Annotated in this window: 42 protein-coding genes and 1 pseudogene (1 of these 43 only partly in view); 25 read left to right on the top strand and 18 right to left on the bottom strand. The window is 42.6% G+C overall.

The window, feature by feature from the left end:
• Positions 1-114 precede the first annotated feature (114 nt).
• A complete protein-coding gene (locus B6K83_RS12860) occupies positions 115-729 on the bottom strand; it encodes a peptidylprolyl isomerase (protein WP_233143992.1) in 615 nt (204 codons plus the stop codon).
• 429 nt (positions 730-1,158) lie between these two features.
• Positions 1,159-1,617: an Lrp/AsnC family transcriptional regulator gene (locus B6K83_RS12855; protein ID WP_085285329.1), complete on the bottom strand. Its 459-nt coding sequence runs from the start codon at positions 1,615-1,617 to the stop codon at positions 1,159-1,161.
• Between the two features lie 220 nt (positions 1,618-1,837).
• Here B6K83_RS12855 and B6K83_RS12850 point away from each other — a divergent pair, with 220 nt between their 5' ends.
• Complete coding sequence (locus tag B6K83_RS12850; protein WP_085285328.1) at positions 1,838-5,797, top strand: S8 family serine peptidase; 3,960 nt, start codon at positions 1,838-1,840, stop codon at positions 5,795-5,797.
• A gap of 82 nt (positions 5,798-5,879) precedes the next feature.
• Positions 5,880-6,290: a hypothetical protein gene (locus B6K83_RS12845; RefSeq protein ID WP_085285327.1), complete on the top strand. Its 411-nt coding sequence runs from the start codon at positions 5,880-5,882 to the stop codon at positions 6,288-6,290.
• Between the two features lie 79 nt (positions 6,291-6,369).
• Here the strand turns inward: B6K83_RS12845 and B6K83_RS12840 are convergent, their stop codons facing one another.
• On the bottom strand, positions 6,370-7,197 hold the full coding sequence (locus B6K83_RS12840) for an amidohydrolase (protein ID WP_085285326.1): 828 nt from the start codon (positions 7,195-7,197) through the stop codon (positions 6,370-6,372).
• Positions 7,185-8,315, bottom strand: coding sequence for a methionine aminotransferase (locus tag B6K83_RS12835; protein ID WP_233143994.1), 1,131 nt, complete (start codon positions 8,313-8,315; stop codon positions 7,185-7,187). Before B6K83_RS12835 ends, B6K83_RS12840 begins: the two co-directional genes overlap by 13 nt.
• Before the next feature lie 400 nt (positions 8,316-8,715).
• Between B6K83_RS12835 and B6K83_RS12830 the strand changes: the two genes are divergently transcribed.
• Positions 8,716-9,444, top strand: a complete 729-nt coding sequence (locus B6K83_RS12830; protein WP_158088355.1) for a substrate-binding periplasmic protein — start codon at positions 8,716-8,718, stop codon at positions 9,442-9,444.
• A gap of 210 nt (positions 9,445-9,654) precedes the next feature.
• Positions 9,655-12,408, top strand: coding sequence for an aconitate hydratase AcnA (acnA, locus tag B6K83_RS12825; RefSeq protein ID WP_085285323.1), 2,754 nt, complete (start codon positions 9,655-9,657; stop codon positions 12,406-12,408).
• Between the two features lie 8 nt (positions 12,409-12,416).
• On the opposite strand, the gene B6K83_RS12820 is transcribed toward acnA, so the two are convergent.
• The 4 genes from B6K83_RS12820 to B6K83_RS12805 form a co-directional block, all read right to left on the bottom strand.
• Complete coding sequence (locus tag B6K83_RS12820) at positions 12,417-13,181, bottom strand: sulfite exporter TauE/SafE family protein (RefSeq protein WP_085285322.1); 765 nt, start codon at positions 13,179-13,181, stop codon at positions 12,417-12,419.
• Positions 13,182-13,190: 9 nt separating this feature from the next.
• A complete protein-coding gene (locus tag B6K83_RS12815) occupies positions 13,191-14,477 on the bottom strand; it encodes a lytic murein transglycosylase (protein WP_085285321.1) in 1,287 nt (428 codons plus the stop codon).
• 257 nt (positions 14,478-14,734) lie between these two features.
• A complete protein-coding gene (locus B6K83_RS12810) occupies positions 14,735-15,808 on the bottom strand; it encodes an endonuclease/exonuclease/phosphatase family protein (protein ID WP_085285320.1) in 1,074 nt (357 codons plus the stop codon).
• Positions 15,809-15,986: 178 nt separating this feature from the next.
• Positions 15,987-16,334, bottom strand: coding sequence for a zinc ribbon domain-containing protein YjdM (locus tag B6K83_RS12805; RefSeq protein WP_085285319.1), 348 nt, complete (start codon positions 16,332-16,334; stop codon positions 15,987-15,989).
• Between the two features lie 218 nt (positions 16,335-16,552).
• On the opposite strand from B6K83_RS12805, the gene B6K83_RS12800 reads away from it, so the two are divergent.
• Positions 16,553-17,422: an MYG1 family protein gene (locus B6K83_RS12800; RefSeq protein WP_085285318.1), complete on the top strand. Its 870-nt coding sequence runs from the start codon at positions 16,553-16,555 to the stop codon at positions 17,420-17,422.
• 629 nt (positions 17,423-18,051) lie between these two features.
• Here B6K83_RS12800 and B6K83_RS12790 read toward each other — a convergent pair.
• Positions 18,052-18,951, bottom strand: a pseudogene (locus B6K83_RS12790) (integrase core domain-containing protein).
• Positions 18,952-19,358: 407 nt separating this feature from the next.
• Between B6K83_RS12790 and B6K83_RS12785 the strand changes: the two are divergent.
• Positions 19,359-19,631, top strand: coding sequence for a GNAT family N-acetyltransferase (locus B6K83_RS12785; RefSeq protein ID WP_085285316.1), 273 nt, complete (start codon positions 19,359-19,361; stop codon positions 19,629-19,631).
• 69 nt (positions 19,632-19,700) lie between these two features.
• Here the strand turns inward: B6K83_RS12785 and B6K83_RS12780 are convergent, their stop codons facing one another.
• Together B6K83_RS12780 and B6K83_RS12775 are read right to left on the bottom strand one after the other, a co-directional pair.
• Positions 19,701-20,468: a DUF3307 domain-containing protein gene (locus B6K83_RS12780; RefSeq protein WP_085285315.1), complete on the bottom strand. Its 768-nt coding sequence runs from the start codon at positions 20,466-20,468 to the stop codon at positions 19,701-19,703.
• Between the two features lie 2 nt (positions 20,469-20,470).
• Positions 20,471-21,109 (bottom strand): hypothetical protein, encoded by a 639-nt coding sequence (locus B6K83_RS12775; protein ID WP_139175580.1) that lies wholly within the window; start codon positions 21,107-21,109, stop codon positions 20,471-20,473.
• Positions 21,110-21,298: 189 nt separating this feature from the next.
• On the opposite strand from B6K83_RS12775, the gene B6K83_RS12770 reads away from it, so the two are divergent.
• From B6K83_RS12770 to B6K83_RS12740, 7 genes are all read left to right on the top strand, one after another.
• Complete coding sequence (locus B6K83_RS12770) at positions 21,299-22,405, top strand: sensor histidine kinase (RefSeq protein WP_085285313.1); 1,107 nt, start codon at positions 21,299-21,301, stop codon at positions 22,403-22,405.
• A 9-nt stretch (positions 22,406-22,414) separates the two neighbouring features.
• Entirely contained in the window at positions 22,415-23,245 is an 831-nt protein-coding gene (locus B6K83_RS12765) for a LytR/AlgR family response regulator transcription factor (RefSeq protein WP_085285312.1), read from the top strand.
• A gap of 317 nt (positions 23,246-23,562) precedes the next feature.
• Positions 23,563-26,733 (top strand): glycoside hydrolase family 16 protein, encoded by a 3,171-nt coding sequence (locus tag B6K83_RS12760; RefSeq protein WP_085285311.1) that lies wholly within the window; start codon positions 23,563-23,565, stop codon positions 26,731-26,733.
• Between the two features lie 78 nt (positions 26,734-26,811).
• A complete protein-coding gene (locus B6K83_RS12755; protein WP_085285310.1) occupies positions 26,812-29,811 on the top strand; it encodes a TonB-dependent receptor in 3,000 nt (999 codons plus the stop codon).
• Between the two features lie 171 nt (positions 29,812-29,982).
• Positions 29,983-31,239: a sugar MFS transporter gene (locus B6K83_RS12750; RefSeq protein ID WP_092251388.1), complete on the top strand. Its 1,257-nt coding sequence runs from the start codon at positions 29,983-29,985 to the stop codon at positions 31,237-31,239.
• Entirely contained in the window at positions 31,239-33,836 is a 2,598-nt protein-coding gene (locus B6K83_RS12745; RefSeq protein WP_085285308.1) for a glycoside hydrolase family 3 protein, read from the top strand. Before B6K83_RS12750 ends, B6K83_RS12745 begins: the two co-directional genes overlap by 1 nt.
• 215 nt (positions 33,837-34,051) lie before the next feature.
• The gene (locus B6K83_RS12740) at positions 34,052-36,253 is read left to right on the top strand and encodes an OsmC domain/YcaO domain-containing protein (RefSeq protein WP_085285307.1); all 2,202 of its coding nucleotides are present in this window, start codon (positions 34,052-34,054) and stop codon (positions 36,251-36,253) included.
• Between the two features lie 465 nt (positions 36,254-36,718).
• Here the strand turns inward: B6K83_RS12740 and B6K83_RS12735 are convergent, their stop codons facing one another.
• On the bottom strand, positions 36,719-37,054 hold the full coding sequence (locus tag B6K83_RS12735; protein WP_085285306.1) for a GIY-YIG nuclease family protein: 336 nt from the start codon (positions 37,052-37,054) through the stop codon (positions 36,719-36,721).
• 281 nt (positions 37,055-37,335) lie between these two features.
• Between B6K83_RS12735 and B6K83_RS12725 the strand changes: the two genes are divergently transcribed.
• From B6K83_RS12725 to B6K83_RS12705, 5 genes are all read left to right on the top strand, one after another.
• Positions 37,336-38,148: a tetratricopeptide repeat protein gene (locus B6K83_RS12725; protein WP_085285304.1), complete on the top strand. Its 813-nt coding sequence runs from the start codon at positions 37,336-37,338 to the stop codon at positions 38,146-38,148.
• A 340-nt stretch (positions 38,149-38,488) separates the two neighbouring features.
• Entirely contained in the window at positions 38,489-39,688 is a 1,200-nt protein-coding gene (locus B6K83_RS12720) for a DEAD/DEAH box helicase (RefSeq protein ID WP_085285303.1), read from the top strand.
• A 142-nt stretch (positions 39,689-39,830) separates the two neighbouring features.
• A complete protein-coding gene (locus B6K83_RS12715; RefSeq protein WP_085285302.1) occupies positions 39,831-40,082 on the top strand; it encodes a DUF2999 family protein in 252 nt (83 codons plus the stop codon).
• A gap of 261 nt (positions 40,083-40,343) precedes the next feature.
• The gene (locus tag B6K83_RS12710; RefSeq protein WP_085285301.1) at positions 40,344-41,171 is read left to right on the top strand and encodes an SDR family oxidoreductase; all 828 of its coding nucleotides are present in this window, start codon (positions 40,344-40,346) and stop codon (positions 41,169-41,171) included.
• 350 nt (positions 41,172-41,521) lie between these two features.
• Positions 41,522-43,552: a methyl-accepting chemotaxis protein gene (locus B6K83_RS12705; protein WP_085285300.1), complete on the top strand. Its 2,031-nt coding sequence runs from the start codon at positions 41,522-41,524 to the stop codon at positions 43,550-43,552.
• 41 nt (positions 43,553-43,593) lie between these two features.
• Here B6K83_RS12705 and B6K83_RS12700 read toward each other — a convergent pair whose 3' ends face one another.
• The 3 genes from B6K83_RS12700 to B6K83_RS12690 form a co-directional block, all read right to left on the bottom strand.
• Complete coding sequence (locus B6K83_RS12700) at positions 43,594-44,100, bottom strand: VF530 family protein (RefSeq protein ID WP_085285299.1); 507 nt, start codon at positions 44,098-44,100, stop codon at positions 43,594-43,596.
• Between the two features lie 219 nt (positions 44,101-44,319).
• Positions 44,320-45,603 carry an NAD(P)/FAD-dependent oxidoreductase gene (locus B6K83_RS12695; protein ID WP_085285298.1) on the bottom strand — a complete coding sequence of 428 codons (1,284 nt, stop codon included), beginning with the start codon at positions 45,601-45,603 and terminating at the stop codon, positions 44,320-44,322.
• Positions 45,604-45,630: 27 nt separating this feature from the next.
• Positions 45,631-47,001 (bottom strand): glutamine synthetase family protein, encoded by a 1,371-nt coding sequence (locus B6K83_RS12690; protein WP_085285297.1) that lies wholly within the window; start codon positions 46,999-47,001, stop codon positions 45,631-45,633.
• 263 nt (positions 47,002-47,264) lie between these two features.
• Here B6K83_RS12690 and B6K83_RS12685 point away from each other — a divergent pair, with 263 nt between their 5' ends.
• The 4 genes from B6K83_RS12685 to B6K83_RS12670 all read left to right on the top strand — a co-directional run bounded on the left by B6K83_RS12685 (position 47,265) and on the right by B6K83_RS12670 (position 49,462).
• The gene (locus tag B6K83_RS12685) at positions 47,265-48,026 is read left to right on the top strand and encodes a gamma-glutamyl-gamma-aminobutyrate hydrolase family protein (protein ID WP_085285296.1); all 762 of its coding nucleotides are present in this window, start codon (positions 47,265-47,267) and stop codon (positions 48,024-48,026) included.
• A gap of 93 nt (positions 48,027-48,119) precedes the next feature.
• Positions 48,120-48,662 carry an HTH-type transcriptional regulator PuuR gene (puuR, locus tag B6K83_RS12680; RefSeq protein WP_085285295.1) on the top strand — a complete coding sequence of 181 codons (543 nt, stop codon included), beginning with the start codon at positions 48,120-48,122 and terminating at the stop codon, positions 48,660-48,662.
• Positions 48,663-48,795: 133 nt separating this feature from the next.
• Entirely contained in the window at positions 48,796-49,005 is a 210-nt protein-coding gene (locus tag B6K83_RS12675) for a TorF family putative porin (protein ID WP_085285294.1), read from the top strand.
• Positions 48,962-49,462, top strand: a complete 501-nt coding sequence (locus tag B6K83_RS12670) for a TorF family putative porin (RefSeq protein ID WP_158088354.1) — start codon at positions 48,962-48,964, stop codon at positions 49,460-49,462. The genes B6K83_RS12675 and B6K83_RS12670 overlap by 44 nt, the downstream gene beginning before the upstream one ends.
• 126 nt (positions 49,463-49,588) lie before the next feature.
• Here the strand turns inward: B6K83_RS12670 and B6K83_RS12665 are convergent, their stop codons facing one another.
• On the bottom strand, positions 49,589-50,386 hold the full coding sequence (locus tag B6K83_RS12665; protein ID WP_085285292.1) for an ion transporter: 798 nt from the start codon (positions 50,384-50,386) through the stop codon (positions 49,589-49,591).
• 309 nt (positions 50,387-50,695) lie between these two features.
• Here B6K83_RS12665 and B6K83_RS12660 point away from each other — a divergent pair, with 309 nt between their 5' ends.
• Both B6K83_RS12660 and B6K83_RS12655 read left to right on the top strand, forming a co-directional pair.
• A complete protein-coding gene (locus tag B6K83_RS12660) occupies positions 50,696-53,542 on the top strand; it encodes a response regulator (protein WP_085285291.1) in 2,847 nt (948 codons plus the stop codon).
• Between the two features lie 185 nt (positions 53,543-53,727).
• A complete protein-coding gene (locus B6K83_RS12655) occupies positions 53,728-54,285 on the top strand; it encodes a DUF2780 domain-containing protein (RefSeq protein WP_085285290.1) in 558 nt (185 codons plus the stop codon).
• A 137-nt stretch (positions 54,286-54,422) separates the two neighbouring features.
• Here B6K83_RS12655 and B6K83_RS12650 read toward each other — a convergent pair whose 3' ends face one another.
• Positions 54,423-55,214 carry a substrate-binding periplasmic protein gene (locus B6K83_RS12650; protein ID WP_085285289.1) on the bottom strand — a complete coding sequence of 264 codons (792 nt, stop codon included), beginning with the start codon at positions 55,212-55,214 and terminating at the stop codon, positions 54,423-54,425.
• A gap of 378 nt (positions 55,215-55,592) precedes the next feature.
• Here B6K83_RS12650 and B6K83_RS12645 point away from each other — a divergent pair, with 378 nt between their 5' ends.
• On the top strand, positions 55,593-57,209 hold the full coding sequence (locus tag B6K83_RS12645) for an FGGY-family carbohydrate kinase (RefSeq protein WP_085285288.1): 1,617 nt from the start codon (positions 55,593-55,595) through the stop codon (positions 57,207-57,209).
• 41 nt (positions 57,210-57,250) lie between these two features.
• Here the strand turns inward: B6K83_RS12645 and B6K83_RS12640 are convergent, their stop codons facing one another.
• Positions 57,251-57,671, bottom strand: partial view of a di-heme oxidoredictase family protein gene (locus B6K83_RS12640; RefSeq protein ID WP_085285287.1) — the final stretch only. The gene runs 1,217 nt beyond the window's last position; only the last 421 of its 1,638 coding nucleotides appear in the window; its start codon lies off the right edge, out of view; it ends in the stop codon at positions 57,251-57,253.

The raw sequence follows: 57,671 nt of genomic DNA, 5'->3' as shown, positions 1-57,671 counted from the left end.
AATCATTAATGCTTAACGCAAACTGGTTTTTATGAGTAGCGGCTGGCAGCTGATGCGCGGCAGCACGCTTTCACATTAGGCGGTTAGTGCGTTGTCATCACACATGGCGCTAGCTTAGTACTCGCTGTCGGGCTCTTCATCAAGGATCACTACGCGAATAATAGTGATCATTTTTTTCGGTACTGTGCTGTAACCTAGCTGCTCACTATAACCTACTTCTACTTGCGCGATAGCTTCAAGCACATCGTAGCCTTCAATAACTTCACCAAACACCGCATAGCCCCACGAGCTACCCGGGTTTAAATTGCTATTGTCATTTAAATTAATAAAAAATTGGCTGGTGGCCGAGTGGGCTTCGGTTAATTGTTTTGCCATGGCAATAGTGCCTTCGCGGTTTTTTAGACCATTGCCAGACTCATTAAAAATAGGCAGATCAGGCTCAATTTCCGTGTAGTTATCCATAAAGCCGCCCGCTTGAATTAAATAACCTTCTTCAACACGGTGGACTAAGGTTTTATCGTATTGACCGCGGGTAACATAGCCGAGAAAGTTATCAACGGTAATTTTTGCGCGGTAGCGGTCAAGCTCGATAATAAAGTTGCCCATGGTGGTTTCTACGCGCACTTTGGGGGACATGTTATTTGGCTGAATATATTGGCCTTTGGTGTTGCTAGCAAGTAGTTGCCATGACATTAATAGGCCAAGCAAAAGTATTGAAATTCTGAGCACTTTAGATCCTTTTTATACACTTAAAAAAAATATATTTGATATTAACGCTATGGGCCGTTTAGCACCTGTGGTGTTGCTAAGCAGTTTACAATGCGTGCTGCTCCTTTGGTAGCTTTAGCAAAAAATTATTGGCATATAAAAACGCCGGAAAGTGCTCTTTAAACTGTTTTAACGGGCTAAAATCAAGCCCTGCACGAATGATTTGTTGTTGGTTGTCTTTGGCTGTGATCAGGTTTTCACCACAAAAATCGATAATAAATCAATGGGTCAGAGTAATTGATACCTAAATCATTAACTCTGACCCCGATGATATATACCGCGTAACCACCTGTTCGTTTAGCTAGCTACATGTCACCTGCTCTGTCTTGCCTAAAGAGCAAACAAGTCGCTGTAAAAGTAATCTCGAAAGCGCAGACTCTAATAAATAACTCACTCTATGGGGATTTCAGTTGTATTTTTAATGTGCGAAAGCGCCATCGTACTTTTCACTTCTGCCACACCTGGTATTTTGGACAATTTATCGAAAAATAGGCGTTCATAATCATATACATCTTTAACTAAGACTTTAGCGTAAAAGTCTTGCTCGCCCATGAGGCAGTAACATTCAACTACACGATTAATATTTTGAATTTCTTTGCTAAAGAGATCTAAATTTGCTCGACCATGAGCGTTCAGCTTTATGTGAGCGAATACGATTGTCCCTAAGCCTAGTTTTTCTGGAGCAAGCAAAGCGACACGTTTCTTAATATAGCCATCACTTTCCAATTTTTGCATGCGTCGCCAACACACGGTTTGCGATGATCCAATCTTAGCCGCGAGCTCGGCAGAGCTTTGACTAGCGTCTTGTTGTAACTCATTCAATATCAATCTATCAATCTTGCTCAGCATAAATTACTCGTTAATTTTAAATTAATTGCATAAATTATTCTTATTTTCGCACATATCATTACAAATCGGAAAGATAATCACCTTGTATGTTGCAATAATATTTCATCGCTATTTAGGTGGGGGTGTTGCAAGCCTTAGTCGGCAATAGCGCTAATACATAATCACTTCAATACCAGCAGCTTGATTATAAATAATAAAATAAAAGAGGTTTTTTAACATTATGCAATCTACATTCAAAGCATGGCCAACACTTACTGCGTTAGCGGCTTTTGTTACGTCAACGTGCTCTTATGGCGCTGTCGCCAACGAGTTAACCGCTGTGCCATTTAAAGTGGGCCCAAGCCTAATGACGCACTATTCAGGCGTCGATAAATCAGCGCCTTCAGTGACAAAGCAATTTCCAACTTATTATATTATTCAGTTAGAAGATGCCTCGCTAGCAACATATAGCGGTGGGGTGCGAGGCTTAGCACCAACCATTAAATCAGCAAGCAATAAAGAGAAATTAGATACCCAGTCGGTTGCGGCGGTTGCCTATCGCCAATATTTGCAAGCACGTCAAAATGAAATGGCGGCAACGCTACAATCGAAGTTTCCCTCATTACAAGTACAGCGCAATTTAAGCGTTACGCTCAATGGCTTAATTGTCAGTGTGCCGGGTAAAGTGGATCTAAAAGCGAAATTACAGAACATTCCCGGTGTAAAAAAAGTATTTGAACATGAAATGTATAAAGCGCACCTTGATGCCTCGCTTGATTTAATTAATGCTCCTGCCGTTTGGCAAGCGCTTGGTCAACGTGATCGTGCTGGCGAAGGTATTAAAATTGCTGTTATCGATAGTGGTATCCGTGCAGAGCACCCGATGTTTGCCAGCAATGAACACCAACGTCCAGCGGGCTTACCAACCGATGATTACTGTACAACAATCGACCCAACGTTTTGTAATGATAAACTCGTGTTAGCACGCTATTACACACCAACATTCCCCACCCACGAGGATGAAAGTATCAGCCCTCTTGATGTGCTAGGTCATGGTACACATGTAGCGGGTACAGCGGCGGGTAATGCGGTAAGCACAAGGTTTGCCGGCGTTGATGTCAATTTTTCTGGCGTTGCACCCGGGGCATCCATTATGGCGTATAAAGCCTTATTTTTAGATCCATTTGGTGGCGGCGGTGGCTCTAACGTTATGTTAGTGTCAGCATTAGAAGATGCGGTTGCCGATGGTGCTGACGTGATCAATAACTCTTGGGGCGGCGGCGCAGGTGGACATCCAAACGACAGCGTTTATCAGCCAATATTTACCGCGGCTGAAGCGGCCGGCGTGGTGATGGTAACTGCAGCAGGCAACGATGGCCCTAGCGCTGAAACGGTTGGTTGCCCAGCGTGTATTGAAGCCGGTATTACAGTAGCGAGTACCCAAACTGGTCGTAGCTTTGCGCATTTAGTGAATGCTGCCGGTGTTGAAGATATTAATGCCACGCCAGGGGATGGTGATTTTGAAATCACTAGCGATATTAGCGCGTTATTAACGCCTGCGATAAATGTAGATCCCGCTAATGCGCTTGGTTGTGAAGCTTTCCCAGTTGATTCGTTAAAAAATAATATTGTGTTAATCTCGCGTGGCATTTGTGGTTTTACTGACAAAGCAACCAATGCACAAGCCGCTGGAGCGGTTGGCATGATTGTTTATAATAATGCCCCTGGTGTGATTCGTATGTCGATGGAGGGTATTAGGTTACCGAGTGTTTCCATCTCACAAGAAAGCGGTGAAGCGATTTTAGCCGCATGGCAAGAAGGCAGTGGAGCCACCATCACGAAAAGCCAAATGTTAAATGACGCTGCCGCCGTTGATGCGATGTCTGACTTTAGCTCACGCGGTCCAAACGGTGATAGCAGTTTCTTAAAACCCGATCTTGCTGCGCCTGGCTCAGATATTTTATCGGCGTTTGCCCCAGGGGATGATGAAACGCAATATGATGTCAGCTCAGGTACCTCAATGGCAAGCCCACATGTGGCCGGTGCTGCGGCGTTATTGCGTCAATTACGTCCAGAATTAAATGCTTTTCAAATTAAATCTATTTTAATGACCTCAAGCAATCCAGCGGTAAAAATGCAAGATTTAACCACAGCGGCGACGCCTTTTGACCGTGGTGCCGGTCGTCTTGATGTTGCAGCGGCAAGCAAAACGGCGTTAAGCTTTGATAAGGCGTCATTTGTTGCTACCGGTTGTGTTGCTACCTGTAGCTTTGAACGTACCGTGACGAACTTAATGCCCACGGCAGGTGATTGGCAAGCACATGTTGAGTTTGTTAACGACCAAATCACAGGCAGTCTGTCAACGACTGAGCTGAGCATTGCTGAAGCAGGAACGGCAACCTTTACCTTAACGGTTAATAGCGCATTTGCTGATAACAGCTGGCAGTTTGGGCAAGTGGTATGGACAGACGCATCAGGACAATACCCCGCAGCACACTTGCCGATTGCGGTGCATCCACAACTCTCTGACGATAGCAGCTTAGTGTCTACTATGTTGGTCGCTGGAGAAGTAACTGCCGGTGAAAAAGTTAGTATGAGCGCACGCGCGGGCTATAGCGGCAATGACGATTTTTCTACTTTATCGGTGAAAATACCTGAAGGCACAGAGTTAGATGTCGACTCAATTGCTATTGAAATGTCGCCTGTTGGTCTTGTTGCCCAAAATGGTTTTAGTGTCTCGCCTAATAAGCGTGTTATGACCTGGACAGGGCCATTGACTAATGAGCCAGATGTTAAATCTATCGAGCCAGCGACAAGTTTCCTATACCCAGGCTTTCAACTTTCTGACTTAGGTATGGACAGTTTCCAAATACCTTGTGAGGCCGGTTGTGATGAAGTGTCAGTTGACTTCCCTATTGGTGAAATGGGCGGCTTTATTTGGAATGGCAAGCAGGTAGATGTCATTACTATTTCACCCAATGGCTTTATTACCGCGGGACAACAATTCGTCTTAGGTGGCTGGCAAACACAAAACTTACCTTCTGTTGATACACCTAATGCAGTGATAGCGCCGTTATGGTCTGACTTTGTTGTTGGTGGCGCTGCCGGTGGTCAAATGAATTACAATGTTGTTAATGACTTTTTCAATGATTGGTTTGTTATCGAATGGCAGGATATTGCTGAGTACCAAACGTCGACGGGTGATCGCTTTACCTTTGCTATTTGGATTAAATTAGGCACAGATGAAGTGTACTTTAACTATATTGATGTCCCTGAATTACCAAGCAATGCTGCTGTGGGTATCGAAGACCCGACCGGTACGATTGGCGCGTCTCGCTACTTCAGCGGCACAGGTACCGCACCTGTAGCGGGCGAGGCGTTACGAGCGCGTTTATCAGTAGGTGAAAAAGGCGCGGTGGTGATTAATTACAAGCTAGCCGCGGCGTTTGGTGTTGCTAATGATGTGGTTGCTGCAACGGTAGAGCAAACCCCTGTTGTTATTGATTTATCAAACAAATTTAACACTGGCGCAGAAAATTTATTATCGAGCGTGAGTTTAAGCTCGGGCGATAAAACCTATAATGCGATTCAGCCATTTGATATCAAGCCAAATGAAAATGTTGCCATCACGGTCGTTACTGCGCCAGAGCATGGGGTATTAACACCGGCAATGACCACAGCAAGTGATGAAACAGATGCTGAAGCGATTCCGTTTAGCTATGTTTATACCGCAGATGAAGGCTATGTCGGTGCTGATAGCTTTACTTATCATATTGGCGATGCCGACGGTAATAAAACCAACACAGCGACAGTAACCCTTAATGTTGCACGTGATAATACCGCGCCTGTTGCCCAAGCTGCTGCTACGCCAACAGCGGCGAAAGCCGGCACTAAAGTGACGCTAAGTGCTGCCGGCAGTTCTGATGTCGATGGTGATAGTTTAACCTATAGCTGGAGCCAAACGGCAGGACCAAGTGTCGCATTAACAGGGGCTACATCTGCCTCAGCTAGCTTTGTTGCGCCCAAGTTAGGTGATGATACCCGTTTAACCTTTAGTGTCAGCGTATCTGATGGTTACGAAACGAGTACCGCAAACACAACTGTGACGGTGAGCAAAAAATCATCTAGCGGTAGCTTTGGTGGTTTACTGATATTGCTGGCATTACCACTGGCATTTCGTCGTCGTAGCGCAGTTAAATAAGCGAAGTTAGCGTTATTGACAGTAAATTAATCAAGGGGCTTGCTAGCCCCTTTATTTTCAAGTAACGAAAGAGGAAAACTCGATGACAACAATGCGTGCACAGGTAATGGCGGTGATCAGTGTTGCCGCGCTGTTGTGCTTAATTGCTTGTGAACCGACAACAGAAGTCAGTGAACAGCACCAAACATCGGCTCAGCAATTAGCGGAAATTGAGCGCGGCATTCAAGACTTAATTGGTAGCCCCATTGCTCAACATGTTTCAAGCTGTAAAATTATCACCTTAAACGCTGCGAATTGTCAGCCGCCTAAGTATTTACTGTATTCAAACGAGCAGAGTAATGAACCGGTGCTACTAACCTTAGTTGCAAAATATAATCAAATAGTTTCAGCACAAGAAGGCAAAAATGCCGCTAGTTGTTCAGTGGTCGCTGCAAAACCGGCAGTTATTTTGGCAAAAGACTTATGTTTACCGGTTGAGCTTGTCACACAATAAGCTCAACTGGTTGTAAATTACCCAGTTAGCCCAGACTAGGCGAACATAGTGAGCAGATGTAATTGCTCTGCGTAAATAGTTAAGTGTGATGGCTAACTTGCTCGCAGTGGGCAAGCGAAAAATCATCGGCATCTAAAAACGCCGGAAATTTCTCTTTAAACTGTTTTAACTTGCTAAAATCAAGCTCTGCACGAATGATTTGTTGTTGGTTGTCTTGGGCGGTGATCAGGTTTTCACCACAAAAATCGATAATACTGGTGCCGCCTGAGTGGGCGATATTGAGGCCATCTGTACCAACGCGATTTACGCCAACCACATAACTTTGATTCTCCATTGCCCGTGCTTTTAATAAGGTATCCCAAATATGGCGGCGCGCTGCCGGCCAATTCGCGACATTAACCATCAGATCATAATCTTGTCGGTTTCTCGACCAAACCGGAAAACGTAAGTCATAACACACCAAAGGTAATATTTTTATACCGTTAATGGTGAATATTTTTCGTGCTGTGCCAGCCTCTACATGGTCTTGCTCATTACCTAAACGAAACAAGTGACGTTTATCGTAATAGTCAACTTGACCATTCGCATGTGCCCAATAAAAGCGGTTTACTTTTTTATGGTTGTGGCTAACCAGCACGCTGCCAGCAACAACGCAGTTATATTGCTTGGCAATATTTTTTAGCCAAGCTAAGGCTTGACCGCCGTTGGCTGGGGCTTGTACGTCGTCACGATTAATACAAAAACCCGTGGTAAAGGTTTCTGGCAAGAGTAATAAGTCAACAGCGCTATGGTTAGCAAAATGCTCAGAAATTAGTTGTGTTAATTGCTCAAAATTGGCTTGGGGGTCTAGCCAACGAATATCATATTGTATTGCGGCGACAGTTAAGGTTGAGTTTATAGTTTGCATAATATTTCTGCGGCTTTTAGTAATGTGTCATTATTTTTGGCAAAACACAGTCGGATAACTTTATTGTTTTTATGGTAACTGGCTCTGTCTGCTATGGGATAAAAAGGACTTAGTGGGATCGCGGCAACACCATGGTGTTGGCACAACCAATGACAAAACTCGATATCATCTAATGTTGATAGCTGGCTATAGTCGAGCAATAAAAAGTAAGTCCCCTTAGATGGTAAAAGTTTAAAGCGTGATTTTTGCAAGGCCTCGACTAACACATCTCGCTTTTCTTGATAGAAACTTGCTAAGGCCGTGATATGCGCCGGTTGCTGTTTTAGCATGGCTGCTATGGCAATTTGCGCTGGGGTAAAAGAGCTAAAGGTGACATATTGATGAATTTTTCGAAATTCCGCCATCAAGGTCGTTGGTGCCACGCAATAGCCTATTTTCCAACCTGTACAGTGAAAGGTTTTACCGAAGCTAGCAACCACAAAAGAGCGTTTAAACAACTCAGGGTAGCGTAAAACGCTTTCATGACGTGAGCCATCAAAGGTCATGTGCTCATAAACCTCGTCGCTGATCACATAGAGTTGATGCTTGTTAACCAAAGCCTGCAGAGTATTAAGATCGGCAGCGCTTAATATTGACCCTGTTGGGTTATGCGGGCTGTTGATAATAATGGCGCGGGTGTTGGCGTTGATGTTTTGCTCAACCGTTGCCCAGTTGATGGTATATTCTGGCGCTGCTAGTGTGATGTGGCGACAGCTACCGCCGGCCAGTTCAATCGCAGGCTGATAAGCATCGTACGCGGGATCAAAAATAATGACTTCATCATTGGGTCGCACTAAGCTTTGTATTGCCACCCACAACGCCTCTGTTGCGCCTGAGGTAATAGTGACATTGCTGTGGGCTGTTATTTTATCAGTATCAGAAAAAGACAGTTGATATTGTTTATGCACCATATTGGCAATTTCTGTTAACAATTCAGGTAAACCGTTTGCGGGTGCGTACTGGTTTTTACCTTGGTTTATGGCTTGATTAATTTGCGCTTTTAAAAATTCTGGGGTATCAAATTCTGGAAAGCCTTGTGACAAATTAATGGCCTGATACTGTGCTGCTAAGCCTGACATTTCAGTGAAAATACTGGTTTCTACCTTAGGTAGCTTGCTGGTAAAAGACGGTGACAAAAATGGCTCCTGCGTATGCTATGTTGTTATTAATTATGTAGTTATTAATAATGGCGCATGAAATAGTAATTAGCTGCGCAAGCTAATGGTAAGGCTAACGCTAGGGGAGTTCAATTGTTATTGCTAGTTACTTGCTCAGCTTAACTCGGCGGGCAAGCGAAAGTGGCGCGAGCAGCAGGCATAAATGACGCGCTTTATGCTAGGTTAAAGAAAAATAGCGTGTGTTTTTATCGCCTAATGCTACTATCGCTTTTACTTTGCGCTTTAATCTATACTTTCATTTATGTCAAAACTTGCGATTGCCTGCTTATTTTGTGTTGTTTATGTTTTTAGTAAAGTCAGCATGGCAGAAACCATAACTTTAGTGGCCGATCCATGGTGCCCATACAATTGCGCTAAGCAGAGCCAATACCAAGGCTATTTACTCGAAATAGCGGAGCAAGCGTTCGCTAAACATAATATCAAGCTTGACTATGTTGTTTTGCCGTGGTCAAGGGCGATCAATGACGTGCTATTGGGGAAAAAGACCGGCTTACTTGGGGTAACAAAAAACGAAGTACCTGAGCTTATTTTTCCAAACCAAGCGCTAGGGGTTGCAACGCATGTTTTTATCACTCTAAAAGAAGCCACATGGCAATATACAGGGCTTAAATCTTTGGCTGAGATCAGTTTTGGCGTGATTAAAGGTTACTCGTACGGTGATTTAGCTCAGCGTTACATCACTAAGGCTAACATTGCCAACGGTAAAGTGCAGCCGGTTAGCAGCATTAATGGATTAAAGCAGAATATTGAAAAGCTATCGAGAGGACGAATTCAAGCATTAATTGCCGATCGTAATGTTTTCGATTTTTTTCTACTGGAAAATAACATCGCCAATAACTTTCGCATTGCCGGTATATTGACAAAAGAAGAAATATATATCGCTTTTTCACCGCAACTCGCTAATGCCAAACGTTATGCAAAGCTATTAAGCCAAGAACTTGACAACATGAGAGCCAACGGTCAGCTGCAGCGCATTTTGCAAAAATATAACCTACAAGATTGGCATAAATTCGACGCACCAACGCCATAAGCCTGCTTTATTTAAAAACCATAGTATTTAAAACCGCAGTCTCAGCTTATATTCATCCACCAGAAAATATACACGGGCAAAGCCCAATTATGTGCATCTGCACAAGTTTGTTTTAATTTCCAGTAAGTATTCAGCTTAATTGCGTAAAAACTTTAAATCTAGCCATTATTGACTACAGTAAAATGATAACGGTAATTAAAAGGTAAACAAATGATTCCCATAAATAAAGCGGCTTGGTGTGAGCGTTATCTCGCTAATTTTGTTGATAATAGTCTCCTTAAATCTGATAGCCCAGTGCGTTACTGGTCTTTAGCCCGTTTAGCAGAAGACTTTAAGTTTAACTTAGCAGAGCAACCTTTTATTATTAAACTGTTTTTAGAAAACGTGATGCGTCATTACGCCAGTATTGATGATTTAGCGCATGAGACGGTTGTTAACACCATTAAGCAGCTTATTGCAAATAACGCCAGTGCAAATTTTGAGTTCTCCTATTTGCCGTCGCGTGTACTGATGCAAGACTATACCGGTGTTCCGGCGATTGTAGATCTGGCCGCAATGCGTGACGCGGTTGCCGCACAAGGTGGCGACGCTAAAAGCATAAATCCGCTTTGCCCAGTTGACTTGGTGATTGATCACTCAGTGATTGTCGATCAAGCAGGTAGCCCAGCAGCACTGGCGTATAATAGCCAACGCGAAATGGAAAGAAACCAAGAGCGGTATCAGTTTTTAAAATGGGCACAGCATTCTTTTGACAACTTACAAGTAGTTCCGCCAGGCCGGGGCATTTGTCATCAAGTAAACCTAGAGTATTTAGCTCAAGTGGTGCGTGATGAAGATGGCGTATTGTCACCAGATACTTTAATAGGTACCGACAGCCACACCACAATGATCAATGGCTTAGGCGTGCTTGGTTGGGGCGTTGGCGGCATTGAAGCCGAGGCCGTAATGTTAGGGCAGCCGCTCAGTATCGGCGCGCCGCAAGTGGTGGGGGTTAACTTACAAGGCAAGCTGCCGGTGGGTATTACCGCCACTGACTTAGTGCTTACGGTGACTGAAACGTTGAGAAAACACGGCGTGGTAGGCAAATACGTCGAATTTTATGGCGCGGGCATGTTGTCACTGAGTATTGCCGACCGGGCGACGGTAGCAAATATGTCACCTGAATATGGCGCAACCTGTGGCGTCTTCCCAATAGACAGCAAAGTTACTGATTACCTGAAGTTAACCAATCGTTCGCCAGCGCTAATCGCGCGTGTTGAAGCGTATGCCAAAGCGCAACAGTTGTGGTATGACAACCCGAACAACAATGCCAATTATAGTGACAATATATACATAGATTTAAGTGCAATAACGCCCAGCGTTGCAGGGCCAAAGCGACCACAAGATCGCATTGCGTTAAATGAAATCAAACAAGCAACACAAGCTGCTATGGCACTTAGTGGTCAAGCTGAAGATAACCAAGCAAAGGCAGACTCAGCCGATACCTTAGCCTCAGGTGATATTGTTTTAGCGGCTATTACCTCGTGTACCAATACCTCAAACCCGCATGTTATGTTGCAAGCTGGCTTATTAGCAAAAGCGGCAGTTGAGCGGGGTTTAAGTGTTCCTGCTCATGTTAAAGCTTCGCTAGCGCCGGGCTCGCAAGTGGTTGCGCGCTACCTAGATAGCACAGAATTACAACCCTATTTAGATAAGTTAGGCTTTAACCGTATTGGTTTTGGCTGTACCACTTGTATTGGTAATTCAGGACCGCTAAATGGCGATTACGAGCAACAAGTGCAAGACCATAATTTAAGTGTTTGCTCGGTTTTATCCGGCAACCGTAATTTTGAAGGGCGAATTCACCCTTCGGTTAGATTGAACTGGCTAACCTCGCCGCCGCTGGTGGTGGCTTTTGCTTTAGTGGGGCATACCCGCATTAATTTTGATGAAGAGCCCATTGGCACCGACAACCAAGGTCAGGCGGTTTATCTAGCGGATATTTGGCCCAGTGAGGACATGGTTAACCGTGCCTTGTCAGCAATTACCCAAGAAAGCTACGCACAGTCGTATCAAGACATGCTTGTGGGTGATGATGCGTGGGAGCGCTTACCAACTAGTAACAGTATTTGTTACGACTGGGATAGCGACTCCACTTATATTGTTAGGCCACCATTTTTAGATGCTTTAGCTGAAAATACCGCAACAGCAGCAGGGCAAGCAAATGCGAAAGAACAGGGCGAAAGCTTAATCGAGTCAGCGCGTATTCTAGCGCTATTAGGCGACTCGATCACCACAGATCATATTTCACCTGCCGGACAAATTAATGCGAAAACACCAGCTGGGCAATACTTGATCAAACGGGGCGTTGAGCCCAAGCATTTTAATAGTTACGGCACGCGGCGCGGCCACCATGAGGTTATGGTGCGCGGTACCTTTGCCAACAATCGTTTGCAAAATCAAATAGTCACGCCAAGTGAAGGCGGGCTTACCCGTATTTTTGATAGTGCCGAGTTCGACACGAGCACCGAAGTTTCAATATTTGAAGCCAGTCAATATTATCAACAAAATCATATTCCTTTGGTGATTTTTGCCGGTAAAGAATATGGTACGGGCTCAAGCCGAGATTGGGCCGCTAAAGGTTGTCAATTGTTAGGGGTGAAGGCGGTTATTGCCCAGTCGTTTGAGCGTATTCATCGCAGCAACTTAGTGGGCATGGGGATAATGCCGTTACTATTGCCAAGCACTATGTCGGTGGCTGATTTAAAGCTAACAGGCCAAGAAAAAATTACTTTAGCCTTTGCAAATGAGGAACATAGCCAATTGGCACCCGGCCAGCCGCTACGCTTATTGATAACTAATAGGGCAAACGATCACCAAGCGACAGCAGAAATTGTTGTTACCTTAAATATTATTAATGATTTAGAGCTTAAATATTTTCATGCTGGTGGTGTACTACCTTATGTGGCGCGTGAATTTATTTAGCTTTTACGCTAACGGCGTATAAAAAAATATAGTGTGGTGGCGATACTTACCACAATGACAAAAGCTCTGATATATTGCTGGGGTAATTTGCGCGACCAATGTGCGGCCAAATAGCCACCCACTAAGCTACCAAGTAGTACTATGCCACCTTGATACCAAGCAATCAGTTGGTGATAGATAAACACAGCAATGGCTACTAATGAAACTGTGGTTGAGATCAGTAGCTTTAAGCCATTCATGGCATTGATATTTTTATGACCCGCCAAGGCTAAATAACTTAGTGCAATAATACCTAAGCCGGCATTAAAAAAACCGCCATAGCCGGCAACGGCGAAAAGTATCAACAGTAAAAGTAATTTACCTATGCTGGATGCGTGTTGGTGACGCTTACTTATGGCTTTTAGGGTGGTATTTATTGGCTCGCCAAAAATAAATAAGCTTGTGGCTAAGAGCAATAACCAAGGGATAGCTGCTTGAAATACTTGCTCAGGGGTTTGTAGTAATAACCAAGCGCCAAGTATTGCGCCTAAGGTACTGATAACAATAATGGGTAACAGCTGGTGTTGATGCTTTGCCAATTCTACTCGCAAGGCATAGCTACCACTGATATAGCCTGCGCAGGAGGCAAAGGTATTGGTGGCATTGGCCATGATCGGGGGAATGCCAACAAAAATTAGCGCCGGAAAAGTAATAAAGCTGCCGCCGCCAGCAATAGCGTTAAGCACCCCAGCTAACAAGCCGGCAAAAAGCAGCAACAGCAAATCAAACCACATTGTCAGTACTCATTCACTGGAAGTAACCGTTTGCTGTGCCTTGTTGCTAATGGCGGAGCTTACCGCGGTAAATACCGTGCGATTGGGGTAACCATCGGCAATCAATTGATGCTGTAGCTGAAAGGCGCGTATTGCATGGCGACTTTTTGGCCCCCAAATGCCGTCTGCATTACCGGCATTAAACCCTAAGCTATTTAGCTGCTGTTGTAGCGTTTTCATCTCTGCCACACTATAAGGTGACTGTGTTTTAGCGCTTGGTTTAACAGTTAGTCCTGGAGCACCAACTAACTTGTCGGCTAATAAGCCAACAGAAAGCGCGTAACTTTTTGATAAGTTCCAAGTCATGATGACATTGAAATTTGGGTAGAGTAAAAACGCTGGGCCACGGTGACCTGCAGGTAAGTACAGCTCAGCTTGAATATCATAACTCGGTAACGGCTGTTGGTTATTTTGCCGCACGCCTAATTGTCGAAAATAGTCGAGTGGGTAGTATTGATCAAATGCCACCTTGTCATAGGCAAAGTCAGCAGGGAGCTTCACTTCTCTGCCCCAACGCTCATGGGATTGCCAGCCAATTTGCTGCAAGTAATGGGCTGCTGTGGTTAAGGCGTCTCGCTCACTTTGCCATACATCGACTTTACCGTCGTGATCGGCGTCAATTGCATATTTTAATAACGCGGTGGGCATAAACTGCATATGACCCATAGCACCCGCCCAAGAGCCTTGTAGTTGCTCAACACTGACTTGCTCGGTGTCAATTAAGGTAAATAAATTAAGTAACTCTAAAGTAAAAAACTCGCTGCGACGCTGATCACAAGCCAGTGTCGCTAAGGCGTTCAGTACCGACATTTTGCCTTTATGCTTGCCATAAACGGTTTCTAAGCCCCAAAACGCCACCAAATATTGTCGAGGAATACCATATGTTTGCTCTAGTTGAGTAAATAGCGCTTGATGTTGTTGTAACTTTTGCTGCCCAACGCGCACATGATAATCAGTCACTCTGGTTTTAATGTATTGTGCAAAGCTTTGGCTAAACTCAGGTTGCTTTTTATCTAAGGCAATCACGCGTTTAATAGGGGTGATACCAGCAATGACTGTATTGGTAATGTAATGAGAAAAACCCGCATTTTCAGCTCGCTCTGCTAACTTAGCTTTACATTGCAAAAAGTTATCATCTGCAATACTGGCCTGAGAAAGCAAAGGTAAAAAAGCACAAATTGTGATACAAGCCATGAGAGGTTGCCGAAACAGGCGAAATAGTGGCTTTGAGCTAAATGCAATAGATGAGCTGTGCATGCTTTAAAAAACTCCTTAGCAAAAATGCGAATTACTCAAAATATAGGTATAACTGAACTATGTTATAACGACGCTACCCAGCGTATGGCTATGCATAGGCGCGGTTAGTTTGCTTACTGGGCAGCGCGATTATTACCTCACTACCATTACATATAATACTGACATAGGCTAATACTTTGCTCCATGAATTGCACCATGAACTTTTTTGTAAGTTTGCTGAAATAGCGATAGATAACCGTCATTAGGGCGGTGCAGCATTACGCTCTCAATGTTAGCGTCACCATGACAATCGCGTGATCTGTGCTTTCGCCATCGCGTGCAAAAATTGGGTTAATTAAATGGCGATCATAAGTATGGTAGTTACTGACTTGGTATAAACTGGCTTGATTGCTGGCATCAAACTCAGATGACAATAAAATGTAGTCAAGTACTGCGCTGGTTGCGCCATAATAGTGACTTGGACTGCGACCGTTTATTTTTTCTTGGCTAATTTCATTTTCGTCATTGCTGTTATTCGTTTCATTGCTGAGTATGGCTTGAAATAAATCCCAGGCATCATTGAGACAATATTTTTCCAGGTAAGTGTCACGATCAATGCTGGAGACAAAAGGCAAAGCGTTGGTCAGCAGGTGATTGAGTACGCCATCGGCTAAGTTATTGTTAAAATCTCCCAAAAGGATCATGGGATTATTGCTCGTTTCCCGCCGAGTTATCATTTCTACCATCAACAACGCGGCTTCACTGCCACGTTGTATGCTGGCGCCCCAACCACCCGCTACTTGTGCTTTTAGGCTTTCGATGATGTTTTTCTCAGGGGAGTGATTGCGATTTTCATCATGCTCGAGTATTGAACGCTTAGATTTAAAATGCACCACATAACAATCGCAGTTGCCAAGGTGTGGCACATCAATTGTGGCCCTTAATACTTTGCGACTAAACGAGAAAGTGCTACTTAAACCTATGGCTTGAGCCAATGCAAGATCTGGCTTAACCGCGACCACTTCAACAATGGGCAAGCGTGAGGCAATGGCAACCACAGGGCTGCGATAAATAAATTCCTCAATAACTTCCGCCTCGTCAACCACAGCAAAATAGCGGTAGCCTTGACTTGCCACTAAGTTTTTTAAAGACTCGACACTAAACACTTCTTGAAAACCAATAATGTCAGGCTGGTAGGCTTGTAAATAGTCAATAAGCCAGTTTTGTTTTTTCTGCCATTGCTCGGCGCTATAAATGCGCTGAAACTCGTAATAGGCATTTGGTGGCTCAAGGTAATTAAATAAATTGAAGGTCGCGACTGTGAATTGGTTATCAGTTACTAAGTCAGGCAAGGCAGCAGCAGGGCGCGGCGGTTCATTGGTATTTTTCGGCTTGATGATATGACCTCTTTTAACCTAGTTAACGCGATTATAGCCTAATCGCTTGCTAAATTAACAACTAATCCTAAGGCCATGAAAGCCATAAACCTATCGTGAATTATGCTTTTCTTAGCCACTTGATGTTGGCGATTTAAGTTAAGCGCGCACTTTTGACAAACTTTGCGGTGATCATCATCTCGCCTACACCTGCTACTTTACAGTCAAGTTGGTGATCTTTTCCGGTACTGATGCGCTTTATAATAGCTTTAGTGCCCACCTTGATGACTTGTGAGCTGGCTTTAATTTTTAGGTCTTTAATCATAGTTACCTTATCACCAACATTCAGTATTGTACCGTTCGCATCTTTTACTTGAGTTTCTGCCACTTCATCTTGTGCATTAGATGGCTGCCACTCATGTGCACATTCAGGGCAGATCAGTAAATTAAGATCTTGGTAAATATAATTGCTATGACATTTCGGGCATGGTGGCAAAGGCATGTGTCGCTACTTTATTTAATCTAGGGCGCGTTATTGTAATGGCAATGGTACAAATATTCGAGCTAATGAGCAGTAAAAATTATTAGCTAATATAACTAATATTAAAGCCAACCCAAAGATAACCGCCATATTTGCCTAACTTGACTGTTGTTGCTGATGTGTTTCAGCTAGAATTTAGCGCAGAATATTACCTAGTTAAATTAACCCAAAGAAGATAAATGACTGAAATCACCATAGTAACCCATAACGGCAGTTTTCATGCAGACGATGTTTTTAGTGTTGCGGCCCTGAAAACCATTTTTCCACGCATTAACCTGATCCGCAGTCGCGATGCTGATGTTATTGCTCAGGCTGATATTGTCATTGATGTTGGCGGGGAATATGACGCACAGGCGGGCCGGTTTGATCATCATCAACGGGGCGGCGCGGGCGCACGCGATAATGGTGTGCCATTTTCATCTTTTGGTTTGCTTTGGCAAAAATATGGCGTGGCCATTTGTCAAGGTAAGCAAGCGGTTGCTGATGCAGTAGACCGAGAGTTAGTTTCAGCTATAGATGCCATAGATTGTGGCTATGTTGAAGGTGTGCCGCAAGGCATCAGTTTGAGTCAAACCATTGCAATGTTTAACCCAACGTGGCAAGAAGCTGGCGATTTTGATCGCAGCTTTGATGAAGCCGTTGCATTTGCTGGCCGTATTTTAGCGCGTTTTATTGCCGCGGCTGACGGCGCAATTAGCGCCAAAGATAAAGTGGCAAGTGCGATTGCCAATGCCCAAGACTCGCGTGTGATCGTATTAGAAAAATATATCCCGTGGAAAAAAACCGTACACGCATTATCAACGCAAGCATTATATATGATTTACCCTTCACCGACTGGGCAGTGGCGCATACAAGCCGTACCTATTGCCCCTGGCTCCTTTGAAGATAAAAAACCGCTACCCAAAGCGTGGGCGGGCTTATCGGGCAATGAGCTTAAAGCTGTCACTGGCATTGATGATGCTATGTTCTGCCATAATGGTTTATTTATTGCCGGTGCAGAGTCATTTGATAGCACCATGAAAATGGCTGAAATTGCACTGCAAGCTTAATAAGTCGCCTTATTAGCAATGATAGCAACCATAAAAAAACGCCCTTAAATAGGAGTTTAAGGGCGTTTTTATTCGTCTTTAGCTAATGAGTATTGAACATGCAATAGCCGCTAGTTGCTGTTATAAACCAAAGGTGCGAGAGACAGAGAACACTATACGTGCATCAGGGGTATCAAAATTCATACTGGTGTCTTGAATTGCGAGGTTAAAATCAAGGCCTTGATAATGGGTGATATATTAAACACGAATATAGTTGTAGGCATCATTGTCATGCCATGCCCACTTATTTTCATCGCGCGAGCTTGAACGATCAACGCTGGCTTTAAGTAATGACCGAGGGTAAGCTCAATAGTATGAGCAAGCATAGCAATATAGTGTTCAACATTTAAACCGAAAAAGTCCCAGCGATACCAAAAGTATAGTTCTGTACCTCCCACCGATGAATGGTAAGCAAAATTCGCGTAAGCCTCTGGGTAATTGTAGCTAGATGATACCGAGTCACCATGATAGCTTTAGTAGGCTATGCCGGTATCTAGGCCGATGTTGTCATTGATTTGAAAATACTTACCTAGGTAAGCATCCCACTCTAAATTTGAGTCTTTTCTACGACTTTCGTTGACATTCATAAACTAGTTTAGCATCTTTAACTTTTCATAGGGTGTTTTTCCAGCATGAGCGGCGTGAGGTCGTAAGAAGTTATAGTCGCCCTCCCATTGAGCTAATTTAAGTCTTAAATCTACATCATCTTTATAATCTAGTAGCTGATAAAGTTCGCGTTTATCTGTTAAGTGAGAACGTCCTATTTTACCATTTAAATTTGGACTAGCTGGCTTAATATAAACATGTATTAAGCCTAACTCTGATGTGTGCCAATGAAACATCGTTTGAAATTCATGGCCATTATCGGTCCTGATCATTTTTATTCTGAAAGGAAACTTTTTAACAACGTAGTTCAAGAAATTGATCGAGCTTTTATGGGTATGCTTATCGTATATTTTTAATGCCCTTACACGAGTGCAGTCATCTATAGCTGTATATTGAAGTTTCTTAATAATTCTTCCATCATCAGCTTTAAACCTCAGAAACTTAACATCAATTTGAACATGATGACCAGGCACTTTCTTTTCATAACGCTTGAATTTAGAACGAGAGCGCTTAGGGATATTATCAGGTAAACGGTTAAGCCTATTTCGCACTAAAACGTTATAACAGCCATTTCTAGAAACTTTAATATCATGGTATCGCTGTAGATGCCAAGTAATCATATCAGGCCCAAAATGGTAGGTCTGGCGAAGGTAAATTATTTTTTCTTCAATAGGCTTGGATATTCATAATTTATGATTTTCTGGACAAGGCTTGCTATTAATAAGCCCTTGTTCACCATATCTATCATAAACTCTTTTCCATTTGTAAAAGGTTTCTCTGCAAATACCAAAGTAACGATATGTCTTGGCAATGTTTTTAATTTTCTGTGCGTGATTAAGGACTTTGAATTTACGTGTAATCTCTTGTTGATGCTTACTATTCATAAGTTTGGCTCCAGATCTTTGTATAACAGTATGAACTGTCAATCGAAGTAGAGATTTTTATAGGTTAGCGTAAAGTAGGGAGTTTTTTTGTCATGACCAAGTGCTAAGTGCTTTGCACGTATGGAATGGAGTTTGACCATCGAGCGGTAAAGTGCAGAGTTATTTTCTAAGATTTAAAGATTTTTAAAGGGGAATTGCAGCTTTATGGACAAGTAAAACCAAGAAAAATGTAAAGTTAATCATTGTCTAGATGCAGAGCACGCTATGGTTTTATTAGCCAGTTTAATTACCTGCCTTTCTACTCGCGCAAAGTTGTCTTGTAAAGTTTGTGAATATGACACGGTGCATAAAATATGGGATAGTGATATTTTTATTGCTTAATTGTTGGATAAATGATGTAGCATACCTTGTTTCATAATGCCCAAGCATGCCAATATGAGTACCATATTGATGGTCATATTGCCTATATACGTTATCAAGAAGTTAATGGTCATTTACACCTTACTCACACTTTAGTGCCAGAGCAACTTGCCGGGCAAGGTATTGCAAAAGCACTATTAGAGGCGGTGCTTGCACAGCTTGCAAAGGAGCATAAAAAAGCGGTCGCCAAATGCTCGTACATTGCTCATTATCAAGCAAAAAACCCGGCAAAGCAGGCGCTATTTGCTAAGCCTGAATAACCCTTGTGCTATGGTGCGTTTAGCCACAGGTTAAAGGCGCTAATAATGGACATACTCGCTACTAATGACTTACAAGGCAAAGTACAGTTGCTTGGCATTCCAACCGATAAATATGGCTATGGCGTAGCTTAATAAGGTGCCTAACATCATATACTCGGTTAGCTTCATGTCTTTTTGCTGAGTCAGATCGCCAAACCTAAAAATAGTTTTTGTTGCTACCAAAAAGCCAATACCGGCAAACTGACCCATAAAAATAAAAGAAATAGCTAAGCAGCGCTCGATATAGCCTATCCAAGCACCAGCAGATAACAAACCAATCGCTTTGTCATTCTGGTTGTGCTGGCATTGCTTGTCTGTTGGTTTCGTTAATTTATCGGTGTGCTTTTTTAGCGCTAAAGAAATCACAATCGATGCCGGCTGACACGCCAACAGGTACGCTAATACTATGATAATGTTTTTAGTGTTAAAAATGTGCTGAATAAATAACAGGGCCTGGGAAAGTGAGATATTTGATAACTGCGCCCAAACTAAGCTAATAACCACAAGTTGCAATACTTGTGTCAGAAGAAAGTTGCGTAAGGTTTTACGACGCTTATAGCGCCAGAATAGATTTAAGGCATGTGAGCTCATGATAATCGCGAGGGCGGTCAGGGCGGTTAGCAATGACAACTCTGCCGCAAAGAGCACCAAAAACAGCAACAGGCTATACACAAAAAAGTGTAACCAAAGCTGATAACGTTTAAGCGCATGATTATCACGCTCAGTTACGCTGCTAATGGGTTGTAGATAAAAGTCACTAATAAAGTGCGTCGTTAGCATTAGTAGCAATAGTATCATGTCTATGTCTCCGTAAGCTGCAACACTTTTTGATTAATAAACTTCATATAATCTCTGACTAAAAACGCACCAATATTGGCCAGTCGATTACTGATATTTTGTCGCGTAGTGGCGGTGATTTGTGCAAGTTTTTTATGCTCGGCAAAGTCGCTGGCGATATATTGATATAAGAGTTGGGCTTGGCTTTTGGTTAATCGATTGAGTAAATGGTTTAAAAACTGACTCAACAGTCGTGTTTGTTGCTCGGCTATTGTTGTTGGAAAATGTACGGCAAGCTCGCCACGTTGCGCACTTGTTAACCCTCGACCAGAGCGAATAAAAACCGGCCCTGATGAGGTGTTTGGTTTTTCATCTAAATGGTTGTAGTCGCCATAAGCTAATGACAGTGTGCACTGTATTGGCTTGCTTGAATTGCTTGATAAATGCAAAGCAAGTTTGATCAGTAAGGTGCTTTTTAAGGCAAAAATTGGCTCAGGGTATTGAATTTGAAATTCATCGCCTCGATACACGGCGCCACTGGCGCGGTATGCTTGTGCTGCCTCGGCAAGTAAGTCTTGTAATGCCTTGATAGTGCTAGCATAAGTTTGTTTGCTCATCTTGGTTGAGTTAACCAGATCGCCCGTTAATACCGCAATCATCATTATTCCTTCACTTGCCTTGGTTGAGCAATTGTATTTAATTGCCTTGCTGTATGCAACTATATTTGGTTGCTTGCGGTATTGCGCATTTATCGCAGCTTTGTCTCGTTTTGTCGCATTTGTTGCTAGCGGTTATAAATTTGTTATATCGTTAGTATTTGCGATTTTATCGTTGGCGTAGATAGAGAATTTATGGCAGTTAAACCTTATGAAAGTACGCTCGAGATAGAGCCACAAGCATTTTCAAAGCAAAGCCACCAATTTTGGACGCTACAAATTACCGGCTGGTTAGGCTACGCAGTGGTGGTTTTTCTTGCCATTATTCGCCCGCAAATTGGCCAAACTGGCTTTAACCTCTCGGGCCAGTTACTTAACCTGATTCTTGAAACCTTTAGTGGCTTTGTTTTGTCGTACTTGCAGTGGCAATTGATCCGAAAAATTGTTCATTTGCCACTGAAAAAAACCTTACTATTAAGCTTTCTGTCAGCGGCAAGTTTAGGCTTAGTTTTTAATGTTATTAAACTAAGCACCTATAAAATGGTGGTGTATCAGCAGCAATGGAACGAAGCATGGGATATGTTGGAATTTGGTGGTTGGTTACTCTTCTCCTTGTCGACCATGTTTGTCTGGACTTCTATCTACTTTATTATGCTTTATAACACTAAATTACAAGGTGAGCATGAAATGTTACTGCGCGCGCAAACGGCAGCAAAAGATGCGCAGCTACAAATGTTACGTTATCAATTAAATCCGCATTTTATGTTTAATACCATGAATGCCATTTCCACCTTGATCTATAAAAATGACAACGACACCGCCAATGAAATGCTCGATAAACTGTGCGAGTTTTTCCGCTATTCATTAGATAAAAATGATAAAAGTAAAACCACCTTGCAAAAAGAATTAGAATTAATTGAGCTCTATTTATCCATTGAAAAGGTTAGGTTTGGTGAGCGGTTAAAGGTAGAAATTGCGGTAAATAGTGAGGTATTGGCATGTCAGGTGCCGTCAATGTTATTACAACCTTTGGTGGAAAACGCCATTAAACATGCGATAGAGTTGCGAAAATCTGGTGGTGAAATTCGTATCAGCGCTCAGCAAGTAGCAGAGCGCTTACTGATCGAAGTTGCTGATAATGGTCAACAACAGTCCGCCCCAGCTAGCGATGGCTTCGGGATTGGCTTGACTAATACCAAAGCCAGGTTAAGTGCGATGTTTGCGGGCAATTATCATGTCAATATTGCCAATGCTGAGCAAGGTGGTACTGTGGTTTCAATATCAATCCCATTTGAGCAATAAGTCGATAATATGAAGAATAAAGTACTAACGGCATTAATTGTTGATGATGAACCTTTAGCATTAGAGGGGCTAAAGCTTAGACTGGAAAAAATTCCTGAAATTAACGTTATTGGGGAGGCTTGCGATGGCGATCAAGCGATCCATTTATGTCAAACCTTATCGCCTGATGTGATGTTTTTAGATTTACGCTTGCCCGGGCTTAATGGCATTGAAGTGGTGCAAGCCTTACAGGCCGATGTCTTGCCTATGGTGGTGTTTGTTAGCGCCTATGGCGAATATGCGTTAGATGCCTTTGAGCTTAACGCCATAGATTATGTGTTAAAACCAGCCAATTTAGGGCGTTTGCAAAAAACCGTTCAGCGCATTTTACAACGGATTCAGCCGCTTGATTCCAGTAAAGAAAAATTTAAACTGCTGCAGGCACTCGGTGAAACCTCAGGTGTTGCCATTAGCGAGCTTGAAAACTGGTTAGCGTCAGACTTACCCCTGCCAACGGCATTTGAGCAAGAGTTAGTGATTAAAAACAGCGACCATGAGAAAGTGTTTGTGGCCATCAAAGATATTCGCTGGATTGACGCGGCCGGTGATTACATGTGCGTACACACCAAAAATGAAACCCATATTGTCCGTATCACCATGAAGAAACTAGCCAGTCAATTGGATCCGAAAATTTTTGCGCGCATTCATAAGTCAACCTTGGTTAATGTTAATTGCATTAAAAGTATTAAGTCACTGCGTAATAGTGAAAGCCTGCTGGAATTAGGCGATGAAGTGCAGCTAAAAGTAAGTCGCAATTACAGCTCTGCTATTCAAGACTTGCTTGAGGCAAAACAGATTTAGCACCTTGCTGAGCTTAGTTACTCACAGGTAACAGTGGCAGGTTAACAATTAACCGTTTTATCCGATATATGTATCGTTTTATCCGCACATTTAGCATAAAACTTTGCATACCGCATGCTATAACCACCATAGCGCATTTCGTTTGTAACTATTTGTAAATTATCTCAGTATCATTTCAGGGGCTAGTGTTTGTTAAGTGATTAACGTACTGGCTATCAGGCTATGCTGTTAAGCGTTTCACTTTAATAAATATAACTATCTGTGAGCAGCACAACAGCGAGTGCAACAAGAGTAGTTGGGTAATTGGAACACAAATTATGATAAAAACTGCAAAAAATATTACAGGCTTACTGGCTTTGTTAGCAAGCGTTACCTTAGTAGGTTGCGGTGGTAGCAGTGCTGAAACCAAAACCAATACCGATGCTGTCAATCCGCAACAGCCGGTTAGTGATTGGCAAATGGTGTGGAGTGATGAGTTTGATGGCACCAGTATTAATACCAGCAACTGGACCCATGAAATAAATTGTTGGGGTGGTGGTAACCAAGAAAAACAATGCTACACCGACAGTGAGGAAAACTCCTACCTAAAAGATGGCAAATTACATCTAGTTGCTTTACCTGCAGCAGCAGGCGCAGAGTTGCCTTATACCTCAGCGCGCATGATCACTCGCTACAAAGCCGACTTTAAATATGGTCGTATTGAAATCAAAGCCAAGCTGCCTAGCGGTCAAGGAAGTTGGCCAGCATTTTGGATGATGCCGACCGATGAAAGCTATGGCGAATGGCCAAAATCGGGTGAAATCGACATTTTAGAAGCGGTTAACTTAGGCGTAACCGATGCCGAGGGCAAGGCAGAAAACCATATTCACGGCACACTGCATTACGGCAAAAGCTGGCCCGATAATTCGTCTTCAGGTAAAGGCTATAGCCTAGCTGATGGTGTTAACCCGGCCGATGACTTTCATACCTATGCGATAGAGTGGCAAGAAGGTGAAATTCGTTGGTATATGGATGACTACTTATATGCCACGCAGCGCCAATCTAAAGTGCGTTATAACAGTAAAGATGAAGCAGTAGGTCTGGCACATCGCGGTTGGTTTACTGAGTATTATGATCAAGTTACCGGCGAGTTAACCACCTTTTGGGACACGGCGCCGTTTGATAAAGAGTTTTATTTAATTTTAAACTTTGCTGTTGGCGGTAACTGGCCTGAAAACGTCAACGCGTTAGGGGTTGATGCCAGCGCCTTTCATGCCGATAACAAATTTGAAGTCGATTATGTCAGGGTTTATCAATGTCAGTCTGATCCAGAAACCGGCAAAGGCTGTGAAACAGTACGCCCAGGTTATGACAGCGCTGATGATGCCTTAGTCGAAGGTAAAGCGCCAATTCCATCACCACCATCTGTTGGTGTTGCACAAAACTTGACAATATTTTCCGGTACCATCAACCCTAATTGGCCAGCATGGGATTGCTGTGGTGGTTCAACCCCTACGCTAGTTAGCGACGTTGAACAAGGCGATGTGATGGAGTTTTATGTTGGCGCCGAGCCAACGGTGAATGGCTTTATTTCTCGCGATACCTTTATCGACGACCCAGCAGGCCAAGCAAGCCCGTTTGATGCCTCGCCATTAATTGCCACTGGCAAATTAGCCTTTGATATGAAGGTTGTTAGTATGCCAAACAGCGCCGATGCTGAATGGGTATTAAAAGTAGAAAGCCAAGAAGGTAGTACCGCGGTTGATATGCTGTTAGCCGAAAGTCTAGAAGGCGCAGCACCGGTTGCGGGCGAGTGGCAACGTTATTCATTCTCGTTACAAAGCTTAGCTGATGCCGGTTTAGATTTAAGCGCAATTGACGTAGTGATGATATTTTCAACTTGGGGTGCAGGCGAAGGCGCGGTATACCAAGTCACTAACCTGACCATTGCCGGTGATACTGGCGCCTCGCCACAAGTGGTGTTATTCGAAGATGCACAAAACCCCAGCTGGCCAATGTGGGATTGTTGTGGCGGCTCAACGCCAATGGTTGAAACCGATGACGAAGCGCATGGCGCTGTTGCTGAATTTAGCATTGGTGCTGAGCCAACCGTGATGGGCTTTATCTCTCGTGAAGGCAATACTGATAGCCCAGCCCCTTTTGACGGCACAAGCATTTTGGCAAATGGCGTTATTCAGTTTGAGATGAAAGTGGTGACTATGCCAAACGATGCTAGTGCTACTTGGGTATTTAAAGTGGAAGCAGACAACAATACTTCCGCGGTTGAATTACCACTATCTAGCAGCGTTGAAGGCGTAGTACCTGTGGCGCAGCAATGGCAAACCTATACCTTTAAACTAGCCGACTTAGCCAATGCTGGCTTAGATGTCAGCGCCATTGATGTCATCATGATATTCCCAGCGTGGGGCACAGGTGAAGGCGCGGTTTATCGTGTTGATAACGCTAAGATCTACGATCCTAACGCCTCGACAGGGTTTAACGGCCATGTGTTATTTGCCGATGATGTCAAAGAGCAATGGAGTATTTGGGACTGCTGTGGTGGTACCACACCAACGCTTGAAAATGACGATACCGAACATGGTATGACCGCAGAATTTGTTATTGGCGCTTCGCCAACCGTAATGGGCTTATTGGCTGATGATGATGTTTACCTTGATGCGTCTAGCTTACTTAACAACGGCGTAATGCAATTTGAAATGAAAGTTATTAGTGCGCCAAATGATGCCGATGCGGTGTGGAAGTTTAAAATTGAAGCCGGCGATGCTGCTTCTGCGGTGGAGTTGGATTTAAGCGCCAGCGAGGAAGGGGCTGTACCTGTAGTAGGCCAATGGCAAACCTATACCTTTACATTACAAAGCTTATTTGATGCCGGCCTCGATTTAAGTGCTATTGACGTCATCATGGTATTTCCAGCGTGGGGCAGTGGTGAAGGCGCTGTCTATCGTTTAGATAATGTGATGATTTATGACCCGTCTAGCGTACCTACAGCGCAAGGCCTGACTCTATACGATAATGCTCAACACCCTGAGTGGCCGATTTGGGATTGTTGTGGTGGTTCAACCCCGACAGAAGAAACCGATGACGCAGAGCACGGTATGGTGGCGGAGTTTGTGATTGGCAGCTCGCCAACTGTGATGGGATTTTTAGCCAATGAGGGCGTGTATTTTGATGCCAGCGCATTACAAGATAATGGTGTTGTTCGCTTTGAGATGAAAGTGCTGAGCGCCCCCAATGATGCCAACGCAGTATGGAAATTTAAAATTGAAGCTGGTGATACCACCTCGGCGGTAGAACTGGACTTAACAGCCAGTCAAGAAGGCGCCGCGCCTGTGGTGGGGCAATGGCAGACATATACCTTTGCACTTGCTGATTTGTTTGCTGGCGGTTTAGATACTAGTGAAATTGACGTAATTATGGTTTTCCCTGCTTGGGGAACGGGTGAGGGGGCAGTTTATCGACTGGATAATGTCGCGATAACGGCTCAATAAACACCTAATTATAAAAGTGGCGCGGCGAGTTGAATCTTGCTGCGCTAACTCAAGCTAATTTAACTGAGTAGGATTAACATGAAACATTTTACATTTTCGAAAAAACATTTAGCGGTTTGTATCGCAGCAATTATTGGTGCTGGCTTTAACGTGCAGGCATTAGCGGCTGAGGCTGAAGAAGCCACTGAGCAAAACGACAATATGGAAGTGATCACAGTATCAGGCATTCGTGGTAGCTTGTTGCGCTCCATGAGCATTAAGCGCGATATGTCTGGTGTGGTAGATGCAATTTCAGCAGAAGAAATGGGTAAGTTTCCCGATACTAACTTAGCGGAGTCGCTGCAACGAATTACTGGCGTGTCGGTTAGTCGCAGCAATGGTGAAGGCAGCCAAATTACCGTGCGCGGTTTTGGCCCAGACTTTAACTTAGTCACCTTAAATGGTCGTCAAATGGCGGGTACCGGTTTTACCCGCTCGTTTAATTTTGAAAACCTGTCTTCAGAAGGCGTTAGCTCACTTCAGATCATGAAAACCGCGCGCGCCGAAGTGCCCACCGGTGGCTTAGGGGCAACGGTGAATATTGTTACGGCAAAGCCATTACAAAATCAGGGCGAAAAATTCTCATTTATGGCCAAAGGTATGCACGATAGCTCGGTGGTTGCCGGTGACGATATTACACCTGAAGTTGCTGGTATTTACAGTAATACCTTTGCCGACGACAGATTTGGCGTGTCGGCTAACTTTTCTTATCATCGTCGCGACTTTCAACGACAATCTGCCAATGTGCGCTCGTGGTTAGTCAACCCTAGCTTAAGCTTAGATGAAAACAATATTATCGATAACCGACATATGGACGCAGAAGGTAATGTTATCGGGCAGTTTTTTGACCCCAGCGTCGGCGAAAATGGCGAATACATTGCGGCGTCGTTTTTTCCACAAGAAATTAGCTTTGCCAAAGATGATATTCAACGCGAGCGTACCAATGCCCAAGTCACCCTGCAATTTGCTGCCTCAGATGACTTGATCTTTACCTTAGATCATACCGTGTCAAATGCAGTAACCGGCAATAATTCGCTGTCTTGGGGCATGTGGAATGGCTCGTTTGGTGGTAATGCCAATGCCTATGAACTGGATGAAAATGGCACGGCAATTTATTATAACTCGGCCGGTGATGATGGCTCTTTTACCTCATTTCGCGAAACCAATGAGGTAGACTCTAAAGCGACTGGCCTCAACATTGAGTGGTATGCCACCGATAACTTAAGCTTTACTTTAGATGCCCATACATCAAAAACTACCACAGACAATGGTAAAGACAAAGGGTTAGGGGCTAATGCGCGGGTTATTTTAGGCTCAGCCGACTTAGCCAATAAAGAATACTTTTTTCGAGATGGTGATATTCCCGGCTTTAATATTAACTGGAATAATGGCAGTCAAGAGATCAGTCCTAATCAAATAGGCTCAAACTTTAGTATTTTTACCCGCACCCCAGGTGAGTCTGAAGTATCACAAATACAACTAGATGGCGAGCTGCTCATCGACACTAACTTTGGTCTAGAAACGCTCAAGTTTGGTAGCGCTTATACGAAACAAACTTTAAGTGGCTGGGGCGGCTCAAATAACGCCAATGCGCCTGGCTTTAACAATGGTACCTTTGCGGAAATCTTCCCCGATAGCATGTTTGAACGCGTCGATTTGGGCGACTTTTTAGATCAGTTCGCCTTTGGTGCGGGTGGCGTTGCCCCGGGGTATGCCTATACCTTTAATCTTGATGAAGCATTTACTCGGCAAGCCTTATTCTTGACCCAAGATGTGGTGGGCAGTGATGTTTATCAAGTGGGCACCTTTGACGGCTTTCCGGTTAACAAAGTAGAAGAAGAAACCATCAGTGTTTACCTCTCTAGTGACTGGGCATTCCAAGTCAGTGGCTATGACGTGCAGGTTAATCTCGGTGTACGTTATGAAGAAACTGACATTGTCAGCCCCGCAAAAAGCCGTGTTGCCGAGCAAGTATACTGGGCCGGCGGCTCAGAATGGATGACAGAGTTTGCCAGTGGTGGTGAGTTAGTCACAGTCGACTATGAAGGGAAATACGATCTACTGTTGCCAATGTTAGATATTAAAGTGGATCTGAGTGATGAACTTGTGGCGCGGGCGTCATGGGGCCAAACCATTACTCGACCGACACTGGGCGACATGCTAGGTAACCTAAGTTTAACCTCATCGCCCAAACTGAACTCACGCAGTGGTAGTCGCGGTAATCCAAACTTACAACCTTTTAAATCCACCAACGTCGATCTGACACTAGAGTATTACTATGGTGACGCTAGCTATGCGGCAGTTGGACTGTTTTGGAAGGATGTTGATGACTGGATTGATAACGCTGAGGTAAAAACCACGTTTGACGGCTTACATGATGTTTATTTAGGTCAGCGCTGGAACAATGCTGTGGCGGCAATAGAAGGGCGCGGCGAACAAGCAACCGATGCCGCTATCTACAATGAGATTGTTGCTAATGGTGTTGGTATCGGTGAGAACAATCGTATCTTGCCCGATAGTGGCAGCGATCCGCTGATTGAATGGACCATTAGCTCGCCGGAAAATGTCGGGTCGCGAAAAGTAAACGGTATTGAAGTGGCGATTCAGCATTTATTTGGTGAGTCTGGTTTTGGTGCGGGCTTTAACGCCACCTTTGTTGACGGCGATGTTGAATATGACAATTATGTTTTAGCCTCACAAGCCGTTTTGTCTGGCTTAAGTGACTCAGCCAACTTACAGGGGTTTTATGAAAAAGATGGCTTGTCGGTGAAAATTACCGCCGCTTGGCGTGATCAGTACTTAATTGGTCAAGGCTTACCTGATGCCGCCGGCGCGCCACCGCAATACGCGGAAGAGTACCTGCAATGGGATCTCAGTGTTAACTATGATGTCAATGACAACATGACGGTGTTTTTTGAAGGGGTTAACTTAAGCAATGAAACCGAGCGCACTTTTAGCCGTTTTCAAAGCCAATTCTTAAGTGCCGCTCAGTACGGGCCAAGATACACCTTGGGCTTTAGGTACACCATGGACAACTAAGCCAGCTTAATGTTTAGCGCTGTTGACTAATATCAGCAGTGCTAAATAAAGCTACTTCTTACTTTGGTGTTGCCTAGCTTAGCTACGCGTTAACTAAGGTTAACGCGTCTTAGGCAGCTACTCGCTAACTTTCTCGATATAGGAATACTTCTTATGGCTGGACAATCGGTCATGGCGGCGCAGCGTGATAGCGCGCCAGTTCAGGGCACAGGGCGGCAAAACCGCTTGGCGCTGATCTCATTAACCTCATTGTTTTTTATCTGGGGCTTTATTACCTGTTTAAATGACATTTTAATCCCGCATTTAAAAGCGATTTTTGACTTAAGCTATACCCAATCTATGTTGGTGCAATTTTGCTTTTTTGGTGCCTACTTTTTAGTGTCATTACCGGCGGGGCATTTAGTTAAAAAAGTTGGCTATCAAAAAGGCATTGTTGCTGGGCTTGTTGTGGCGGCACTGGGCTGCTTGCTGTTTTATCCTGCGGCGTCAATGCATAGTTATCCGATGTTTTTATCGGCACTGTTTGTTTTAGCCAGTGGCATTACCATTTTACAAGTGTCGGCTAACCCGTATGTCACCTTACTGGGACCAGCAGCGTCTGCGTCATCAAGGTTGACCATGACACAAGCGTTTAATTCTTTAGGCACCACAGTGGCACCGTATTTAGGCGGTTTGTTCATCTTAAATGAAGCCGTTAATGCTATGGCGAGCACTCCTTCCGCCGACTCGGTTAAAATGCCTTACTTAATACTAACCGCCACTTTGCTGCTATTAGCCGCCATTTTTGCTTGGCTAAAGCTGCCTCATATCGCCAGTGCGGAAGCCGAGGCCGATGAAGTGATCACAGGCTCAGCATGGCAATATCGTCATTTAGTGTTAGGGGCGGTGGGGATTTTTGTTTATGTCGGCGCCGAGGTGGCAATAGGTAGCTTTATGATCAACTTTTTCGGCGAAGCTAATATTGCTGGCTTAGCTGAATCAGACGCTGCCAAATATCTTACCTATTATTGGGGCGGCGCTATGGTAGGACGCTTTATTGGCGCGGCTGTAATGCAAAAAATTGCTGCCGGCAAGGCGTTGGCATTTAACGGCTTGATTGCGGCAGTTTTAGTGACTTTAGCCATAGTTACCAGTGGCGCGCTTGCCATGTGGGCACTGCTTTTGGTTGGTCTTTGCAATTCCATCATGTTTCCCACCATTTTCAGTTTAGCGCTAAATCGGTTAGGAAAACACACCAGTCAAGGGGCTGGCATTTTATGCTTAGCCATTGTTGGCGGCGCTATTGTCCCCCTAGTGCAGGGCATGCTCGCCGACAGCATGGGGCTGCAATTATCGTTTATATTACCCTTACTTTGCTATGGCTTTATTGTTTATTACGGTTTACGTGGCGCAAAAGTAAATGAAACTTTGTTAAAGGAGCAAGCATAATGCATCAGTTTGCCAAATTTTTACTCTCTGCCATAGCGGTTGCGACCATTACCGGTTGTAATGTCGAGCCGAAGGCACAAGTTAAAACACCAACACCAAGCGCAGCAGCGCCGCTTGCCAAACAAGCGCTGCATAAAGACTTGTCAATATGGCCGACCATAACATCGCAAGTGCGAGCCGATCCAGCCCTTGAGCGTCGGGTATCGGCATTGTTAGCGCAAATGAGCTTAGAACAAAAAGTGGCACAAATGATCCAACCGGAAATTCGTGATATTAGAGTTGAAGATATGCGCCGATACGGTTTTGGCTCGTACCTTAATGGCGGCGGCGCTTTTCCCAATAATAATAAGCATGCCACGCCACAAGACTGGATTGCTTTAGCTGAAGCCATGTATCAGGCCTCAATTGATGACTCGTTAGATGGCTCAAGCATTCCGACCATGTGGGGCACTGACGCCGTGCATGGGCACAATAATGTGATTGGCGCGACCTTGTTCCCACACAATATTGGTCTAGGAGCGGCAAATAACCCAGCGTTAGTGGAAAAAATTGCCCAAATTACCGCCAAAGAAGTGATGGTAACCGGCATAGATTGGGTGTTTGCGCCAACGGTTGCAACCGTGCGTGATGATAGGTGGGGCAGAACCTATGAAAGCTATTCTGAAGATCCTGAAATAGTTCGAACTTACGCCGCTGCCGTAGTTAAAGGCTTGCAAGGTCATGCGGATAAAGACGTTTTAGCTGACGATCGGGTGATCAGCACAGTTAAACACTTTATTGGCGATGGCGGTACAGTTGCTGGCGATGACCAAGGCGATAACCTTGCCTCAGAGCAAGAATTATTTGACCTACATGCCCAAGGCTATGTTGGCGGTTTAAGCGCAGGTGCACAATCTGTGATGGCCTCTTTTAATAGTTGGCACGGGGAAAAAATTCATGGCCATGATTATTTATTAACGCAAGTGCTAAAAGAAAAAATGGCCTTTGACGGCTTTGTGGTGGGAGACTGGAATGGTCACGGCCAAATTGACGGCTGTCGCAATGACAATTGTCCGCAAGCGGTCAATGCGGGCTTAGATATTTTTATGGTGCCTACCGATGCTTGGAAACCTTTATTAGAAAATACCATAGCACAGGTTAAACAAGGCATTATTTCGCAAGCGCGCATTGATGATGCGGTCAGCCGTATTTTACGGGTTAAGTTACGCGCCGGTTTATTTGACAAACCCAGCCCGGCCAATAGAGTGTTTTCAGGTAAAACTGCCTTGATTGGTCATCAGGAGCATCGCGCTGTTGCACAACAAGCGGTAAGAGAGTCTTTGGTATTGTTGAAAAATAAAAACAATATTTTACCGCTGTCGCCAACGCTAAATATTGTAGTGGCGGGAGATGGTGCAGATAATATTGGCAAGCAGTCTGGTGGTTGGAGTATTACCTGGCAGGGCACGAACAATACCAATGACGACTTTCCTGGTGGTACATCCATTTATGACGGTTTAGCCGCGCAGGTTCAGGCAGCAGGCGGCAAGATAACATTAAGTGAAAACGGCGAGTTTACCGAGCAGCCTGATGTCGCGATTGTGGTTTTTGGCGAAGAGCCTTATGCAGAAGGTCATGGCGATAAAGACAACTTAGACTATCAACGCGGCATGAAAACCGATTTAGCGTTATTGAAAAAACTAAAAGCGCAAGGTATTCCCGTGGTGAGTATTTTTATCAGCGGCCGTCCTATGTGGGTCAATGCTGAGCTCAATGCCAGTGATGCCTTTGTCGCGGCTTGGTTACCTGGCTCTGAAGGCAAAGCGGTTGCCGATGTCTTGTTAACCGATGCGGATAATAATATTCAGTACGACTTTACCGGTAAGTTATCCTTTTCTTGGCCAAAAACCGCCAACCAAACGGTCAACCGCTTTGATGATGACTATCAGCCGTTGTTACCTTATGGTTTTGGTTTAAGCTATCAAGCTAGTGCAACATCAACGCGATACACTTTGTCTGATAATTTATCCGAAGCAGTGCAAACTGATGCCAGTGCTGCTAAAAACACCGTGATTTTTAACGGTAAAACCGCAAAACCATGGCGAATGTTTTTAACCTCGGCGCAGCAAAGCGTAGAGTTGCGCTCTAGTAGTGCGAGCTTAACCGGCATTGATTATCGAACGGTCGATAAAGTAGTGCAAGAAGATGCTTTTCGTCTAAAAACCCAAGGCGGTACGGAAGCAGGCGTGGTGTTTAGCAGCAGCTTTAGAGAAGACCTCGCGTTTGAGTTAGAGCAAAATTCTGTGCTATTAATGACGGTAAAACCTGACAGCGACATTACGAGTCCTGTGGCGATAATGATGCATTGTGAGTCGTTAGGTGACGCCGCGGGTAGCTGTCGTGCAAGTGTCGATATTACCCAGCAGTTACAAGCTATGACGCAAGGGCAATGGCAAGATATTGCCATAGACTTACAGTGTTTTGTGCAGCAAGGTCTGGCTATGGATAAAGTGGTGTCGCCATTGGCATTATCGACTCAAGGCGCGATGACGTTATCAATTAGTGCCTTAAGTTTTGCTAAAAAGCCGCCAACAGCACACTTCATTCAATGTCCTTAATAGGTAAATTAAGTTAATCGCCGGTAATGATTACCGGCTTTTTTTTGTTATTTTTTTACTATTTCAGCACTTTTGCTAATTAAGCCAAGACTATTGCTTTAAAAAGCAGGATAATTGCCGCCATTAAGATAATTTCGCGCGTTTACGCGCTTGTTAATGCAATAAAGCAAGCGTAAAGGCAGTGATGATAGCTAGCAAATTTAGGACCCAATACCATGGAAATTAACGTTGATTTTCTCGATAATTTAAAAGTTCAAGCCAAGTTTGACGACTTTAGCGTTGTTGCCGATCAGCCAATTCGCTATAAAGGCGATGGTGCAGCCCCTGGGCCGTTTGATTACTTTTTGGCGTCATCTGCTATGTGTGCGGCTTACTTTGTTAAGGTGTATTGTAATTCGCGCAACATTCCAACCGAAAATATTCGCCTATCGCAAAATAACATTGTTGATCCAGAAAACCGTTATAAGCAAATTTTTCAAATTCAGGTTGAGCTGCCGGAAAATATTTCAGAGAAAGATCGCTTAGGAATTACGCGCTCAATTGACCGTTGTACGGTTAAAAAAGTGATCCAAACCGGGCCAGAATTTAAAGTGGAGTTAGTGGAAAGCCTTAGCCAAGATGCACAAGCCATGTTAATGGAGCGACCTGACAGTGACAGCCATACCTATATTTTAGGCAAAGATCTCCCGCTAGAAGAAACTATTAGCAATATGACGGCAATATTAGCCAACTTAGGCATGAAAATAGAAATTGCCTCATGGCGCAATATTGTCCCTAACGTTTGGTCATTGCACATTCGCGACGCGGCTTCACCTATGTGTTTTACCAATGGTAAAGGTGCCACTAAAGAAAGTGCGCTTTGCTCAGCGTTAGGCGAGTTTATCGAGCGTTTAAACTGTAACTTTTTTTATAATGATCAGTTTTTTGGTCAAGAGATTGCGAACAGTGACTTTGTGCATTACCCGAACGAAAAATGGTTTGCGCTGCAAGATAATGATGAGTTACCGGCAGGCATTCTAGATGATCATTGCTTAGCGATTTACAATCCTGATGATGAACTGCGCGGCTCGCACTTAATTGATACCAACTCAGGCAATGTTGCACGCGGTATTTGTGCCATTCCTTATCGTCGCCACAGTGACGGTGAAACGGTTTATTTCCCGTCTAATTTGATTGAAAACTTATTCTTAAGTAATGGCATGAGCGCAGGAAATAACTTAGCCGAAGCGCAGGTGCAGTGTTTATCAGAAATATTTGAACGCGCGGTAAAAAGACAAATTATAGAACAAGAAATTGTCTTACCTGACGTGCCTAGAAATGTACTGGAACAATACCCGGGGATTCTTGAAGGGATAGACGCGCTCGAAGCACAAGGCTTTCCAGTGGTGGTTAAAGATGCCTCATTAGGCGGGCAATTTCCGGTGATGAATGTCACCTTAATGAACCCAAAAACCGGCGGCGTATTTGCCTCGTTTGGCGCGCACCCAAGTTTTGAAGTGGCGCTAGAGCGCAGCTTAACTGAGCTACTGCAAGGGCGCAGTTTTGAAGGTTTAAACGATGTTGCCAAGCCAACCTTTAATAGCTTAGCCGTGGCTGAGCCGGAAAACTTAGTTGAGCATTTTATTGACTCAAGCGGTGTTATTTCGTGGCGCTTCTTCGGTACTAATTATGATCATGAGTTTTGCCATTGGGATTTTTCCGGCAGCAATGAACAAGAAAGAGATCATTTATTTGCTATTTTAAACGACTTAGGAAAAGAAGCCTATGTGGCGGTATTTGATCAACTAGGTGCGACTGCCTGTCGTATTTTGGTTCCTGATTATTCTGAAATATATCCGGTGGAAGATTTAGTGTGGGATAACACCAATAAAGCATTAGATTATCGCGCCGACATTCTTAATATTCATCGTTTAGATGATGATGCGTTAGCTGCGTTAGTCACCCGCTTAGAAGATAGCCAGCTAGATAATTATATTGATATTCGAACCTTGATTGGTATTGAATTTGACGAAAATACCGTGTGGGGTCAGCTCACCATATTAGAGCTTAAACTACTGATTTATCTAGCGTTAGGCGCGTTAGAAAATGCTCAAGAGCTGGTGGAAGAGTTTTTGCAATACAATGATAATACCGTACAACGCGGATTGTTTTATCAAGCCATGCAAGCGGTATTGGAAATTAGCCTTGATGACACGCTAGCACTGGATGATTTTATTTATAACTTAAATAGAATGTATGGCGATGACACCATGGCGAATGTGGTGGGCTCAGTTAATGGCAGCGTGAGGTTTTATGGCCTGACAGAAACCAATATGCAACTTGACGGCTTAGATAAGCACCTGCGCTTAATTGAAAGCTATAAAAAACTGCATCATGCCCGTAAAGTGGCGGCGGAAATGACGGCTAAAAACCACTAAACTTACTGTTGCTACTTGCTAATTAGCCATGTATGACAATTAGTCATTAACTAAGAGGTCATAAAGAAAGAAGCCAATGTAGCTGCATATGTTGGCTTTTTATATGCCTGCTTTTTACCGGCGTACTGGCGTTAGAGTTGGGCGTGAGAGTTGCGTGCCTTTTGCTAACGCAACATGTAATGCTTGGCACATTCGCTATTGATGCAATAGCCGCTTTAACAGCTGTAAAGCTAGCATTAGAGGTATTACAGGTTAAGTTTTCAGGAAGCCTAGCTTGTTAAATTTTAAGCAAAAAAAAGCGTCTACTTTAAAAAAGTAAACGCACGATAAAATCATAAAACACTAAGGGAAGTAACTCTCTCGTATAGTAAGAGTTAGCTTTACACTTTTAGTTCAAATTTATTTAAAAAAAGTTAGCTTTTTATGTTGAGGGTTTTTCACTAAGCTAGGTTAGCGTATAAAAGCTTAGTTAGATTGCAAGCTAGGTATTCTTAAAGTTTCTCTGGTTAACAGTTTTTCAGCCACCTCTATTGGGACTTGGTAAAATTCATTTACATAAGCCTTGGCATGCAAATAGTCACGGATCTGGCTTTTAATCTGGCACGGGTTGGCGCAGGCTATTGAAAATACAACTTTATATTCGCCCGGGGTTTTGGCAGATAGTGCCGCAGCATGTTCAATAGGGTCGTTTGGTGTACAGCCAATTTTGATAACGTCACTAAAAAAAGAATGTGTCATCACATAAACATTGCCATGTGACAGTGATTGCTTGTTGGTCGGTGGTTTATTTTTATCACCCATCTTAACGCTCCTTGCCTACTACTTTGCTATAGAAAACTATTGTTACTTCCGTAGCTGAACCTTAGCTATTATATGATATTGGCAGGGCATTTTAAACTCGGCTATGGTGAGCATTTTCGACATAAATAACGCTAAGCTCACTTTTGTTTTGAGTAACATGTTTAAATTTAAAATTGGCTTAGGTAACTTGATTACTTTTTGTACATAAATTAAGCTGATCAAGTTAATCAGTTGAACGAACCGTTACGATGTTTTGCTAGAAAATATAAAAGGATAGATATATGAATAACAAGTTAGCCATGATACTGATAGGCTTGATCAGTGTTTTTTCGCTCGCCGTAAGCGCCGAAGAAATTGTAGAGTGTCAAAGTGATTATTGTGTTAATTATTTTAAAAAGTTCAAAATGGGGGCTAAGCGAGGCTATGTGCAAGCCAATGCAACCTTAGGGCAGTTTTACTATATTGGTTATGGTACCGATAAAAATGAAGATAAAGCGCTAAAATACCTTCACAAAGCGGCAGTTAAGGGCGAAAGCTCGTCTCAGTATTTAGTGGGTGTTATTTCTTTAGTAAGTGAAAAAAATAGAGATTTAAAAAAAGCGATTAAATACCTAGAAAAAGTAGCAAAGAAAAATTATAAAGATGCCAATTACTTGCTTGGTACTTTATATATAAACGATAAAATGGTTGCGAAAGATTTAACGAAAGCAGATTTTTACTTAGCAAAAGCATATCAACAAAAAGACAAACGACTGCCAGAGTTATTACAGTCAATAGACCAGTCACTTCAAGATAATGCGAAAAACTTTCCTAAGTTAATGGCAGCGATGGAGAAACGTCCGTTAGTAAAGGATAAAAACAATGATTTAGCTTGGCCAAAATCGCATATTGAAATTATTACTGTGAGAACCGCGCCGCTAACGACATTATTTGATGAACAATTGGTAACCTTTAAGCGCAGAAAAAAAACTACCGGCTCTAAGTTACAAGGTAAAACCTGTGATGAGCAAGTTGGCTGTTATCAAGCCCGTTTGGGCCGACAAGCTATAGATACCTTTTTTAATATCACCTCAGCTTATTCATATTCTAATTAGTTAATCGTTTAGTTTGAATATTGCTGCAAAAATGCCAATTTTTCATTGGCATTTTTTTATCAACAGACTTTAGCTTTTGTTTATCGGTAATTATTTATCTAGTACAGGTGGTTAACGTGAAAGCAGGGGCAGTGCCAAGCTGTTAAAAAAACAACGCTATTACTTACGCGCTTGTGCTGTGCTTTTTGCCATAGGGGTATTTTAATTTAATGCTGAAAAACGCAACTTAACTAAGCTTCAAGCTAAGTTTTATTACTGTTATACTGCGCTTATAACTCTCAAATTAAATAGGTTGCTTGGTCTAAAGCTACGACAACGCAACTTGTTACTGGAAACCTGAATGTCATTTTCCCACCTAAACTTATCCGCGCCTTTGATAAATGCGCTTTCAGAGTTAAATTATCAGCAAGCTACCGAGATACAAAAGCAGGCCATACCGGTTATTTTATCAGGAAGAAACCTTATTGCTTCAGCACACACAGGTACTGGCAAAACCGCGAGCTTTGTTTTGCCGTTACTGGAAAAGCTCAGTATCGCCAACAATACACAACAAGCACCATTGCGCGGTAAGCGTATTCGAGCACTGATCTTAACACCGACGCGTGAATTGGCGATCCAAGTGCAAGCAAGTATTGAAAAGTATAGTAAATACCTAGATATCAGTTCGATGGCTATGTATGGCGGTAGCGATATAACAATGCAAAAGCAACGCTTAATTTGGGGCGTTGATATTTTGGTGGCAACACCTGGGCGGTTATTAGATATGGCCCATCAAAAGGCCGTCTATTTTGAGCAGTTGCAGACTTTTGTTTTAGATGAAGCCGATAGAATGCTTGACATGGGCTTTATTGAGGATATTAATAAAATTATTGCGCGTTTACCCGAGCAGCGGCAAAACCTGCTATTTTCCGCGACAATTTCTGACGATGTCAGGGCGCTAGCAAAACGCACCATAGCTCAGGCCAGCGAAATAAGCATCGCCAATACGAGCGCGACCGCGGCAAAAATAACCCAGTGGTTAGTCACGGTTGATAAAGCGAATAAATCAGCCTTATTGAGCTATTTAATAAAAGAGCTAGATTGGCAGCAAGCGTTAATTTTTATTGAAACTAAACATGGCGCGGCTAAATTAGTGTCACAACTAGCAAAGCGGGGCATTAAAGCCGAGTCAATTCACAGTGGCAGAACCCAAGCGGTGCGAGAACAAATTTTAGCGGATTTTAAGGCGGGTAGGGTTAATTTTCTAGTCGCTACTGGTATCGCAGCACGCGGCATTGATATTGGTGAGTTAGCACGGGTGGTGAATTATGACTTACCGGATAAAGCTGATGAATACACGCACCGTATTGGCAGAACCGGGCGAGCGGGTCAACGTGGTGAGGCGGTATCCTTGGTCGCTAAAGATAACTTTCGCAACCTCTGCGCCATTGAAAGTAATCTAGGGCATATTATTGAGCGCAGAGAGTTTGCGCCATTTCCGGTGAAAAAGTTGGTACCAATATCGATTTTAAATTATGTGCCTAAACATAAGCGCAACTAAAGTTTAGCTAGTAGGCGAATAGCATGGTGTTAACAGGCTGTAGTTGTTGTAAGGTATTTTTAAAATGATTAATTGCAATGTTAGAATAGCGATAATGTACGATTTTTTTAACCACGCAATGAATCAGTAAATAGGAAAGTTAATGAACCCAATTATCGCAATTTTAAAAGAACATAATATTAGTGATCAACAAATCAAAGACGTTTTTCAAGCACTCACCGAAAACCCTATCATGGCAATGACAACGGTACAGCAATTAGGTATTCCACAAGATAAGCTACAGGCGTTAATGATGATGTTGATGCAAAATCCTGACTTAATCAAAGAAGCGGTAGATGAGTTAGGCTTAGACTTTGCAAAAGTTACAGCCGCGAAAGCGCAGCTAGAAAAATAACCTTAATTTAGAGAGACAGCGAACATGAAGCGCAATAAAACGCCATGTTCGATTGACTATACTTAGCTTTGCACATTATTGCTATAAGCCTTTGCGAGCAGAGGCTTATTATTTTTTTTTGAAACTAGCGAACAACACATTAGCCCGGTAAAAATCTAGCCACCTTAAGTTGTGAGGGTTAATAACCTAGCGTAAGCGCTTTGCATAATTAAAACATTCAAGTAAGCTGCCTCACTGTCACCCATTTACAATTTTCATTTTATGTCGACTAAATCTATATTAATTACCGGCTGCTCTAGTGGTATTGGCTTGCATGCAGCGTTAACGTTATCGGCGCGTGGTTATCAAGTATTTGCAACGGCCCGTAAAGCTGAGGATGTTGCAACACTTCAAGCAAAAGGCTTGACGGCTTTTGAGCTTGATTTAACCAACGCTGACAGTATTGAGCAGACGCTTAGTCAGGTGCTTGCCCAAACTAACGGCCAGTTAGACTTTTTGTTTAACAATGGTGCTTATGGCCAACCTGGGGCGCTCGAAGATTTAAGTACCCAGGCGCTAAAAGCACAGTTTGACAGTAATGTGTTTGGCTGGCATGAGCTTACACGACAAGTGATCCCTGTGATGAAGCGGCAAGGGCATGGTCGCATTATTCAATGTAGTTCAGTATTGGGTTTTGTTGCTATGGCGTACCGTGGTGCCTATAACGCGTCAAAATATGCTATTGAAGGCTTAACAGATACTTTGCGCTTAGAGCTAAAGTCGGCAAATATTGCCGTGGTATTGCTCCAGCCAGGCCCGATTAACAGCCAATTTAGGGTCAATGCTTTAAAAGCATTTCAACAACATATTGATATTGAAAATAGCACTTATCAAACACAATATAATCAGCAGCTAGAACGTTTACGCAGCGAACAGCCTAATAATCGTTTTACCTTAGAGCCTATTGCAGTAACCCAAGCATTGATCCATGCGTTAGAAAGTAAACGGCCAAAAATACGCTACCGAATCACAACCCCAACCCGAATATTTGCCGTCTTAAAGCGCTTATTGCCGGCACGTTGGTTAGATTACTTATTAGCAAAAGGTTGATGCATGCAATGTAAACCTTGTATCGACTATTACAATTTGCTGCTAGTCTTATTTTGCCAAGGCTTTGCTCGCCAGCACAGGGGAATTGGTTTAAAAAAAAACGCATTACCATAGCAACTGTGTGCTTTAACTTTGCATAAAGCTCGTTGCGATTGTATCTAATTCGATATAGCAGACATAAAATAAACGAGCTCATCTTAGTGGTTAATTTTTAATGCAAAATTTGCTATTGCGGCAATTTGGTTCCATATTAAACAATAATTAAATCAAACTAAAATTATGATGCCAAACAAGTCATGGCGACTTGACTGTGTGTATATGCATTACGTTTATTGCCAATTGAGGTCTGCATGTTCAAGCTAGCTTTAACAATAAAACAAAAAATAATATTGGGCTTTAGCACCATAGGCGTGTTACTTGTTGCGGGTAGTCTATTTTTTTATCACTCGTTAAGCCAAATCAGTCAAGCGAATCAAAATGTCGAGCTATTAGCGGTTCCAGTACAAAAGCAGAGTAATGCCATGCAAATGAAGTTACTCAATATGAACAGATTAGGGGCGCTAGGGTTTACACAGCAAGATAGTGCCCAGTTGGCACAAAATGAGCAGGCATTTGCCAATTTAGATGCCGCATTTCAAACAGCGGCTACTGACTTGGGTAGTAAAGTAGCAGATCAAACGCAAATGCAGCAAGTATTGAGTCGCGCTTTGGAGCATTACCAAGCTTATGTTAAATCGAGTAAAGCGTTTTATGTCGCGAAAAATAATGCAGTTGCCGCTGAACAAGCGTTCACAGAACATTACCAACAATTTCTAAGTAGCCGAGAGCAAGCCAGTAACGATATGTTAGACCTTGAGTTGTTAACGATTGCAAATAACAGGTTAAAAGAAGACATTATTGGCAATGGTACCCGTATTGACGATATGTTATTTACTTTACAAGGCACAGTGTCGAGCTTGCCTCAAGTTAATGAACTCAATGTGCTGATTCAACATCAAGAAGATGTTAGCTTTTTGATGGCAAATGTAAAAAATAATTACGATTACATGCTACAACTATTTGCCGACGTTAACGATAAATCATTGCTAGAGAGCTTTGCACTTAAATTCGCGACAATAAATCAATTACTTATCAAGCCCGGTGAAGTTTATTTACAAAAGCAGCGTGTATTAACGGAATCTGCTAACGCCAAAACCGCTTATGCCAGTGCAATGGACAGTTATAACGCGACATATCAGCAGCTTACATTGCTTTTATCCTTAGCAGAAACACGTTTTAATGCTTTACAGTACACCACGAAAGCGAAATTGGCGACAGGCGAAAAATTAGTGCTATATATGGTGTTAATATTTATTGTTTTAGCGATATTTATTGGTGTTGCTACTACGCGGGCTATGTTAGGGCCACTTGCGAGTGCCAATCAGTCTTTAGCATTGATAGCACAAGGAGATTTAACCCAAAGACTGAGTATCATCAATGCGGATGAGTTTGGTGAGTTATTTAATAATATTAATAAACTGAGCGATGATTTAACGAGTTTACTGCAAAATATCAGTCAAAATGCCTACTCACTTGATGAGTCTGCAAAAATGAGCAGTGAACAAAGCCATCGTATTGTCGAGTCGACCACAGCTCAGATCACGCGTGTTGGTGATGCTAAACAAATAGCAGAACAAATGTTTGCCAGTTCTTCCAGTGTCGCAGATGAAGCACAGGCAACAGCAAACCATGTTTCACAGGCGTCAGAACACAGCCTTGAAGTGCGCTCAATTGCTGATAATAATAATCAACGTATTGTCTCCCTATCTCGCCGTTTAGCGGACTCGGTTGCTGTTATGGCGCGATTAAGTAAACACAGTGATAGTATAGGTGGCATACTAGACACCATAGGCAGTATTGCCGACCAAACCAACTTATTGGCACTAAATGCTGCCATAGAGGCGGCAAGGGCGGGTGAACACGGCAGGGGCTTTGCGGTAGTTGCCGATGAGGTTAGGTCGCTGGCATCGCGCACCCAAGCGTCAACGGCTGAAATTCATCAAATGATTGCAGCATTACAACAAGAAACCCAGAGCGCAGAACTGGCGATTTCACAAGGACAAAGCCAGGCCACTGAGTGTGCATCTCAAAGTCAAGAGTTAAGCAGTGCCATTAAACAAATTGAAGATGCTCTGCATACGATAGATGACATGAGCAAAAGCATCAGTACGGCTGCTAATGAGCAATTAGGCTTTAGCCAAGATATTGAAGCTATGATGAGTGCCGCAGCGCAAGAAGCTTCAGCTAACGCGCAGCAGTCACAGGCGTTATCCAACCGTAGCGATGAAGTCAATAAATTGGCTGACTCATTAACCGATTCAGTGGCGCGCTTTAAGTTATAACTATTATACCGCGATAAAAGTGCGCATAGGTAAAATGGCTATTATCTGGGGGCATTTGCGTAAGGGTCATTATCGTGATTTTTTTGCGCTTTATTTTCTGACGGCTTGGCGCGCTCTGCGCTTTTTTTACCCTTGTTCGCGCTCCCATAAGCTGATTTTTTAGTTCTATTGTCGGTTCGGTGTGTTTCTTTAAAGCTTGCTTTAGTGACGGGGATCATAGCTTGACCTTTTAATAACACTTTCGGCTCTTTTGCACTGACGTGTAGGGGAATAATACGTTGGCGAGGCGGTATTTCAAATTCATCTTCACTCGGCTCAGGTAAGTTTTTAAACGTGTAAAGGTAGAAGCGTTCAAGGGTTTCTCTTGCCCATTGCGTTTTGCGCAAAAACTTTAAACTTGATGCCATACTCGGGTTATTTTTAAAACATTTTATGCGCGTATATTCCGCAAGGATATCAAAGCCGTAATGACTGACGACTTCACTGAGTAAGGTTTCTAGCTTTAAACCATGCAATGGATTGTTTAATTGAATGTCTTGTTGATTCATAGTTGCTCTATTTGGTGACCATTAGCATTATTATACACTGAAAAAATTGCAGCATAAGTGAAGTTTATCAAAGGGGCAGTTTTCGTTATTAAGCTATTGCCTAGCTCAGAACATCTAAGGAGAAATAAGTAGCGATTTGATGATGGTTAAGGCTTAAGAGAAAAGGCGAGCAACAGGTATTGCTAGCCTTAGCAAAGATATGATTAACAAGCGTTAGTGTTAAATACCAAGCTTATCACGCATGGCATAATACCAAGCACCCATAGTAATATACGGGATTCTAAACACCCGACCACCAGGAAACGGATGTTGTGGCAAGCCAGCGAATACGTCAAAACGTTCTGCTTGTCCGGCTATCGCATCAGAGATGACTTTTCCGGCTAAGTGTGTTGATGTGACACCATGACCACTGTAACCCTGTGCATAATAAACATTATCATTAATACGGCCAAACTGTGGTAAGCGCATTAACGTTAAGAGAAAGTTACCTGTCCATGCGTAGTCTATTTTTACCTTCTTCAATGCCGGAAAGGTTTTAAGCATTTTAGGCAGAATAATAGACTCTATTTGCTCAGGATCTCTGGCACCATAGGTAGTGCCGCCACCGTATATGAGTCGGCCATCTGCAGACAATCGAAAATAATCAAGTAAGTAGTTACAGTCTTCAACACAGACGTCAGTCGGCAGTAATTGTTGCTGCACGTCTTTGGGTAGTACCTCTGTGGTGATAATTTGTGTACCACAGGGCATAGATTTTTGCTGTTGTTTTGGTAATAGTCCTTCAAGGTAGGCATTACCGGCAACCACAACGAAGTTAGCAGTAACACTGCCGGACTCTGTTTTGATCACAGGCTTTTTGCCGTGCACTATATCAGTAACTTTACTGTCTTCATAAATAACACCGCCGAGTTTTTCAAACGCTGCGGCTTCGCCAAGCGCTAAATTTAGCGGGTGGATATGACCTCCAGCATTGTCGAGCAAGCCGCCGACATAGCGGTCGGTACCAATATGCTTTTGAATGCTACTGGCAGACAAAAGCTCAGTATTGGTATGACCGTGTTGCGCCCAAAGCTGCTGTTTACTAGCCATTTCATCTAACTGCTTGTTATTACAAGCCGCAAAGATGCCGCCAGGCTTTAAATCACAGTTAATTTGGTAGTCATGCACTAAGCGGCGAATAATGTTCGCGCCTTCAAACGCCATTTTACCCATTTCTGTGCCGACATGTTTACCGTAATGCTTTTCAATAAAGTCCATATCTCGGCTATAACTATTCACGAGTTGACCGCCATTGCGCCCAGAGGCACCAAATCCGATACGGCTGCCCTCTAAAATGACCACTTTGTAGCCTTTTTCAGCTAAGTGTAATGCACTAGAAAGACCTGTGAAGCCCGAGCCGACGACACAAATGTCAGCTTTGATATGCTCGTTTAGTTTGCTGCGTTGCTGCTTATCGTTTGCGCTAGCGGTATAATAAGAGCCAGTGTGAGAAATTATACTCATAATTATCCTATCTAAATTCTGTCTTAATTAACTATTTTTTAAATACCATTTAACTTCAAGATCACTGATATGCATATCAAACTGCTCTAACTCTTTTTCTTTAGCGATCAAATAGTTGTTAATAAACTCTTCACCAAAGTAAGGTGTTAATGTGTCATCTTTTCGTAATGCCGCTAAGGCGGTATCAAGCTTTAAGGGTAGCGCCTCACAGTCATCTTCAAAGGCATTCCCTGTTGAGATGCGCCGAGGCGTCAGTTTGTTTTCAATACCATGTAGAATAGAAGCGAGAATAACGGCCATCACTAAGTAAGGGTTAGCGTCAGCTCCCGCAACACGATGCTCGATGCGCGTAGCGTCTTTAGGGCCTTGAGGTATTCTCAGCGCGACCGTTCGGTTGTCGACCCCCCAATTTTTCGCCATGGCAACATAATAACCTGGCATAAAGCGTCGGTAGGAGTTTACATTAGGGCAAAGTAAAGGCATCGAAGCGGACATCAACGCCAAAAGGCCGCCAATCGCATGCTCAAGGCATTCACTGTATTCTTCTACTTCATCGGCAAAAACATTATTACCTTGCTCATCTAAGACACTGACATGAATGTGCATTCCGCTGCCTGCTTCAGTAGAGTAAGGCTTGGCCATAAATGAGGCGTCAAAATCATGTTGGTCAGCAACCGCTTTAATAATCCTTTTTAATAAGATAGCGTTATCACAAGCGACTAAAGGATCGGCTTGATGTTTCAAGTTGATTTCAAATTGTCCTGGAGCACATTCCGCCACAGCGGTGTCTGCAGGCACATTTTGCTCGATACATACGCGATTGATCTCATCAAGCAATTTGCTGTAGTCGTCTATTGTATCAACGGAATATACCTGTGTGTGTTCTTCTCTTTTATTAGTTTTAGGAGAAATGGGGGGCTGGAGATTGCCAGCTCTATCGCGATTTTTATCAAGCAGATAAAATTCGAGTTCGACCGCAACCACAGGAAAAAGATTTTTTTGTGCTAATTGGTCAACGATACGTGCAAGTGCATTGCGCGGATCAGCATAAAATGGCTGGTTATCATGCGTAAACATGCTCATAAGTAGCTGAGCAATAGGGCGTTTATGCCATGATGCCATATGAATGGTATTGGCAATTGGTTTGCAGAGCATATCTGGCTCACCAATCTCTTGACCTAAGCCACATTCTTCGATTGTTTCTCCTAACACGTTCATGGAAAAAATAGTCGCAGGCATATTCAAGCCATTTTTATACACTTTCTTTAAACTACTACGTTCGATTCGCTTGCCACGAGCAAAGCCAACCAAGTCAGAAATCAGCACATCAATGGCTTCAACCTCTGGGTGGCGCTCAAGAAAGCGTTCTACTTCTGTTAATTGTCCAACCTTTATCATAAATATACCTACGATATGACCACTGTCATTTTATTGTTTTACCACCTAGGGTGATGAATATTTTCTTCACTTATTTATTAATAAGCTTTTCTACAGCTGCCGTCAAGCTTATAGCATTAATTTGTCGTTATTAATTTACATTTTATGTGTTTTAAGGTGGTTAAATGTGGTTAATGTAAAAAATATTGATTGAAATTTGTTTTTTTATGGTTTAGCTTTATTGACAACTTAATTGTGAGTTGTGAACTTGGAGTCAGTTATAAATGTTTGGTTCAAATAGTAAGCCAGTAGTTGGTATTACTTGTTGTAGCACCTTAAACGGTATTCATCATCAGCAAGTGGTTGGTGATAAATATATACGCGCCCTCATTGAAGGTAGTGATGTTATCCCTGTGTTGATCCCAGGTTTTGGCGAGCAAATGGCAGCCATATTACCACATTTAGATGGCTTATATTTAACAGGTAGCTACTCCAATATGGAGCCACATCATTTCGGTGGCGACGATCTTGGTGTTGAAATGCCACGAGATCCAAACCGCGATACCACTAACTTATATTTATTAAAACAAGCGGTCGAATTAAAGATGCCCGTATTTGGTATTTGTCGTGGCTTTCAAGAAATGAATGTTGCTTTAGGTGGTACTTTGCATCAGCAATTGTTCACGCTTGACAACATGATGGAGCACAGAGAAAACAAGTCGCTAACGATAGATGAACAGTACAGTTTAGCGCATGAATTAACACTAAACCCACAAGGCGTGTTGGCTGAAATAATGGCAGGAGAATTAACACAACAGGTGAATTCGCTGCATGGGCAAGGTGTGGCGAAACTTGCGCCACCATTAAAAGTTGAGGCCAGCGCACCAGACGGGTTAGTGGAGGCCTTCTCACTTGCAGATAACAGCAGCTTTTATCTTGGCGTGCAGTGGCATCCTGAATGGAAGATTCAGCAACAGCCATTTTATGCGGCTATTTTTAAGCGTTTTGGTGAGGCCTGTCGGCACTTTCAAGAAATTAAAAATTAATATACAGCTTACTGTCCAAATTGTAATAAACTAGCAACTTGATACAGCAATAACACCATTATTATCAATGTTTTTAGTGTTTAAGGAAACAGTATGGAAGTAGGTAAAAGGTTAAAAGAAGTTCGAGAAATGTATGGTCTTTCTCAACGAGAATTGGCAAAGCGAGTTGGCTTAACCAATAGCACTATATCTATGATAGAGCGCGACGTTGTCAGTCCCTCTATTAGCTCATTAAAAAGAATATTGGAGGGCGTTTCATTATCGGTTACCGAGTTTTTCACCATGGAAATACCAACTGAATCCCAAGTGGTCTTTAAAAAAGATAGCTTAATAGATGTTGGTAGTGACGGTGTTGAATTGCACTTAGTTGGCGCAAATAAAGCCGACTCGCAGCTAGCATTTGTTATTGAGTATTATCAACCGGGCGCAAGTACTGGTGATGATATGTTGACCCACATAGGTGAAGAAGCAGGAACGGTAGTAGAAGGTTCCATTGAAATAACCATAGCAGGGCAAAACTATAAACTAAGTAAAGGCGATAGCTATAAGTTTTCAACGCGATTGCCACATCAGTTTAGAAATACCTCAAAAAAGGTGTGTAAAATTATTAGCGCGCATACACCACCAACATTTTGATGGTTAACTGTTAAGTGCATCTTGCCCTGTTAGAAATTTAGCATTCTTACCCCCGTTTGTGGGTTTATAAGGCTGCTAAGTTACTTTAATTTTTAACAAAACCACAACCATAACTAAGAAAAACAGGGGAACTATGAAAAACTTAAAACAGATCGCAGCCGCCATCGCGTTAGCTACTGCAGCGCCGCAAGCATTTGCCGAATTAAGCGTGACAGGTACATTGACATCGGACTATGTGTTTCGTGGTGTGAGTCAAACAGACAGCTCTGCTGCCGTACAAGTCGGTGTAGATTATGAGCATGAAAATGGTTTTTTTTGCTGGTGTTTGGGCATCAAACGTTGACTTTGAAGATGATGCTGACATCGAAATCGATTACTTTGCAGGGTATTATGGTGAAATTAATGACTCGCTTTCATACGATATTTCATACACGTATTATACTTATACCGGCTATAGCAGCGAAGATGACTCTGATTACGGTGAAATCATTTTAAATGCCTATATTGATGCCGTTACGCTGACGTTAGGTCATGCACCTGACTTTGTTAACTCAGGCGATGCCGCACATTATGTCAGCGCGGCTTATGACTTTTCATTAGCCAATGACTACGCCTTAACAGTGCAAGCAGGTTACACTTTTGGTGATGCCTATGAAGACTTTGAATATGTAGATTACAGTGCCACGGTTGCCAAAACCTTTAATGGTTTTGATGTTAGTGCTGCGGTGATCAACACAGATATTGATGATTACGATGCGGCTGATCTTCGGTTTGTTTTAGGGGTATCTCGTACCTTTTAGTTAGCCAAAATATAGTTACAAACAGTTATATTATCAAAACCCGCGATTAGTTAACCTAATTGCGGATTTTTTTAGCACGAAACTGCCGTTAACAGGGCAACACTTAACTCAGTGTCGTGTAAGTTATTATTGTTTTTGTTTTTCATCAAGCTGTAAAATCAGGCTTTTAAGTTCACTAATTTCTTGTTTTAACTCACTTAAGCTTGGCTCATTTTTGTTTTTCTCTTTGGCATGCTCTTCTTCCATGACATTGACCACAATACCGATCACCATATTCAAAAAGGCAAACGCGGTGAAAAAGATAAAGGTCATGTAATAAATCCAACTATAAGGATAAACTTCCATGGTCTCATATTGAATATCGGTCCAGTCTTCGAATGTCATAACACGAAATAGCGTCAACATAGATATTGCAATATCACCCCATAATACCGGGTTGATCGTACTAAAAAGGAAGCTACCAATCGCAGCGTAGATATAAAAGATAATAAACATCAATAGTACAACATAGCCAAGTTGCGGTAATGCTTTGATTAACGAGTTAATTAATACCCGCAGTTCAGGCACCACTGACACCATTCTTAATACCCGAAACACCCTAACGAGTCGGGCAAGCAAGGCCATTTCAGAATCGTTGACGGGTATTAGGCTGATCACTACAACGAGTGTATCAAAGACATTCCATCCAGATTTAAAAAAGTGTTTTTTATTGTCATCTGTTAAAAACCTGATGGAAATCTCAAAAAGAAAAAATACCGTAATAAAGGTGTCGAGCAATGAGGTGATTGATACCGCAGTATTGGATAAAGGAAACGTTTTAGCGCCAATTTCTAACGCAGAAATAATAATCACACATATGACACTTAATTCAAAAAATTTATTGTTTTTTAACTTAGTAAAGGCAGCTTTAGTGTTCTGATACATAACGGTTCGATAAATATTGAAAACAAAAAATAAGGCGCGAATTATACGCTTTTTTTCGTTAATTTTGCTAGTAAGCAGGCTTGAAACTTAGCTTTCTTTAATAGCGGGGCTGCTAAAAGAATAAATTGATGCACTAACAAGGCTTTGCGCAAAAAATTTTGCCTACTTTGCGTTGTGACGCGTACGGCAAAGTGCTATAACTAGTTTTATCAACAGATGCATCATTTGACCTAATTTAAACGCACGAATTGAGCTGAAATAATAATTAATTCATTTGTTGTAATAAACATATTTTTAAAGGTTGCATGGATGGCAGGAGTCAAAAGCGTATTATTTTCATTGCTTTTAATTACTCAATTATCTGCAAGTTTTGCGGTTCGTAGCGAAAACACATATCAATTTAACGACAATAATGTCGCACAAAGGTTATCCGTACTCGAAGGTATGGAAGATAAAAACCAAGCCTTAGCACTGGTGGCAAAGTTACGCACAAGCGGCGACTTTTATGCGCTCGATAAATTATCTATTTTGGCCACTGAGAGTAAGTTATATCACCAATTAGGACAGCTAGATAAAGCCATAGCGCTTGCCCAGCAACAGCAAAGTTTAGCGAATGAATTAGGTTATAAAAAACTAGAAGCTAATGCCTATAAACTAATAGGTGTATATGCCTACTATCAAGGTAATAACCGCTTAGCGTTGCAGTCCTACCAGCGCGCACTAGCCTATTATTTAAAGGTTAACGAACCTATTGCTCAAGCAAATTTATATAATAATATTGCCTTAGTACACGCTAAAACCGGTCAGCTAGAAAGTGCGTTATTAAGTTATCAACAAGCACAACCGCTTTATCAAAACCATGGCAGTCTGCAAGATCAAACCGACCTTGAGCTTAATGTAGCTAATTTGTACTTACAACTTAGACGTTATGAGCGTGCTATTACCAAGTACTTTGATGTGATTGAAAAAACGAAAGAGCTTGGGCACATGAAAGGCTTAGCAATGGCACATGCCGGGCTTGGTAATGCCTACAAATATACCAGCGATTATCAGCAAGCAGAGCATTATATGCTATTGGCTTTAAATTATTATCGTGATAGCAAAAATGACTACTTCACTGCGGCTATGCTCCACAATTTAGCAGAGCTAAATAATTTAATGAGTAATATTGAGGCGGCGATAACGTACGCCCAAGAAGCGATACGATTGAGTATTGCGCAAGAGCACAACATTGCTTATGTCGGTAGCTTATATAGCTTAGCTAAAGCGTATTTCTTCCAAGGTAAGCATGCACTCGCTTTAAATTATCTTGAACAATCAAGCGATATGGTTAAGCAAATGCAATATAAAGAGCAACAAATGTATAACTTTTTACTTCGCGCTTTGATACTTGCCGCGCAAAATAAAACTTTTCAAGCAGTTCAGGCACAACAACAATTTTTACAACTGCATATTGAAATGGCTAACAACGAGCTGAATACCAAACTGGCCCTATTTGACGCAGAGCAGTTACAGCAAGAAGTACAGCAGTTGAAACAACAAAAGCGAGTACAAGAGTTAGAAACACAACGAGCATCACAAGAGCGCAACTTTATTATAATTGTGGTACTGGCCATGTTATTGATTGTGTTTTTAATTGCACGACGCGAAATTGAACGTCGCTCCAAACATGAGCTAGAGCTTAAGGTTAAACAAAGAACCACAGAGCTCGAATTAATTATGCAAGAACTGCAAAATGCCAATCAAATAAAAAGTCAATTTTTGGCTAATATGAGCCATGAAATTCGAACACCGCTTACTACGGTGATTGGTCAAGCTGAAGCCATCATTAGCGGCGATATCGATGAACACTATATTCATAAGGAAGTAGAAATTATTCATGGCAATAGCTTACATTTATTAGAGTTAACCAATAACATCCTCGATTTAAGTAAAATTGAAGCAAATAAAATAGAATTAGAGCTAAAAAAGCAAGACTTACATGACATATTACAAGAGCTGGCCAATATATTTAGCATCCAAGCTAAGAAAAAAGGCTTAACCTTTGAGATAATCCACGCATTAACAAGACCTTTTTTAATTGAAATTGACGGTTTTCGGGTCAAGCAAATTCTGATCAACTTATGCGCGAATGCAATTAAATTTACCGCCAAAGGCCATGTCGAATTAAAAATAACACAAAGCGATCACCATTTAGACTTTAAAATAACCGATAGTGGTATCGGCATGAGCAGCTCACAATTACAGCATTTATTCGAAAGCTTTACCCAAGGAGACAGCAGCAAAAGCCGGCGCTTTGGTGGCACAGGCTTAGGTTTGTGTTTATCTGACCAACTAGCGAAGATTATGGGCGCTAAAATTACCGTAGAAAGTGAGCTTAACCAAGGCAGTGTTTTTGTTTTTAGCTTACCTTGTAAGTTTAGCGCCGATCAGGTGGCTAAACAAAGCAAAGTGCTAGCAGAAAACGCGGATAACCAGCAACACCAAAAGCCATTGCAAGGCACAATATTATTAGCAGAAGACCATGATGATAATCGTCGCTTAATTGCCCGTTTGTTAAGTTCTTTAGGTTTAGAAGTCTTGACGGCGCGCAATGGTCTAGAAGCGTTAGCCTTGCTAGAGCAGCATCAGGTGACTTTGGTACTCATGGATATACAAATGCCAGAAATGGATGGTATTGAAGCCTTTAAGGTGCTTCGGCAACGGGGCTATGAAATACCGGTAGTGGCATTAACGGCGAATGCCATGTCACACGAAATCAGCCAATACTTAGCATTAGGTTTTAATGGCCATTTATCTAAACCGATCGAGCGACAAATTTTTGTTGCAACTATTAGCCAGTATTATGACGGCAGTGTTTCATTGGCACAGGCAAATGAGCATTTTGAACAGCTAGACATGACAGATCTAAAACAAGAGTTTCTGTCAAATTTAGCGTTAGAACAGCAAGATTTAATTTTACATATTAATAATAGTGCTTGGCAAAAATTGGCAAATTTAGCACATCGTATAGCAGGGGCAGCACAAATGTTTGGCTTTGCAGAGTTATCTCAACACGCACTAAGCTTAGAAATGGCCATTAAAAACAATGAAACATTAACCATCAATAACCACACGCAACAGCTACTAAATGAAATCGATCAAGTGTTATGGTAATCGCACTCCAAGCTATTTAAATTAAAGTTTTCCAACTAGCTCATCTTAGTTGTCGTGCCTAGCAAAGCTGTTTGTTTAGGCTTAATGAGTTAAAGATTTTTTGATGTTTTTCATAATTTACTCATGCTTGCTAAGTTATTGTTGTACACTTTATTTTGCAATTACATGACCTAAAAGGCCTGAACATGAAAAAACTCATTTTGCTTATTGGTATTATTACATTTAATAATGGCGCAATTGCGCAGGAAGCTAGCTGGCTTGATCGTTTAAAACAATTTATCGGATTGACAGAGCAAACAGCTCAAGCACCTGAGCAAAGCACAAGCGCGTTACCAAGCTCAAATGGTTTAGTTACGCTGTTAACTAATTCCTTGAACGTGAATGCCGAGCAAGCTGCGGGTGGTATGGGGGCAATTATTCATTATGTTAAAACCAATGTCTCTTCTGAGCAGTACCAACAACTTGCCAGTGCAGTACCTGGCGTCGACGCTTTAATTGAGCAAATGCCAGATATTAGCGAGCTTCAGTCAAGTGAAGGTTTAGCTGGCTTATTGGATACTGCCGCACAATATAGTGATTCGTTAAAATCAGTCAATGATCTTAAAAAGCAATTTAGCGCTTTAGGGCTAGAGCCGGAAATGATCGCAAGCTTCATTAATACCGCAAAATCTTATTTAGACTCTGAGCAAGGCCAACAAGCCAAACAAATACTGGCTGACGGCGTCGGTAACATTTTAGGTTAAGCGGCGTGATAAGTTGTTATTTTGATTGATTAAATGACTAACTACACGCTATTTAGCTTTTAGCAATACGAGCTGCGTTTGCAGACCTAAGTGTTGCTATCGTTTTTAACGTTAAAACTAAGTCGGGTGCTGAGTACTTATTGATAATATTGCGGATGTTGCTGTTTGAACATTTTGATCACGTGGGCAAACTCACCGTTTTGATGTAGCCTTTTTGATAAGCGTTCAAGTTCAGGGGCTAAATGGGCGATCTTCGACTGTTTTGATAAACCAGTATACAGTAATGAGCTTCCGTCTAAGTCGACAATAATTTCTTTTATCGCATGATCTGTGACGTTGTTTTTTTTGAAAGTTGCTAAGTCTAAAAAATGAGTAGAGATCAACACGTCTACCTTTCCTGCCGCCAAGATGCGAAAGCCTGCATCTAGGTCGCTAGCATAAACTTTGGTAAAAAAACCTGCCGGCGCATTATCAAACTGCTTAAACTGTTTAACACCACGCAGTACCGCAACTCGCAATCCTTCAAGATCTGCAAAAGTTTTTATGTTTAACTGATCATTGTTAACATAAAATACTTTCTTCTCTAATGAGCCATAAACCAGTAAGTGGGAAAATTGGCGTCGCTCTGGTGCGTCTAGCAACCCAGACATTAAATCTACCTTGCCAGACTTGAGTAAGGCTAAACAACGCCAAAATGAATTGTTTGGCGTATATTCGATAGTAAAACCGAGTTGCTTAAACAAATAGTTAGTGGTTGCGATATTTTCACCAATAGGCGCTTGCTCGGGTAAAACAATTTGATAAGGCGGGTAATGTGACACACACATACGCAGCGTGCTGTCTTTATCATTTTGTTGGATGTTGCTATTTGCTTGCGCTGCAGAGCAGATTAAAAGCAAGATGATTAGGGCTCTGGTTAGCAATAGCATGTTCACCAATAGTTTTACACAAGGTATTCCTATTAGACTAGGGGAATTTAAAATGCTTGTAAACCACTGTTTAGACGACAACGTTTAAGAAAAGTAAAGCCATGTTGACAACGGCTCAGTGCAAAAAGGCAGCTTTTGTTAGGGTAGCCGTTGTTGAAGCAGATAACATTAACCGATAGTTAAAACCGAGATCGCTCATCGTCGCCGCGAACTTGGCTATGTTTTACCTGTGCTTAAGGGGCGCGTAGCAAATCATGACTGATGGTGGTTACTTGTTAACCTAGCGCAGTATGTTAACCCAAATGAGTCTGTGGTCTTGCAATTTAGCGACAGTGCTATAGTGTGCTAGAAAAGTATGAAAAATAGCACAAAATAATAATGAATAAAGCTAATCCAACCCCAACGGCAGATGCGGCAGATGGCAATGCTGCAAATAGTGACGACTTAATCTTAACCATAGACAATGGCACGCAAAGTGTTCGCGCTTTATTATTTGACCTGCAAGGTAATTTAGTGGCAAAAAGCCGTGTTGAACTAGAAGCATACTTTAGTACACAGCCTGGTTGGGCAGAGCAAAGTGTTGAATATTTCTGGCAAATGCTTGGCTTATGTTGCCAACAATTGTGGCAACAAGCTGAGGTGAAAGCGAACGGTTACCGAGAAAAAGTCAGTGCAGTTACGCTAACAACACAGCGAGGCACGGTGATAAACTTAGATAAGCATGGTCAACCATTGCGCCCAGCAATTTTATGGCTTGATCAACGCCTAGCTGAGCCTAAGCATACATTACCTTGGTATTGGCGATTGGCATTTTCGGTTTTAGGTCAGCGAAAAGTACTGCATTATTTTTTGCAAAAGTCACCAGCCAACTGGCTACAGCAAAACCAAGCCCAGCTTTGGCAAAATACAGATAAGTTTCTGCTGTTGTCGGGTTATTTAAGCTATCAACTCACCGGGCAATTTAAAGATTCAGTGGCGAGTATTGTTGGCTATTTACCGTTTAACTATAAAAAGCAACACTGGGCCCATGCATGGGATTGGAAGTGGTATGCCTTACCCGTGAAAAAGTCCATGTTGCCGGATTTGGTTAAACCCGGTGATATACTGGGTGAGATTAACGCAGCAGCGGCTAAACATACCGGTATCGCAATGGGCACTAAATTGATTGCTGCCGCTTCAGATAAAGCCTGTGAAGTGTTGGGCTCAGGCTGTATTAGCCCCGAAACGGCAAGTTTAAGTTATGGCACGACAGCAACCATTAACACCAATAATACTCGCTATGTTGAGCCACATACGTTTATACCGCCTTATCCGTCTGCTATCCCCGGTCAATATAATAGCGAAGTTATGATTTATCGCGGATTTTGGATGGTTAATTGGTTTAAACAAGAGTTCGGTCAAAATGAAATCGATAAAGCACAACAGTTAGGGGTAAGTGCAGAGAGTTTATTTGACCAATTAGTTGCGCAAGTGCCACCGGGCTCTATGGGCTTAATGCTTCAACCCTATTGGTCACCAGGGCTAAAAAATCTTGATGCTAAGGGGGCAATAATAGGCTTTGGTGATGTGCATACGCGTGCCCATATCTACCGGTCTATTTTAGAGGGGTTAGCTTATGCACTGCGCGAAGGAAAAGAAAACTTAGCTAAGCGACAGCAGTGTAAAATTACTCGTCTAATGGTCTCTGGGGGTGGTTCGCAATCAGATGCCGCTTTACAATTGACTGCTGATATTTTTAATTTGCCAACGCACCGGCCACACACCTTTGAAACCTCAGGCTTAGGGGCGGCAATAAATGCCGCCGTGGGACAAGGTTACTTTGGCGATTACCAGCAAGCCACAGCCGCTATGACGCGCACAACACAGACGTTTTTACCTAACCCTGATAATGTTGAGCTTTATGAGCAACTTTATACACAGGTATATAAAAAAATGTATCGGCAATTAAAGCCCATTTATCAGGCGATTAAAAACATCACGGGTTATCCGAACTAAGCTTGCTAGCATGACAAGCAGCTTGAGTCGCGGCGATGAAGCTATAATGACATCACAAAGCTAATCAGTGCGGTGCGCTCGGTTTTGCTTAACGCCATAAAATCCGCTTTACTGTTTTGTGCTTCACCGCCATGCCATAAAATCGCTTCTTCTATAGTCTCGGCTCGGCCATCATGCAAAAATCCGGCACTAGGATTGACGGTTTTGGTTAAACCTATACCCCATAATGGCCGTGTTTTCCACTCTCGCCCTGTGGCCATAAAGTCGCGTCTATTATCGGCCAAGTCGCTGCCCATATCATGGAGCAACATATCGCTAAACGGATAAATAGTTTGGTTTTTAAGAGCCTCAGGGGCAGGGCGTCCGCCAATGAAGGCCTCACCGCTTACTGTGGTAAATTTAGGCGTGTGACAGCCAGTACAATTAACTTGCTCAAATAACAAAGCACCACTGAGTACTTGT

This window comes from Colwellia chukchiensis (assembly GCF_002104455.1).
Taxonomy (GTDB): Bacteria; Pseudomonadota; Gammaproteobacteria; order Enterobacterales; family Alteromonadaceae; genus Cognaticolwellia; species Cognaticolwellia chukchiensis.
This window is presented reverse-complemented; position numbering and strand designations above follow the sequence as displayed.

Bases quoted from the DNA above. Each gene is read 5' to 3' on its own strand.
- B6K83_RS12855 (WP_085285329.1), bottom strand. From the start codon at position 1,617: ATGCTGAGCAAGATTGATAGATTGATATTGAATGAGTTACAACAAGAC.
- B6K83_RS12850 (WP_085285328.1), top strand. From the start codon at position 1,838: ATGCAATCTACATTCAAAGCATGGCCAACACTTACTGCGTTAGCGGCT.
- B6K83_RS12845 (WP_085285327.1), top strand. From the start codon at position 5,880: ATGACAACAATGCGTGCACAGGTAATGGCGGTGATCAGTGTTGCCGCG.
- B6K83_RS12840 (WP_085285326.1), bottom strand. From the start codon at position 7,197: ATGCAAACTATAAACTCAACCTTAACTGTCGCCGCAATACAATATGAT.
- B6K83_RS12835 (WP_233143994.1), bottom strand. From the start codon at position 8,315: ATGTCAGGCTTAGCAGCACAGTATCAGGCCATTAATTTGTCACAAGGC.
- B6K83_RS12830 (WP_158088355.1), top strand. From the start codon at position 8,716: ATGGCAGAAACCATAACTTTAGTGGCCGATCCATGGTGCCCATACAAT.
- acnA (WP_085285323.1), top strand. From the start codon at position 9,655: ATGATTCCCATAAATAAAGCGGCTTGGTGTGAGCGTTATCTCGCTAAT.
- B6K83_RS12820 (WP_085285322.1), bottom strand. From the start codon at position 13,181: ATGTGGTTTGATTTGCTGTTGCTGCTTTTTGCCGGCTTGTTAGCTGGG.
- B6K83_RS12815 (WP_085285321.1), bottom strand. From the start codon at position 14,477: ATGCACAGCTCATCTATTGCATTTAGCTCAAAGCCACTATTTCGCCTG.
- B6K83_RS12805 (WP_085285319.1), bottom strand. From the start codon at position 16,334: ATGCCTTTGCCACCATGCCCGAAATGTCATAGCAATTATATTTACCAA.
- B6K83_RS12800 (WP_085285318.1), top strand. From the start codon at position 16,553: ATGACTGAAATCACCATAGTAACCCATAACGGCAGTTTTCATGCAGAC.
- B6K83_RS12780 (WP_085285315.1), bottom strand. From the start codon at position 20,468: ATGATACTATTGCTACTAATGCTAACGACGCACTTTATTAGTGACTTT.
- B6K83_RS12775 (WP_139175580.1), bottom strand. From the start codon at position 21,109: ATGATGATTGCGGTATTAACGGGCGATCTGGTTAACTCAACCAAGATG.
- B6K83_RS12770 (WP_085285313.1), top strand. From the start codon at position 21,299: ATGGCAGTTAAACCTTATGAAAGTACGCTCGAGATAGAGCCACAAGCA.
- B6K83_RS12765 (WP_085285312.1), top strand. From the start codon at position 22,415: ATGAAGAATAAAGTACTAACGGCATTAATTGTTGATGATGAACCTTTA.
- B6K83_RS12760 (WP_085285311.1), top strand. From the start codon at position 23,563: ATGATAAAAACTGCAAAAAATATTACAGGCTTACTGGCTTTGTTAGCA.
- B6K83_RS12755 (WP_085285310.1), top strand. From the start codon at position 26,812: ATGAAACATTTTACATTTTCGAAAAAACATTTAGCGGTTTGTATCGCA.
- B6K83_RS12750 (WP_092251388.1), top strand. From the start codon at position 29,983: ATGGCGGCGCAGCGTGATAGCGCGCCAGTTCAGGGCACAGGGCGGCAA.
- B6K83_RS12745 (WP_085285308.1), top strand. From the start codon at position 31,239: ATGCATCAGTTTGCCAAATTTTTACTCTCTGCCATAGCGGTTGCGACC.
- B6K83_RS12740 (WP_085285307.1), top strand. From the start codon at position 34,052: ATGGAAATTAACGTTGATTTTCTCGATAATTTAAAAGTTCAAGCCAAG.
- B6K83_RS12735 (WP_085285306.1), bottom strand. From the start codon at position 37,054: ATGGGTGATAAAAATAAACCACCGACCAACAAGCAATCACTGTCACAT.
- B6K83_RS12725 (WP_085285304.1), top strand. From the start codon at position 37,336: ATGAATAACAAGTTAGCCATGATACTGATAGGCTTGATCAGTGTTTTT.
- B6K83_RS12720 (WP_085285303.1), top strand. From the start codon at position 38,489: ATGTCATTTTCCCACCTAAACTTATCCGCGCCTTTGATAAATGCGCTT.
- B6K83_RS12715 (WP_085285302.1), top strand. From the start codon at position 39,831: ATGAACCCAATTATCGCAATTTTAAAAGAACATAATATTAGTGATCAA.
- B6K83_RS12710 (WP_085285301.1), top strand. From the start codon at position 40,344: ATGTCGACTAAATCTATATTAATTACCGGCTGCTCTAGTGGTATTGGC.
- B6K83_RS12705 (WP_085285300.1), top strand. From the start codon at position 41,522: ATGTTCAAGCTAGCTTTAACAATAAAACAAAAAATAATATTGGGCTTT.
- B6K83_RS12700 (WP_085285299.1), bottom strand. From the start codon at position 44,100: ATGAATCAACAAGACATTCAATTAAACAATCCATTGCATGGTTTAAAG.
- B6K83_RS12695 (WP_085285298.1), bottom strand. From the start codon at position 45,603: ATGAGTATAATTTCTCACACTGGCTCTTATTATACCGCTAGCGCAAAC.
- B6K83_RS12690 (WP_085285297.1), bottom strand. From the start codon at position 47,001: ATGATAAAGGTTGGACAATTAACAGAAGTAGAACGCTTTCTTGAGCGC.
- B6K83_RS12685 (WP_085285296.1), top strand. From the start codon at position 47,265: ATGTTTGGTTCAAATAGTAAGCCAGTAGTTGGTATTACTTGTTGTAGC.
- puuR (WP_085285295.1), top strand. From the start codon at position 48,120: ATGGAAGTAGGTAAAAGGTTAAAAGAAGTTCGAGAAATGTATGGTCTT.
- B6K83_RS12675 (WP_085285294.1), top strand. From the start codon at position 48,796: ATGAAAAACTTAAAACAGATCGCAGCCGCCATCGCGTTAGCTACTGCA.
- B6K83_RS12670 (WP_158088354.1), top strand. From the start codon at position 48,962: ATGAAAATGGTTTTTTTTGCTGGTGTTTGGGCATCAAACGTTGACTTT.
- B6K83_RS12665 (WP_085285292.1), bottom strand. From the start codon at position 50,386: ATGTATCAGAACACTAAAGCTGCCTTTACTAAGTTAAAAAACAATAAA.
- B6K83_RS12660 (WP_085285291.1), top strand. From the start codon at position 50,696: ATGGCAGGAGTCAAAAGCGTATTATTTTCATTGCTTTTAATTACTCAA.
- B6K83_RS12655 (WP_085285290.1), top strand. From the start codon at position 53,728: ATGAAAAAACTCATTTTGCTTATTGGTATTATTACATTTAATAATGGC.
- B6K83_RS12650 (WP_085285289.1), bottom strand. From the start codon at position 55,214: ATGCTATTGCTAACCAGAGCCCTAATCATCTTGCTTTTAATCTGCTCT.
- B6K83_RS12645 (WP_085285288.1), top strand. From the start codon at position 55,593: ATGAATAAAGCTAATCCAACCCCAACGGCAGATGCGGCAGATGGCAAT.